General features: G+C 63.3%; 56 protein-coding genes (2 of these 56 cut by a window edge). 24 read left to right on the top strand and 32 right to left on the bottom strand.

Translation table 11 applies throughout. The features are described from left to right. The 7 genes in view from D8W71_RS04270 to D8W71_RS04245 are tightly spaced (at most 3 nt apart) and all read right to left on the bottom strand, a layout consistent with a single transcriptional unit that may run on beyond the window. Positions 1–129 carry the 5' end (the start) of a cytochrome P450 gene (locus D8W71_RS04270; protein WP_236077709.1) on the bottom strand. It extends 1,104 nt beyond the left edge of the window, so only the first 129 of its 1,233 coding nucleotides appear in the window; it begins with the start codon at positions 127–129; its stop codon lies beyond the left edge, outside the window. Continuing rightward, entirely contained in the window at positions 126–1,649 is a 1,524-nt protein-coding gene (locus tag D8W71_RS04265; protein ID WP_121111272.1) for a class I adenylate-forming enzyme family protein, read from the bottom strand. The genes D8W71_RS04270 and D8W71_RS04265 overlap by 4 nt, the downstream gene beginning before the upstream one ends. After that, the gene (locus tag D8W71_RS04260) at positions 1,646–2,401 is read right to left on the bottom strand and encodes a glycosyltransferase family A protein (RefSeq protein WP_121111270.1); all 756 of its coding nucleotides are present in this window, start codon (positions 2,399–2,401) and stop codon (positions 1,646–1,648) included. The genes D8W71_RS04265 and D8W71_RS04260 overlap by 4 nt, the downstream gene beginning before the upstream one ends. Further along, positions 2,394–3,368: an NAD-dependent epimerase/dehydratase family protein gene (locus D8W71_RS04255; protein ID WP_161965398.1), complete on the bottom strand. Its 975-nt coding sequence runs from the start codon at positions 3,366–3,368 to the stop codon at positions 2,394–2,396. The genes D8W71_RS04260 and D8W71_RS04255 overlap by 8 nt, the downstream gene beginning before the upstream one ends. Next, a complete protein-coding gene (locus D8W71_RS27445; protein ID WP_236077708.1) occupies positions 3,365–3,622 on the bottom strand; it encodes a hypothetical protein in 258 nt (85 codons plus the stop codon). The genes D8W71_RS04255 and D8W71_RS27445 overlap by 4 nt, the downstream gene beginning before the upstream one ends. Further along, the gene (locus D8W71_RS04250) at positions 3,619–4,500 is read right to left on the bottom strand and encodes a hypothetical protein (protein WP_121111266.1); all 882 of its coding nucleotides are present in this window, start codon (positions 4,498–4,500) and stop codon (positions 3,619–3,621) included. Before D8W71_RS04250 ends, D8W71_RS27445 begins: the two co-directional genes overlap by 4 nt. A gap of 3 nt (positions 4,501–4,503) precedes the next feature. Beyond that, positions 4,504–5,544, bottom strand: a complete 1,041-nt coding sequence (locus D8W71_RS04245) for a 3-oxoacyl-ACP synthase III family protein (protein ID WP_236077707.1) — start codon at positions 5,542–5,544, stop codon at positions 4,504–4,506. A 268-nt stretch (positions 5,545–5,812) separates the two neighbouring features. Between D8W71_RS04245 and D8W71_RS04240 the strand changes: the two genes are divergently transcribed. Continuing rightward, entirely contained in the window at positions 5,813–6,475 is a 663-nt protein-coding gene (locus D8W71_RS04240) for a DUF998 domain-containing protein (RefSeq protein ID WP_442972038.1), read from the top strand. 38 nt (positions 6,476–6,513) lie between these two features. Here D8W71_RS04240 and D8W71_RS04235 read toward each other — a convergent pair whose 3' ends face one another. From D8W71_RS04235 to D8W71_RS04220, 4 genes are all read right to left on the bottom strand, one after another. Further along, complete coding sequence (locus D8W71_RS04235; RefSeq protein ID WP_236077706.1) at positions 6,514–7,266, bottom strand: EAL domain-containing protein; 753 nt, start codon at positions 7,264–7,266, stop codon at positions 6,514–6,516. Next, positions 7,263–8,522, bottom strand: a complete 1,260-nt coding sequence (locus D8W71_RS04230) for a PucR family transcriptional regulator (protein WP_121111264.1) — start codon at positions 8,520–8,522, stop codon at positions 7,263–7,265. Before D8W71_RS04230 ends, D8W71_RS04235 begins: the two co-directional genes overlap by 4 nt. Before the next feature lie 121 nt (positions 8,523–8,643). After that, positions 8,644–9,816 (bottom strand): GGDEF domain-containing protein, encoded by a 1,173-nt coding sequence (locus tag D8W71_RS04225; RefSeq protein ID WP_121111262.1) that lies wholly within the window; start codon positions 9,814–9,816, stop codon positions 8,644–8,646. A 291-nt stretch (positions 9,817–10,107) separates the two neighbouring features. Further along, entirely contained in the window at positions 10,108–11,418 is a 1,311-nt protein-coding gene (locus D8W71_RS04220) for an NAD(P)/FAD-dependent oxidoreductase (RefSeq protein ID WP_121111260.1), read from the bottom strand. Positions 11,419–11,507: 89 nt separating this feature from the next. Between D8W71_RS04220 and D8W71_RS04215 the strand changes: the two genes are divergently transcribed. Next, on the top strand, positions 11,508–12,428 hold the full coding sequence (locus D8W71_RS04215; protein WP_236077705.1) for a LysR substrate-binding domain-containing protein: 921 nt from the start codon (positions 11,508–11,510) through the stop codon (positions 12,426–12,428). A 23-nt stretch (positions 12,429–12,451) separates the two neighbouring features. Here D8W71_RS04215 and mqo read toward each other — a convergent pair whose 3' ends face one another. After that, positions 12,452–13,861 carry a malate dehydrogenase (quinone) gene (gene mqo, locus D8W71_RS04210; protein WP_121111256.1) on the bottom strand — a complete coding sequence of 470 codons (1,410 nt, stop codon included), beginning with the start codon at positions 13,859–13,861 and terminating at the stop codon, positions 12,452–12,454. Between the two features lie 88 nt (positions 13,862–13,949). On the opposite strand from mqo, the gene D8W71_RS04205 reads away from it, so the two are divergent. Both D8W71_RS04205 and D8W71_RS04200 read left to right on the top strand, forming a co-directional pair. Beyond that, positions 13,950–14,861, top strand: coding sequence for a LysR family transcriptional regulator (locus D8W71_RS04205; RefSeq protein WP_121111254.1), 912 nt, complete (start codon positions 13,950–13,952; stop codon positions 14,859–14,861). 39 nt (positions 14,862–14,900) lie between these two features. Next, positions 14,901–15,743, top strand: coding sequence for an alpha/beta fold hydrolase (locus D8W71_RS04200; protein WP_121111252.1), 843 nt, complete (start codon positions 14,901–14,903; stop codon positions 15,741–15,743). On the opposite strand, the gene D8W71_RS04195 is transcribed toward D8W71_RS04200, so the two are convergent. After that, positions 15,729–16,322: a DUF6188 family protein gene (locus tag D8W71_RS04195; RefSeq protein ID WP_236077704.1), complete on the bottom strand. Its 594-nt coding sequence runs from the start codon at positions 16,320–16,322 to the stop codon at positions 15,729–15,731. The two genes, D8W71_RS04200 and D8W71_RS04195, sit on opposite strands and share 15 nt — an antisense overlap. Before the next feature lie 67 nt (positions 16,323–16,389). Between D8W71_RS04195 and D8W71_RS04190 the strand changes: the two genes are divergently transcribed. Next, on the top strand, positions 16,390–16,977 hold the full coding sequence (locus D8W71_RS04190; RefSeq protein WP_121111248.1) for a PadR family transcriptional regulator: 588 nt from the start codon (positions 16,390–16,392) through the stop codon (positions 16,975–16,977). Next, positions 16,947–17,933 carry a hypothetical protein gene (locus D8W71_RS04185; RefSeq protein ID WP_201265248.1) on the top strand — a complete coding sequence of 329 codons (987 nt, stop codon included), beginning with the start codon at positions 16,947–16,949 and terminating at the stop codon, positions 17,931–17,933. The genes D8W71_RS04190 and D8W71_RS04185 overlap by 31 nt, the downstream gene beginning before the upstream one ends. 99 nt (positions 17,934–18,032) lie before the next feature. Here the strand turns inward: D8W71_RS04185 and D8W71_RS04180 are convergent, their stop codons facing one another. Beyond that, complete coding sequence (locus D8W71_RS04180) at positions 18,033–18,791, bottom strand: LLM class flavin-dependent oxidoreductase (RefSeq protein ID WP_121111245.1); 759 nt, start codon at positions 18,789–18,791, stop codon at positions 18,033–18,035. A 96-nt stretch (positions 18,792–18,887) separates the two neighbouring features. Between D8W71_RS04180 and D8W71_RS04175 the strand changes: the two genes are divergently transcribed. Then, a complete protein-coding gene (locus tag D8W71_RS04175; RefSeq protein ID WP_153275306.1) occupies positions 18,888–19,637 on the top strand; it encodes an alpha/beta hydrolase family protein in 750 nt (249 codons plus the stop codon). 153 nt (positions 19,638–19,790) lie between these two features. Beyond that, entirely contained in the window at positions 19,791–20,132 is a 342-nt protein-coding gene (locus tag D8W71_RS04170; RefSeq protein WP_153275305.1) for a hypothetical protein, read from the top strand. Positions 20,133–20,143: 11 nt separating this feature from the next. Here the strand turns inward: D8W71_RS04170 and D8W71_RS04165 are convergent, their stop codons facing one another. The 4 genes from D8W71_RS04165 to D8W71_RS04150 are packed head-to-tail and all read right to left on the bottom strand — an operon-like array spanning position 20,144 to position 23,039. Further along, complete coding sequence (locus D8W71_RS04165) at positions 20,144–20,830, bottom strand: response regulator transcription factor (RefSeq protein ID WP_121111239.1); 687 nt, start codon at positions 20,828–20,830, stop codon at positions 20,144–20,146. After that, positions 20,827–22,098, bottom strand: coding sequence for a sensor histidine kinase (locus tag D8W71_RS04160; RefSeq protein WP_153275304.1), 1,272 nt, complete (start codon positions 22,096–22,098; stop codon positions 20,827–20,829). The genes D8W71_RS04165 and D8W71_RS04160 overlap by 4 nt, the downstream gene beginning before the upstream one ends. A 59-nt stretch (positions 22,099–22,157) precedes the next feature. Continuing rightward, complete coding sequence (locus D8W71_RS04155; protein ID WP_121111235.1) at positions 22,158–22,727, bottom strand: hypothetical protein; 570 nt, start codon at positions 22,725–22,727, stop codon at positions 22,158–22,160. A gap of 39 nt (positions 22,728–22,766) precedes the next feature. Then, positions 22,767–23,039: a PLD nuclease N-terminal domain-containing protein gene (locus D8W71_RS04150; protein ID WP_121111233.1), complete on the bottom strand. Its 273-nt coding sequence runs from the start codon at positions 23,037–23,039 to the stop codon at positions 22,767–22,769. Between the two features lie 191 nt (positions 23,040–23,230). Here D8W71_RS04150 and D8W71_RS04145 point away from each other — a divergent pair, with 191 nt between their 5' ends. Together D8W71_RS04145 and D8W71_RS04140 are read left to right on the top strand one after the other, a co-directional pair. Then, positions 23,231–23,797 carry a hypothetical protein gene (locus D8W71_RS04145; RefSeq protein WP_121111231.1) on the top strand — a complete coding sequence of 189 codons (567 nt, stop codon included), beginning with the start codon at positions 23,231–23,233 and terminating at the stop codon, positions 23,795–23,797. A gap of 19 nt (positions 23,798–23,816) precedes the next feature. Further along, positions 23,817–24,386: a nucleotidyltransferase family protein gene (locus D8W71_RS04140; RefSeq protein ID WP_121111229.1), complete on the top strand. Its 570-nt coding sequence runs from the start codon at positions 23,817–23,819 to the stop codon at positions 24,384–24,386. Here D8W71_RS04140 and D8W71_RS04135 read toward each other — a convergent pair. The 3 genes from D8W71_RS04135 to D8W71_RS04125 are packed head-to-tail and all read right to left on the bottom strand — an operon-like array spanning position 24,320 to position 27,221. Continuing rightward, a complete protein-coding gene (locus D8W71_RS04135; protein ID WP_121111227.1) occupies positions 24,320–24,913 on the bottom strand; it encodes a hypothetical protein in 594 nt (197 codons plus the stop codon). The two genes, D8W71_RS04140 and D8W71_RS04135, sit on opposite strands and share 67 nt — an antisense overlap. Then, complete coding sequence (locus D8W71_RS04130; RefSeq protein WP_236077703.1) at positions 24,910–26,760, bottom strand: DEAD/DEAH box helicase; 1,851 nt, start codon at positions 26,758–26,760, stop codon at positions 24,910–24,912. The genes D8W71_RS04135 and D8W71_RS04130 overlap by 4 nt, the downstream gene beginning before the upstream one ends. 5 nt (positions 26,761–26,765) lie before the next feature. Then, positions 26,766–27,221, bottom strand: a complete 456-nt coding sequence (locus D8W71_RS04125; protein WP_121111225.1) for a MarR family winged helix-turn-helix transcriptional regulator — start codon at positions 27,219–27,221, stop codon at positions 26,766–26,768. A gap of 164 nt (positions 27,222–27,385) precedes the next feature. Between D8W71_RS04125 and D8W71_RS04120 the strand changes: the two genes are divergently transcribed. Beyond that, positions 27,386–28,570, top strand: coding sequence for an AAA family ATPase (locus tag D8W71_RS04120; RefSeq protein WP_121111223.1), 1,185 nt, complete (start codon positions 27,386–27,388; stop codon positions 28,568–28,570). A 34-nt stretch (positions 28,571–28,604) separates the two neighbouring features. Here D8W71_RS04120 and D8W71_RS04115 read toward each other — a convergent pair whose 3' ends face one another. After that, a complete protein-coding gene (locus D8W71_RS04115; RefSeq protein ID WP_121111221.1) occupies positions 28,605–29,186 on the bottom strand; it encodes a TetR/AcrR family transcriptional regulator in 582 nt (193 codons plus the stop codon). Between the two features lie 77 nt (positions 29,187–29,263). On the opposite strand from D8W71_RS04115, the gene D8W71_RS04110 reads away from it, so the two are divergent. Then, positions 29,264–29,875, top strand: coding sequence for an NAD(P)H-dependent oxidoreductase (locus D8W71_RS04110; protein ID WP_121111219.1), 612 nt, complete (start codon positions 29,264–29,266; stop codon positions 29,873–29,875). A 65-nt stretch (positions 29,876–29,940) separates the two neighbouring features. On the opposite strand, the gene D8W71_RS04105 is transcribed toward D8W71_RS04110, so the two are convergent. Next, a complete protein-coding gene (locus tag D8W71_RS04105) occupies positions 29,941–31,356 on the bottom strand; it encodes an FAD-binding oxidoreductase (protein WP_121118554.1) in 1,416 nt (471 codons plus the stop codon). A gap of 62 nt (positions 31,357–31,418) precedes the next feature. On the opposite strand from D8W71_RS04105, the gene D8W71_RS04100 reads away from it, so the two are divergent. Then, positions 31,419–32,414: a helix-turn-helix transcriptional regulator gene (locus tag D8W71_RS04100; protein ID WP_121118552.1), complete on the top strand. Its 996-nt coding sequence runs from the start codon at positions 31,419–31,421 to the stop codon at positions 32,412–32,414. Between the two features lie 107 nt (positions 32,415–32,521). Here D8W71_RS04100 and dnaB read toward each other — a convergent pair whose 3' ends face one another. The 6 genes from dnaB to rpsF all read right to left on the bottom strand — a co-directional run bounded on the left by dnaB (position 32,522) and on the right by rpsF (position 39,877). Continuing rightward, on the bottom strand, positions 32,522–34,693 hold the full coding sequence (gene dnaB, locus D8W71_RS04095; RefSeq protein WP_442972014.1) for a replicative DNA helicase: 2,172 nt from the start codon (positions 34,691–34,693) through the stop codon (positions 32,522–32,524). Positions 34,694–35,689: 996 nt separating this feature from the next. Beyond that, the gene (locus D8W71_RS04090) at positions 35,690–37,939 is read right to left on the bottom strand and encodes a SulP family inorganic anion transporter (protein ID WP_121111217.1); all 2,250 of its coding nucleotides are present in this window, start codon (positions 37,937–37,939) and stop codon (positions 35,690–35,692) included. Between the two features lie 281 nt (positions 37,940–38,220). Further along, positions 38,221–38,676 (bottom strand): 50S ribosomal protein L9, encoded by a 456-nt coding sequence (gene rplI, locus D8W71_RS04085; RefSeq protein ID WP_121111215.1) that lies wholly within the window; start codon positions 38,674–38,676, stop codon positions 38,221–38,223. A 16-nt stretch (positions 38,677–38,692) separates the two neighbouring features. Next, positions 38,693–38,935 (bottom strand): 30S ribosomal protein S18, encoded by a 243-nt coding sequence (gene rpsR, locus D8W71_RS04080; protein ID WP_019665161.1) that lies wholly within the window; start codon positions 38,933–38,935, stop codon positions 38,693–38,695. A gap of 43 nt (positions 38,936–38,978) precedes the next feature. Further along, positions 38,979–39,530 (bottom strand): single-stranded DNA-binding protein, encoded by a 552-nt coding sequence (locus D8W71_RS04075; protein WP_121111213.1) that lies wholly within the window; start codon positions 39,528–39,530, stop codon positions 38,979–38,981. Positions 39,531–39,589: 59 nt separating this feature from the next. Further along, positions 39,590–39,877 (bottom strand): 30S ribosomal protein S6, encoded by a 288-nt coding sequence (rpsF, locus tag D8W71_RS04070; protein WP_121111211.1) that lies wholly within the window; start codon positions 39,875–39,877, stop codon positions 39,590–39,592. A gap of 227 nt (positions 39,878–40,104) precedes the next feature. On the opposite strand from rpsF, the gene D8W71_RS04060 reads away from it, so the two are divergent. From D8W71_RS04060 to D8W71_RS04050, 3 genes are all read left to right on the top strand, one after another. Continuing rightward, complete coding sequence (locus D8W71_RS04060) at positions 40,105–41,451, top strand: hypothetical protein (protein ID WP_121118548.1); 1,347 nt, start codon at positions 40,105–40,107, stop codon at positions 41,449–41,451. Between the two features lie 117 nt (positions 41,452–41,568). Next, positions 41,569–42,252 (top strand): response regulator transcription factor, encoded by a 684-nt coding sequence (locus tag D8W71_RS04055; protein ID WP_121111209.1) that lies wholly within the window; start codon positions 41,569–41,571, stop codon positions 42,250–42,252. Positions 42,253–42,388: 136 nt separating this feature from the next. After that, on the top strand, positions 42,389–42,754 hold the full coding sequence (locus tag D8W71_RS04050) for a response regulator transcription factor (protein ID WP_121111207.1): 366 nt from the start codon (positions 42,389–42,391) through the stop codon (positions 42,752–42,754). Between the two features lie 8 nt (positions 42,755–42,762). Here D8W71_RS04050 and D8W71_RS04045 read toward each other — a convergent pair whose 3' ends face one another. Beyond that, positions 42,763–46,494, bottom strand: coding sequence for an nSTAND1 domain-containing NTPase (locus D8W71_RS04045; protein WP_121111205.1), 3,732 nt, complete (start codon positions 46,492–46,494; stop codon positions 42,763–42,765). Between the two features lie 212 nt (positions 46,495–46,706). Between D8W71_RS04045 and D8W71_RS04040 the strand changes: the two genes are divergently transcribed. Further along, positions 46,707–47,042, top strand: coding sequence for a helix-turn-helix transcriptional regulator (locus D8W71_RS04040; RefSeq protein WP_236077702.1), 336 nt, complete (start codon positions 46,707–46,709; stop codon positions 47,040–47,042). Positions 47,043–47,052: 10 nt separating this feature from the next. Here the strand turns inward: D8W71_RS04040 and D8W71_RS04035 are convergent, their stop codons facing one another. Both D8W71_RS04035 and D8W71_RS04030 read right to left on the bottom strand, forming a co-directional pair. Further along, complete coding sequence (locus tag D8W71_RS04035) at positions 47,053–48,180, bottom strand: DUF475 domain-containing protein (protein WP_121111203.1); 1,128 nt, start codon at positions 48,178–48,180, stop codon at positions 47,053–47,055. Between the two features lie 122 nt (positions 48,181–48,302). Further along, positions 48,303–48,878 (bottom strand): TerD family protein, encoded by a 576-nt coding sequence (locus D8W71_RS04030; protein ID WP_121111201.1) that lies wholly within the window; start codon positions 48,876–48,878, stop codon positions 48,303–48,305. A 248-nt stretch (positions 48,879–49,126) separates the two neighbouring features. Between D8W71_RS04030 and D8W71_RS04025 the strand changes: the two genes are divergently transcribed. From D8W71_RS04025 to D8W71_RS03990, 7 genes are all read left to right on the top strand, one after another. After that, positions 49,127–50,230: a hypothetical protein gene (locus D8W71_RS04025; protein WP_121111199.1), complete on the top strand. Its 1,104-nt coding sequence runs from the start codon at positions 49,127–49,129 to the stop codon at positions 50,228–50,230. A 28-nt stretch (positions 50,231–50,258) separates the two neighbouring features. Further along, on the top strand, positions 50,259–51,416 hold the full coding sequence (locus tag D8W71_RS04020; protein WP_121111197.1) for an HpcH/HpaI aldolase/citrate lyase family protein: 1,158 nt from the start codon (positions 50,259–50,261) through the stop codon (positions 51,414–51,416). Next, complete coding sequence (locus D8W71_RS04015; RefSeq protein ID WP_121111195.1) at positions 51,413–53,740, top strand: phosphoribosyltransferase; 2,328 nt, start codon at positions 51,413–51,415, stop codon at positions 53,738–53,740. The genes D8W71_RS04020 and D8W71_RS04015 overlap by 4 nt, the downstream gene beginning before the upstream one ends. Before the next feature lie 35 nt (positions 53,741–53,775). Next, entirely contained in the window at positions 53,776–54,549 is a 774-nt protein-coding gene (locus D8W71_RS04010; RefSeq protein ID WP_121118544.1) for an HAD family hydrolase, read from the top strand. Between the two features lie 122 nt (positions 54,550–54,671). Next, the gene (locus tag D8W71_RS27530; RefSeq protein WP_201265247.1) at positions 54,672–56,021 is read left to right on the top strand and encodes a hypothetical protein; all 1,350 of its coding nucleotides are present in this window, start codon (positions 54,672–54,674) and stop codon (positions 56,019–56,021) included. Between the two features lie 96 nt (positions 56,022–56,117). Further along, positions 56,118–56,876, top strand: a complete 759-nt coding sequence (locus tag D8W71_RS03995; protein ID WP_121111189.1) for an ESX secretion-associated protein EspG — start codon at positions 56,118–56,120, stop codon at positions 56,874–56,876. 103 nt (positions 56,877–56,979) lie between these two features. After that, positions 56,980–57,200 carry the start of a hypothetical protein gene (locus tag D8W71_RS03990; RefSeq protein ID WP_236077701.1) on the top strand. 379 nt of this gene lie beyond the right edge of the window, so only the first 221 of its 600 coding nucleotides appear in the window; its start codon is at positions 56,980–56,982; its stop codon lies beyond the right edge, outside the window.

Genomic DNA, 57,200 nt, shown 5'->3' with positions numbered 1-57,200 from the left:
GCGAATCTTGCCGAACAGCCGAACACTGAGCAGCACAACAGGAACGATCGGTTGCGCGAGGAACAGAAGTTTCAGTTCCTGTCTACTCTCGACGGTTCGAAACGGGGCCACGATCGACGTGAGACTCATAGCAAACCTGCTCTCTCCAGCTGACGGGCCAGCATCGTACGGTCGGGCTTCATCGATCGTCCCGATGTGGGGATGGCGTCGACACGCACAATCCGATCGGGCATTGCCGCATGGTCGACGATCGACGCCACCGCCTGGCTCGCCTCGGCAAACGCGGTGGCGTCGACCGTGACGAGAGCGAGCGTGACCCGCTCGTCGCCGACAGTGTCGGCGACGGCCACGAAAGCACAACCGTCGACGCCGGGGAGCGAACTGATGGCCGGCTCGTACAGTCCCGGATAGATGTTCGTCTCACCGCGGATGAACATGTCCTTCTTGCGGCCGGACAGAACAATTCGACCGTTCACCACCGTGCCGAGATCCCCCGATGCGTGCTCGGTCATCGAGTCCGATCCCAGGTACCCGGTACACAGGTTCGGCCCGCGCAAGTGCAGCTCGCCGTCGTCTCCAATGCGGACCTCGACACCGGTGACGGGCGTCCCGACGAGATCACCCGGACCGTCGAAGGCAAGTTTGTCTGCCGCCGACACCGTGGCAACGGGGAGTATCTCGGTCATCCCGTAGATGGCCATGACGTCTACGTTCGGTAGTACGTTCCGAACCGATCGCAGCAACCCCGCGTTCACCGGTGCCCCACCGAGCAGGAGATGCCGCAGATCTCGAGGTGCCGTCGCCGCTCCGGACTCGATAAGCCTCAACACTTTCGGAAGACGAGCAGGAACGACGAACGTATGTGTCGCGTCGCCGATCGTTCGCAGGAACCCACGTTCGTCCACACCCGAGAGCAGGCCGTGCTTGGGAATGCTCCACGTCCCACCTGCTAGCAGGGCGGGCAGGCCGATCATGGCTTGTTCCGTGTGCACAACGGAGTCGCGGCCGAGTTCGGCGCGTTCCACGAGTGCCCGAAACGCTGCAACGAGTGATCTCTCCGAATGCACCACGGCCTTCGGCTCGGCAGTGGTGCCGGAAGTGAAGACGACGAGCGCTTCCGTGTCGGGGTCCCGGTTCGGCGATATTCGCGCGGCGGTCTGGGTATGCAACAGCTTTCGGACATCGACGGCTTTGCGCGGCACACCCGGCAGCCAACATCCCGATCGGATGTGGTGTGCGCGTATCTCGCTCAATCGAGGCAGCGTAAGTCCGCGTTTGCGTGTGAGATATCGGAGGGGACCAGGCGCTGCGGCCGAGTACAGGATCGATTCCGCTGCGATCCAAGCGGGGTCGATCGAGGACACTCGGTTGCGAAAGAGACTCTCGCCCATGCCTGGATCGAGGAACACGATCGATCCACCGGCGGCAATCGTCCCCAGGACCACAGCAATCGACTTCGGTGACGGACGGATGGAGAACAGCATTCGTTGCCCAGGACGTAGTCCGACACGCACGAGATAGTCTGCAACAGAGTCGATTCGGCTCACCAGGTCGCGGTAGGACCAGGTTTCTCCCGGTGAGGAGGCGACAGCGGGAGCGTCACCCGCGGCGTCGGCGTGCGCTCTGATCAACTCCATCAACCCGGTCATCGAATGTCCACGAGCTCGGGGCGATACCTGTGATCGGCATACCACTGCAGGGTTTTCACGATCCCCCACGCCTTCACTCGGCGTTGCGATCCGTACACGCGCATCGTCCGACGACGTCCGTAGTCGGTGGTGATGGTACGGACGGCGTTGACGAGTGCCCGGTCCTCGTGGACATCTTCGATACGAGTACGCGGGAACCCACCCGCCTCGATGTACAGCTCGGCGGTGATCGCCATGTTGCAGCCCGGAGTCATCATGTAGGGACCCAGGTAGGACGGATCCTGATTGCCCGACCGGTACCTGCCCGCGAACGACGCCAGTTCCACTGCTGCCCGGACCACCAGGAGCTGTGCGCGCCCGACTCCTTCATCGGTCCTGGGCCGAAGCTCACCGCTCAGCAGACGTAGTCCCGACGCGAATCCGCACCGGACCTGAGCAGTCCAGTCCGGCGCCGGTAGGCAGTCCGCGTCCGTGCGAGCCAACAATTCCGCTCCTTCGCCGATTGCGTGACGCATACCGGTATCCGCCGCTGCACCGGTGCCTTTGACCGGCTCGGAAAGCACGTGTATTCGCATCTCTGGATGCCGCTCGGCGAAATCGACGATCGTGGCACAGGTATCGTCGGTCGACCCGTTGTCCACCACGAGCAGCGTGAAGTCGGAATCCTGCTGGGCTGCAAGCGCACCGAGGGTATCGGAAATGCCTGCTTCCTCATTGTATGCCGGAATTATCACCCACAGTGCGTCACTCATGTGCCGCCAACCCCTGCAGCGCGGTATCGAAGTCGACGAGTGGCTGCCAATTCAGATCTCGGCGCGCGGCACTGAGGTCGTAGGTAGCCGATCGTGTCAGCAACGCAACCGAGTACTTCGACAACGGCGGGTCGACGCGGTTGCCTACTGCAGGTATCGACCAGATCGCTTCGATGGCCGTGAGTGCCGGCGTCAGGATGACAGCGGGCACGGTCCGAGTCGGGGGAGTGAGGCCCAGAGCGCCGGCCAGCCTTTCGAGCGCGTCGCCTAGCTCGACCGGTCGGTCGTCGGCGACGAAATACGAACGGCCGCCGATCTTTTGCGCGTCGGCGTGCAACGCCGCGCCGCATGCAGATACGAAGTTGTCGATGTGGCAGATGCTCACATGCACCTGACGGCCGCGGTTCAGATCTGGCATCGTCCCCGCACGCATTCGGTCGATGACCTTGGCAACCGGACCGTGCCGGTCGCCCGGCCCCCACACCGCCCTGGGCCGCAGAGCCACCGTCGTGAAGCCATCTGCATTGGAGTCCAACACGATCCGTTCGGCCTCCGCCTTGGTCTCGCAGTAGGCGTTGAGGAACCGGTTCGGGTACGGCATCGACTCGTCGATACCGAATCGGTCGCCGTCTTCAGGGCTCATCAACGCACTGGGACTCGAGACGAATACGAAGCGCTGCACACCCGAGGAAGCGGCCGCCGACAGCAACCGTCGGGTGCCGTCGACGTTGTCTTCCCAATATCGACGGCGACTCCCGAACTGGCCGAGCCTCGCGGCGGCGTGGACAACGGTCTGGACCCCGTCGCATGCGGCGTCCAGACCTCGCCGGTCACCCAGTTCCGCAGCGACCTCGCCGGGATTCACCGCCGTTCGCACTCCCGCTCGCACGTCGTGCCCCTGATCACGAAGATGGCGGACGACGTTCGATCCGATGAATCCACCGGCCCCGGTGACAAGCACTTTCACGTCAGCGTCCGATACCAGGTCGCCCCGAATACCATGGTCATCAGTGCGATTCGACGCTCGGAGTATCCGAGCTGAGTCGCGGCGCGTATCGCGGAAGGGATCTGGGCTGCGTGCGCTCCGACACTGAGTGCCGCGTCGACCACCAGGATGCTGCGTACCGTGCGCGACGCCGGAAGTCGCCCGCGCGTGACAGCCTGCGCGCCCCACAGCAAGTACACCCAGCCGAGCACTGGAATCACGCGCATCCACTTCATACCCGAACCCCGATCTTCTGCCGGTACGTGATTGCGGCAGCCGTCGGGCCGCCGCCTGCTACGAAGACGAGATCTCGATATTCCACTAGGCGTTCATTTTTCATCGCCTGCTGATAGGCCAGTTGCAGCGACGAGGTATGCGGATCCCCCTGATGTTCCGGCACGACGACGCCACCTGCACCGAGCATGTCCCCGACCTCGGCGCCGAACCCATCGAACGGACACCCCGCGATCAAAGCCACGCCCGCTGGATCGAGTTGCGCGGACTCGACCGCACTCCGGGCGACGGATGCGGCCAACGCGACCGATGCGGCACCGTCGATCGACCGTGTGACGGTGATCGACGCCCGGCCTGTGGTTCCGGCTTTCGAGATCGTGACCCCGCCCTCGGTCTCGACCGGTCCGGTCACGGAATCGGTGCGCAGCACCCCGAAACCCGCATCGGTGTCATCCTGGACGAGCACCACCGCTGCGGCTATCCCGGCGATCGGGAACACCTCGTGGGGTTGCGGGGTCATCGACGGGTGGACGTCTCCGGAGCAGATGACCACGTTGGCGACACTGCCTGTCGACAGCAGGGACGTGGCCACCTGTACTGCGTTGAGAAATCCGCATGGTCCGTTCATGAGATCGAACGAAAATGTCGGCACCGCACCGGTGAAGTACTCGAGACCGATCCCGGCCTTGTTCGAGACAAGCGCAGAAACGGCGGGTTCGACGATGTTCGAGTCGCGGTAGACGCCGACGTTGATGAGTGCGTGTACCCGCGCAGGGTCGAGTCCAGCTCCATCCAGTGCCTCCCGCACTGCGACGGCGGCTGCATCGATGCCACTGGCGAGGATCGGCTCGGTAGCGGTCGAAGCGATGACGACTCCCACGGCTTACACCTCTCCGAGGGTCAGAGAGAGGTATCCGGCGACGACTCCCGACGCCGCAGGCACGAGAAGCAGTTTCGACCCGGCAGGTATGTCACCACGCCGCAGATAGTGGTCGAGGACGACGAAATGGGATGTCGATGCGGTATTGCCGTAGTCCGTCAACACGTCGAGACTCGTCGGAATCTCGGCATCGAACTCCTGTGTCGCAAGCGCGTTGATGACGTCGGCCGCGGGTTTGGAGAACTGGTGATGGACGATGAAGTCGAATTCTTCTGCAGCAAAGGACGATCCACGGCTATCGAGAAAGTCTCGCTGCCGGGTGGTCCACAAACGATAGCGATCGGCGTTGTGCATGGCCCGGTTGTCGGTGTAGAGCGCAACTCTCGGCCCCTGCTCACTTGCGGTGCCGATACACAGGTCGGAGTACTTGGAACAGGTCATCAACTCGATGTATTCGATTCTGTCGTCGTCGGTACCGCGATTGTCGAGAATTACCGCGGCTGCGGCGTCGCCGACCGTCAGTGACGCGAACTGCGGGTCGTACCTGTCGGCAATCTCGATGACGGCAGTCTCGGCGATCGGGGTGATGCGTTCACCGGAAACGACCAGACCTCGGCGGACCGCACCGCTGCGGATCATCGCGTCGACAACGAGGACTCCGGTCAACATTCCTGCGCACGCGTTCGAGACGTCGAAGTGAATCGCGCGCTCAGCACCCAGATCGTTCTTGATGCTCAGCGCGAACGACGGTTCGAAGCACAGCGTGTCGCCGTCACGAAACCTCGTGATGGAGCAGCTGACGATGACATCGAGATCGGCTGCGTCGTACTCCGATCGTTCGAGAGCGGTCCGTGCGGCTCGCAAGGCCATGCTCAGCGAGTCTTCCGGTGGTTGCGCGTCTCTGTCGTACACCCGGCGGCGCTCGATCCCGGTGACCTTCTGTATGTCCAAGCCCGGTGGGTGTGCCATTCCTGCGACGAGCTCGTCGTTGGTGACGATGCGCGACGGCAGATACGACCCGATCGATTCCACGCGCGAAGTCACTTCATCATGGCAAACCACGTCTGGACGCCCCCCGGTGTCGCCTCGGTGTCCCCCGGACACGTTGGAACGGAGGATACACAGAATCCGAGAGTCAGACCTGAGATTTCGCCGGACAAAACGGACTCGCTCTCAGGTTGAGCACGTAGTGTCAGGATCACCGGTTCTACAGAAAGATCACGCCATCACCTCACCGACCACGGCACACAACCTGCGCCATGCTGCAGCAGGCACCGCATGGATTCTGAGCTTTGCGTACTTGCTTGCGGAACTGTTCACGGCAGCGGCCTGGCACACTCCCTACAGCTTTGCGCAGAACTCGATCAGTTCCCTTGGCGTTACAACATGCGAAGTGGGTGCGTGTTCGCCGATGCACGACGTCATGAACTCGACGTTCGTCGCACTCGGTGGCTTGACTCTGGTGGGTGCGTTCTTCCTGCACCGACACATCAGGAGCGGGCGTTCCAAGAGGTGGATACTCGCGCTGGCCGTGGTCATCGCCGTCAGTACTGCGGCGACCGGACTGTTCCCCGCCAACGACGGGACGATCGTGCATTGGGCGGCGGTGCTGCCCGGGTTCGTGGCGCGGCACGTCGTGCTCGCCCTGATCGCGTGGCACCTGTGGAGTACGAACCGGGTGGTGGCCCTGTGGTCGGCCCTGTGTGCGACGGTCGGCGTCGTGGGTGCCGTTCTGATGCTGGCGCAGACCCTGCACTTCGGGCTCGGCGAGCGGCTGGCCCTCTACCCGATGCCTGCGTGGATGGCAGTCACCGGCGCCGCGGTTCTGCTCGCGCTGGCCCGACGAACAGTGCTCCGACGGTTCGATTTCGGCTGGGTCCGCTTTCCCGGATTCCGGTTTCGGCCGGCTGATACGAAGCCGGACGCAGGACTCGTCACCCCGCTCGTTCCCAGCTCCGATCCGGCCCGTCTCTGACGCCTGACGCCTGACGCCTGACGCCGGGGTCGACAGCGTCAGCCGATCGTCATCCGCACGTCGGCGCCGGTCGCTGCCGCGCCGAACAACCAACCCTGTCCGAGGGTTGCTCCCCATTCGATCGCCTTGGCGCGATCCCGCTCGGACTCGATGCCCTCGGCGAGAACCACCGCGCCGGTGGTGGCCACATATCGGCGAACCGAGAACAGCACACGCGCAGTGTGAAGCGAGTGGGGACGACGAAGTATCGACGCGTCGAGCTTGACGATGTCCGGCCGAACCACCGGCAGCGCCCTCAGCGTGGCGGCATTCGACCCGACGTCGTCCAACGCAATCGAGAATCCCCGCTGCCGTGCCGAACTCACCAACGAGCGCAAGCTCTCTCGGTCACCGTCCAGCCCCCGCTCGGTGATCTCGAGAACGACGTCGGCTTCGCACTGGAGTGCATCGAGATGTGCGTTGTTCCGGGCCTGGTTGGCAATGCCCGACGGTTCATAGTTCAGATAGAGCGCCAATCCGTCGGTCAGCTTGGCCGATCGTGCCTCCTTGACCGCTGCGGTGCGACACGCGAAGTCGATATCGGACACCACACCCTTCGCCCGAGCGAGCGCGAAGACCTCGGCCGGGTCGACACCGATGACCGTAGGCCACCGCGCCAACGCCTCGATTCCGACGATGTCGCCCGAGACCAGGGACACCACCGGCTGGAAACGCGGGACCATTGCGTCGATTGCATTGAGCGCGGCTCGTGCGGCGATCGAGGTGACCGGGGCAATGCGTGTCGCGCTCACACGGACTTCTCGGGGTCGAGTGAATCGGCGATCAAAGCCGCATGAAGCGATCGGAGCCCCGACGATTTCATCGGGTCGATCCCCGTGATCTGCTCGATCCGCTTGAGTCGATAGTCGACGGTGTTCGGATGAACCACGAGTTGCGTTGCGGCCTTCTTGCGATTGGCCTCGGTGGAGACGAACGCTTCCAACGTGGGGAGCAGGTCGGGGATTCGGCGCAGCGGGTCGAGGATCTTCTTCAGATGGCGTCGACCCACACCCGGCCGCGCAATCTGAAATTCCAATGCCAGATCGGAGATCCGATACACGTCAGGTCGGTAACCGAGACGCAGCACGAGCCGGAGTAGTTCGTAGACGTTGTCGGCCGCGTCGGGGATGCGCGCGGGCGATGCCGTCGCGGCCGCCGCGAATACCGGCACCCCACCTGCCTCGCTGAGGCGTGCGACCAGGCTGCCTGCCGTCGTGGGCGTCGCATCCGGGATCAGGATCGTGCCACCGGACGGACTGAGGATCGCCAGCGGAAGCGCGGGTGCGCAGAAGTCCGACAGCGCAACCAGTATCGATTGGAGTTTGCGGCCCGCAGCGGTTTCGCGCGAGCTCGGTACGCCGGTTTCGTCTGGGTGTGGTGGAAAGTGCACTGCGAGGACTTCGTACCCGTCGGCCAGCTCCGTGCCGTGCCGTTCGGCGACTGCACCCGCGTGCGACTCGCCGGCGAGCAGAGCCGTCACGACTGCGTGGGCCTGATCATGGCCTTGGACGGCGACGGCCTTGTATTCGTCGAGATACGCGGAGGACACGGCTTCGGACACGACGTCGAGCAGGCCGAACATCAGTACTGCCCCGTCCACGAGCGCTGCGTGCTCACCGTCCACTGCGGATCCGGCGACCATGCGGAGTCCGACGGAGAACCCCTCGTGAAATGCATGCTGAATGGGCGCTAGAGGTACACCCGCCCGTGCCCATTTCGCCGCCGTTCTACGTAGGCTCGCCAGATCCTCGGCTGCAGGTTGAATTCCGCTGTCGAGTACGTCGGCCGCCAATGCGACGCATTCGGCAGTGACGTCGGTGACGATTTCGCGCCCGCGGTCAGCGGTCAGCTCTCGATATTCCGTGGTGTCGAGTACGTGATCGACCAGACTCTTCGTCGTTTCCCGCACGTCGCGCAATCGATGCGACGCGGGCTGACCACCCAGACTCAGACCCTCCGTCGGATCTGCGGACACCCTCGGATCCTTCGACGCCATCGTTGTTGCCATACGACCTCCGCCCCTTCCACACAGTCGCTGAAATCCCTGCCCGAGAAAGGTAGCGCACAAATCAAACTATCGGGCGTATTTCTCGGCCTTAAACCAACTGTAAGTTTGTTTTGACGAAGTCTCACAGAGAAGCGACGGAGATTCTGTTACCTCCGGCAGCCTTGGACCGGTACATCATGGCGTCGGACGACCTGAGCATCCGACCGACGATCGAGTGGCCGGCCGACCGCAGCACCGAATCGGATTCGAGGACGGTCACTCCGAAGCTTGCCGTGATGGGCACCTCGTCGCTCTCGTCGTGAACAACGGACAGGGCCTGGACCATCCTGAATTCGACGGCCGTCCGCTCGCCCGTCATCACCACGACGAACTCCTCCCCGCCAGTTCGCGCAGCGACCCCGCAGGAACCGACGACGCCTTCGAGCCTGCGGGCGATGTTGATCAAGACGCGATCACCTGCGTCGTGTCCGTGGATGTCGTTGACCGCTTTGAACTTGTCGACGTCGACCATCGCGACCGCAATCGACTCGCTTCGGACAACCGCGGCGTCCCACAGATCGAGAACGGCGGAATCCAGTCCGCGTCTGTTCAGCAAACCGGTCAACGGGTCTCGCGCCGAGCGGCGAGCATCTCCTCCGATGGCAGTCCATGCAATGTGTGCGAAGACCGGTACACCGGCAACAGCTGTGAGGATCACGGTCAGGACTGCAAGAGTGGTCGCAGGATGCTCGCCGGAGGTGGACCAACCCCGCCAAGCCGAGAACACGACGAACCCGCACGCGAAGAGCAGGTGCGCCACCATCCAGCGAGGACTGAGGAAGAAGATGCAGTAGGCACCGGTGACGACGAACAAGGCACTGCCCATCGTTGCCGCGGTCGCGTCGTAGCAGACAAGCACCGATGCAAGACCTACGTCACCGAAGATTCCGAAAGCAACGAAACCCAGCTTGTTCGGCACCGGACAGGTGAGTAGGACGTACGCGACGCCCAGCTGGACGACCAGCATGAAACACACCCAGGCTCGCGCCTCCAGCCCCTGGGGACCGCGGGGACTGAACATCATGATTGCCGACGTCAGGGCGTAGATCAGCGTCGCGGCGCAGAAGACTCCCCGAATAACCGGATGCAGGTGTCGAACCGAACGATGTTGAACGATCCACGAGTAATCGTGCGGGGCATGAAACCAATCCGAGAACGCCGCCGAGCCCTGGGAAAGCCAGCTGCGCCGATGCCGACCCGAACGCCTGGCACCGAGTGTCTCGCGTGCGTTGACCTTCGCCTCGAGTGTGGTCACGTCCGAACCCCCAAGCTGTTCTTCCGGCTAACCGAATCTGTGAGTTGCCCAATGCCGAAACGACCCGGGGCTGCGAAAATCACGATAGGGCAATAAACCGTCGTACAGACTGTTTTCGAGGATTCCGTCCGACCGGCGGTCGGATTTATTGAGATGTACCGATTGTTGCCGGTGGACCGATGTGAGACTTCCCGATTGCGCGCAGCTCCCGCGTATACGTTGCGTTCCCGCGACCCCGATCGGGGTCGCGGGAACGAAATACGACCGCGGGAAGGCGCTCAGGCCGACGAACTAGGCCGCCTGTCGCTCTTCTTCCTCACGCGTTGCAAGGCGGAGCGCCACCCTGTCCGTGTACTGGAAGTGCGGGCGCTTGTCCCCGATGTACGAGCTCATCCACGACACCACTGCGACGTAGCGGTTCCTGAATCCCACCATGTACATCAGGTGAACCGCCAGCCACATGACCCAGGCGATCGGACCCGACATGTCGACCTTGCCGAATAGCCGAGCAACGGCGCTGAATCGCCCGACGATCGACATACTGCCCTTGTCGACGTACTTGAACGGGGTTCCTGCGTCGACTTTGCCGGTGATGGTCTTGGCAACGTGGCGACCCTGCTGCATCGCGACGGGCGACTGCCCGGGAAGCTTGTTCAGCGACGTCACGTCGCCGATGGCGTAGATGTTCTGCGCGGTACCCACGGTCAGATCATCGTGCACGAGAAGTCTTCCTGCACGGTCTGTTTCGCATCCGGTGCGCTCTGCGATGGTTGACGCCAAGTCGCTGGCCTGGACACCCGCCGACCAGACGACCGTCTTGGCTGCGATCGTTCGCGAGGTCTTGGTATCGACGTCCTGCACGGTGACCGTGTCGTCGACGATGTCGGTCACCATGGCTCCGGTGACGACCTCGACGCCGGACTTCTCCAGCTTGGCGCGGGCGTAGGCGCTCAGCTTGCCTCCGAATGCCGGCAGTACGTCCTTGACGCCGTCGACGAGGGTGACCGTCACGTCGTCCGCAGTGATGTCGGGGAACGAACCGGCGAAGTAGCGGTGGGCGAGATCCATGATCTGGCCAGCAAGCTCGACACCAGTCGCGCCCGCGCCGACCACGACGAAGCTCAGCAAATCCTTCTTTGCTTTCGGATCCTCGGTCAGGTGCGCGGTCTCGTAGCAGTTCAGGATCTGTTCCCGCAGCGCAATGGCATCGTCGACGGTCTTGAGCGCGAAGGTGCGGTCCTTGAACTCGTCGCGGCCGAAGTACGCCTGCGTCGCGCCGGTGGCGACGATGAGCCTGCCGAAACCGATGGTGTGCTGCGTGCCGGCGCCGACGTAGCTGACCTGATTCTTGTCCGGATCGACGTCGACGACCCTGCCGAGGCGCACATCAGCCGAGTCGTACTGCGCGAGAATCTGCCTGATCGGGGGTGCGATCTCTCCGGTCGAGATCATTCCGGTAGCGGCCTGGTACAGCAACGGCTGGAAGAGATGTTCCGTGGTGCTGGAGATGAGCGAGAACCTCACGCCGGCCTTACCCAGAGACTTGGCCGCAGCCAATGCTCCGAATCCCGATCCAACGATGACGACCTCGTACGTGTCCACTGCCTTCTCTTCCTGTTCGATTCCAACTTCCTCACTCCATGAAACTGCAGGCCCGCCTCGTTATCAACGCGAAAGATGGAATAGCATCAATGAGTAGAACTCATGGATGGAGCACCAGGGTGGAACTGCGTCAGCTCAAGTACTTCCTCGCGGTCGCCGAGGAACTGAACTTCTCTCGCGCCGCAGAGCGGTGCTACGTGTCCCAATCGGCCATCAGTCTGCAGATCGCCAAACTCGAACGTGAGATGGGCGAGGCGTTGTTCGAGCGGTCTTCGCGTACGGTTCGATTGACCGTTGTCGGAGCACAATTGGTGTCCATCGCCCGGCATATGGTCGAGCTGGAACACACCGCGTTGGCGCTGACCGCTCGGAGACAGAACCAACTACGACTCACCGCCAACATGACGTTTGCGGCCAACGCCATCGCGGCAATCGTGCAGGTTCGTGAGCACCATCCGGAAGCCGAAATCGATTTCGTACTGAAACGATTCGCCGAGCAAATCGAAGCCGTCACCTCGGGAGACTGTCAGGTAGCCCTGATCCGGGGCAGCGTCGAACGCTCCGGTCTACATGTGACAGAACTCTGGACGGAGGATCTGGTGATCGCCCTTGCCGAGGGGCATCCGCTCGCAGGCGTCGAGCATCCGAACTTGGGGCAGCTCGCCGAGTACCCCCTACTGCTCCCCAAACGAAGCGAGCAGATCCTGCTGCACCGGGTCGTCGAGGGCGCGATGAAGCGCAGCGGGCTCCGTCTGGCGTTCGGACCTCCGATCGCACTCGATCACACCGCAAGTGCCGAACTGCTCAACCACCCGGAATGCTGGTCGATCCTGTACGCGAGCACCGCCGAGAGCACTCCCAAAACCGGTCTCGTCTTCCGGACCGAGGCGCAACACAGGCTGCAACTACCGGTCTCGGCCGTGGTCGACGCCTCGGTGCCCGTCACCGCCATTCAGCGCGACCTTGTGGCTGCATTAGCCGATACCGCGCCTACAGACGTGTGGACATGACGATCTGAGACTCCGACGCCAATCTAGCCAACCGTGGTGTCGGCTCTACCGAACGTCGGAATCAGTGCCCGCAAGCGGGGCTCCCACAGGTGCCTGTCCCCGCCGAAACATTTCTGCAGAACTTCGACCATGGCGGCGGGAGCAACCGAGGCACCGGGCGAGGCTCCGAGTAGACCGGCGATTGTCCCGTCCTCGCCGGTGACGATCTCGGTGCCGAACATGAGCTCGCCGCGGAACCTCGACACCGGTTTGATCAGTTGCGCACGTTGACCTGCCTGAATGCGGTACCAGTCGGACGGATCTGCCGACGGGCAGAACCTGCGCAGTTCGTCGAACTTCTTCTCGTTCGAGGCGACGAGCTGACCGACCAGATAGCGAACGAGAGGCCAGTTCTGCACACCGACCGAGAGCACACTCGGCACGTTGCCGGGCCTGATGGTAGTGAACAGGTCTCGCAGCCCACCGTGCTTCAGGAGACGAGTACTGAACGTTGCGTACGGCCCGAACATCAAGGAGGGTTCACCGTCGACGATTCTCTTGTCCAAGTGCGGCAACGACATCGGCGGTGCACCGAGCGCCGGCTTTCCGTAGACCTTCGCGTCGTGCCGGTCCACCACCTCTGCCCGATCCGTACGAAGAAACTGCGCACCGAACGGGAACACGCCGTAACCACGAACCTCACGAACGCGGGCCTTCTGGAGCATACGCAACGCATATCCGCCTGCGCCGACGAAGACGAACCGAGAGCGAACATGAAACCGCTTACGCGAGCCGTGAATTCGGCCGGACAACGACCACACCCCGTCGCTCCCGCGTCGAATGCGTGTGATGTCGTGGCCGGTTCGGATGAGGCATCCCCTGTTCTCCATGAACTCTGCCTGTGAGCGAGACAGCTTCCCGAAGTCGACGTCGGTCCCGCCCTCGTGTCGCGTCGCAGCGACGCGCTCGTGTGGCGGCCGACCTTTCACGAGCAGGGGAGCCCACCCCGCGATCGCCTCGAGGTCCTCGGTGAACTCCATCGCCGAGAACTTCGGGTCCTTCTGCAGCGTCGTCCACCGTCGCCGCAGGTAGTCGACGTCGGCCTCACCGAGGACCACATTCATGTGCGGAACACTGTTCATGAACGACCGGTCGAGATCACCGCAGGCAGTCAACGCACTCCAATAGTCCACGGAGAACTGAAACTTCTCGGCAATAGCTGCCGTCGTGGACGGATCCTCCGGATCCGGCATGTAGTTGAGTTCGCAGAGCCCGGCATGGCCGGTCCCCGCGTTGTTCCACGCATTCGAACTCTCGCCCGCCAGGCTGCCCTGTCGCTCGAACAACGCAATCGATCTGTCCGGCAACACCTTGCACAGCAATGCCCCGAGCGTCGTCGACATAACTCCACCACCGATGAGCGCCACATCCAGAATTTCGTTGCGCGAGTTCATGTTTGTCCCCTCTCGTTCGTCGCATCACCATCGTCGCGTTAGCCGATCAATCCGTCCAATGAAATTTGGGTAGGTTTATGATCCGTTTATGGATGAATGGAAGAATCCAGGCGAATCTGTCGCACCTTTGCTTGCTGCATTCGACGCCGTCGCGTCCGAAGGCCATGTGACGCGTGCAGCCGATGCCCTCGACGTCCCACAGTCGTCGATCAGCAGACGGGTGAAGGCCTTGGAGCGGATACTCGGCCTAGCGTTGATCCAGCCCGCAGGACGCGGGGTGACGCTCACTGCCGCAGGACGAGACCTGTACGAGCGCACCCATCGCCTGGTAGCCGATCTCGACGACGCCGTCGCCTCGGTCCGTTCCGACGCCGATCCGGACAGCGGACTCGTTCGGTTCGGGTTTCCGCTCACGCTCGGATCGCACTCCATTGCGGCGCTACTGGAGGACTTCCACCGAGAAGCACCGCGGGTGCGCGTCCGGCTCGTACAGGCGCACGGTGAATCGCTTGCCGACATGATCCGAGACGGCAGGCTCGATATCGCGGTACTCATCCCTCCGCCTACCGACGTCGACACCACAGTGATCGGCGCACAACAGATCTACGCTCACGTGGCATCGACACATCCTCTGGCGGCGCGGGGGGAAGTGTCGATACTGGACCTCGTCGACGAGTCGTTCGTTGCGAGCCCACCGTCCTTCCATTTGCGGACCCTCCTCGACGAGTGGTGCGCCGAGGCCGGCTTCGTCCCCCGAGTTCCATTCGAGATCAACGAGATCGACACGATTCGAGCGCTTGTCCGGACAGGCCTGGGAGTTGCGCTCCTGCCGGCTGCGGAAGTTCAGGACGTGGGGGTGAAAGCCGTACCTCTCACCGGAGCACGTGCGCGTCAGGTCGGGCTCGCAACAACCGCGCGGAAACCCACCGCCGCGGTCGAGCGGTTTCGCACCCACGTTCACCGCCTCAACCTCGGCCTGATACCTCATACTTCCCTATAACTTCCCAATAGGTTACTTTGAGTGCAATTAAGGAGGTTCATGAGCACAATTTTCAAGTCCCAATCGGGTGCAGACGCGGTCCGTCGTCGCTACGCGGAGCAGCTCGATCGATGGCCAGCCCCGGCCGATCACCTTCGAATCCCGACATCGGCAGGTGAGACCTTCGTGGTCGCCTCCGGTCCGCCGGGCGCACCGCCGGTGGTGTTGCTGCACGGGTCCGGAGCGAACGCGAGCACCTGGGCCGGTGACATTGCCGTATGGTCCAGCGAATTCAGGGTGTACGCCGTGGACATGCTCGGCGAACCCGGCGGGAGCGCCGGAGTACGCCTAGCTCTGGAGACCGACGCCACCGCGGCATGGATGGATGAAGTCCTCGGCGCACTCGAAATCGAGAGTGCCACGTTTGTCGGCATGTCGCTCGGCGGTTGGGTGGCAGCCGATTACACGATTCGTAGACCGAGCCGTGTCACGTCCCTCGCCCTGTTGTGCCCCGGCGGGATCGGAAGGCAAACCTGGGGCTGGCTTCCTGCGGCCCTGCTGCTCGGAGCGTTCGGCTCGCGTGGTCGGCGACGCACAGCGCGCATGGTCACCGGCCTGGACGACGCGCTCACCAAGGACGCGCTAGATGACGTCACGTTGATCTTCACACACTTCAAACCCCGAACCGGCACGCTTCCGATCTTCTCCGAAACTGCGCTGGAGTCGATTTCGGTTCCCGTGCGCGTGATCCTCGGCGCCGACGACGTCATGATTGACTCGTCGCAGACTGCGAAGCGAATCTCCCGCTGCGTGCCAGACGCTTCGGTGACACTCCTCCCGGGGGTCGGACACGCTGTACTCGGCCAGACCGAGCCGATCATGGATTTTCTACGGCGACGATGAACGCACCACGTAACCGGACGACAGCTCCAGACAGTGCACGCCATCGAGATGGCGAATAGCCCTCACGCTCTCACGTAGCACCAGATACGCCGATGCGAGGTCGACAGTCGTTCGAATCATCGTGTTGTCCGAGAACGTAATACCGCCATCCTCACCCACCGAGATGCGCACAGCCGTGGCGTCGATCGCAGGCAGACCGGGTCGATGAGATTCGGCTCTGCGAGCCTCGGGTGCGGCGAGATACTCGATTTCGCCGCCAGGCAGGCACAGCACCGTCGCGCCGCTCGCTGCTGTGTATTCCCAAGACTCCACGTCGTCGCGCGGAGACGCACGGATCACGGCCCGGCTGCCGAATCCGATCACCAATGCACCCGAGGTAGTCACCTCGGCGGTGCTGCAGATCGCCCCGACGAGAGGATTCAACGCACGCAAACCCTCGAACTGATTGTCCTCGTCGACGAGCAACCCATCGACGTCGAGCTCGCTCAGCCCGACCGTCGAGCCGTCGTCGAACTCGAGACTCAAGTCGAAGTCCAGATGAACATTCCGCACGCGCAGTGACTTCAACTGGATCTCCATCACCGGCGAGTGTAGCCACTCGCCTCGATTCGTTGCGTAGGTCTAATTAGACTGGTACTTTCCCGATATGCCGTCACGCATGCTGGAAAACCCCTTGGTTCTCCCGATCCTGGGCCTGCTCGCCGAACGCTCCATGCATCCGTACTTGATCGAGATGACCCTTCGCGAGAGAAGCCCGTCGAACGGATGGCCCGTCAACAGGGGTTCACTCAACAGCGTCGTTTCCGCCTTGAACACCGCAGGTTGGGTGGAGAAGGCACCCGCGGAGAAGGGCACCCCCGCCTCGACTAGGACCGTGTACGCCCTCACATCGAGCGGTTTCGAAGAACTTGGTCGACGAGTGGTCCTACAGATCCGGGATACGACGCCTGAATTCTCGCGCTTCCTGGGCGCCGCGGGATACCTCGGCGCCGTCGAGAGGGCTGCAGCGCTCGATGCCTTGGACGCCCGGCTCCGATCGCTCGAGGAATCCATAGCCGCACTGACGCAGTCGTACGACGCGGCTCTGGCAGACGGGTTGCCTCGACTGACGATGATCGAAACGGAGGGTGCACTGCAGGCCCGTGCCGCAGAACGCGACTGGGTCGAGTCCGTACTTTTGGACATTCGGTCCGGAGAATTGGAGTGGACTACGAAAGTCGAGATACGGCAATGATCTTCGGAATCTACCCCGGGAGCGTTGCGGGCGCGGCGGACGGCACGATGGCCGTCGGTTCACCCGACAACGGCCAGCACATCAAGTCATGCCTCGACGTTCTGAGAGGGCACGCCTCGATACTGCTGTTGCGGGCATATTGCATTTTCGACGACGAACGAGGTCCCTGCGCCACGGACACCACTGCACCGATCGACGCCGACCAGTTCGCAACTCTGGTCACGCCCTTGGATGTGGTGGCGCAGTTTCAGTCCAGGTCCTCCGACATCACCGGATACGTCGAGTTCGTCCGCAACGTGGTCGATCGCTACGGTCCAGTCGCCAATTCGATACAGATCACGGAAGAGCCGAACGTTCAAGGTAATCCAACACTGGACGGCCACTACGCCGGCGTAATAGAGGCAATGATCGCTGGGGTCGGCGCTGCGCGTTCGAGGGCAGACGAACTCGGGTTAGGGCGTCTACGGATCGGTATCAACACGACGCCACTGTTCGGCGACGACGTGGGCTTCTTGAGATCAGTGACCGAGAGCGGCGGAAGACGGTTCGTGGAGTCACTCGACTACATCGGATTGGACATGTTTCCCGGGGTTTTCTCGCAGGTCGCGTTCGACGATCTTCGTCCCGCTGTCACGGGCCTGTTGAGGCATCACCGCACAAACGTGATGGAACCGGCGGGACTCGGCCACTTACCACTCCGTATAACCGAGAACGGGTGGCCGAGCGGAACAGGCGATTCTCCGCAGATCGATGCGGCGGCACTGGGGTCGATCATCGATACCGTCGTGCACCTCGAAGAGGAACTCCTCATCGAGGCCTACGAACTTTTTTCGCTACGGGATGCCGACAGTTCCAATCCCGACGTGTTCCACCGGTTCGGAATCGTCACCGACGACTACCGTCCGAAGCCTGCGTTCGACGTCTACCGACAGATCATCGCCGCCTGCGATACCTGACCACCCCTTGGGTAAATCGACCGCGACTCCGTCGGCTCCGAAACCTAGTGCCCACGTTGACCATTCACTGGCGCGAGTATGCACACCGCGACGGCTGTATCAGGAACGCAATTCTGCTGCGCGCCGAAACAGATCCCCCAGATCGACTCGGTCGGGCGCGGGTTCGAACACGACCGTCCCGGTGCCAGCAGTCACGAAGCGTGCGATGTTTTCGTCGGCCACATCGGATTGGTCGACAGCCGCTATGTAGACGACGATGTCGTGATCGGGCCCGCCGTCGATATGCGCTATCGCATCTCGAACCTGATCGGGAGTCGTCGAACTCGTCAGGATCGTACCGACGCTCGTCTGCCCGCTCAGTGCAAGGGTTTTGGGACCCGTAGCCCCGACCAGCAGGGGTGGTGGCTGCATCGGCGGCCAGTCCAGCTTCACGCTGTCCAGCACCACGTACCGGCCGCGAACATCGACGGTCTCCCCGGCGAGCAGCTTCGTCAGCGCATCCATCTGCTCGCGCAGCAGCGTCAACGGTGACTGCACGCGGGCTCCGACCTGTCCCATCCAGGACTGCACTCCGTGACCAAGCCCCACACGTAACCGACCCGGATGCAGGCGCGCCAGCGTCGCGATTTCCATAGCCGTCGCCGCGACATTCCGCAGTGGTGTCGGCAGTACACCGATTCCGACGTTCACCGACTCGGTGGACGCGAGAACCGTTGCAGCCATCGATATTCCGCCCGAGAAGAAGCAGTCCTCCCACAACCAGATCTCGTCGACACCCGCTGCATCTGCAGCACGTGCCGATCCGACGATCGTTTCGGGCGGAAGTTCCGGCCGTAGCACTACACCGAATCGCGTCATGTCCACCTTTTGTCGTACCTGCGGAGTCTCTCCCTGTTGGAAGCCAACGTATCGGAAAAGTCGTGGACACCGACCCCGCAACCAGGAATGCTTGCCGTGACCGCTGACCCGAAGAAGAACAGGATCCTGAAGTTGCCTCAGACTGCCGGCCCGTTGTTGATCCTGCCCGTCGATTCCGTCACTCCCGAAACCCACGAGGGCCTCGACCTGTATCTGCCGGACTCGGGAACTCCGGCACCGTGTGTTCTTCTTGTCCACGGTCTCTACCCGGAACAACCTGAGGTTTCTCCGCGGTTCTCCTCGTTCTATCCTGCCTACGCCAGCCATCTAGCCCGCCGTGGGCTGGTCGCTGCCGTCGTCGACCATGATCTGACTCGAGGATTCTTCTATCACGAGGCCCTCGCGACCGTCGGGAACGCAATGGAGCAGCTTCGCGCGCGACCCGAGACCGACGGTGACGCAGTCGGTATGTGGTTCTTCTCCGGCGGTGGCCCGCTGTCGTATCCGTTCCTCGTCGATCCGCAGCCATGGCTCCGCGCCGTGCAACTGACCTACCCGGCACTTCCCGGCCCGGATACACCCGGATGGCCGACGCCGGAGGCCGCAATCGCTGGAATCGCCTCCGTACCGACGCGATTGACGCTCGTCGAGAACGAGATCCCGGACTATGTTGCAGACCAACGGAACTTCGTGGTGCTCGCGGCCGACCACGGGGTACCGCTCGACGTCCACACGGTCGCCGGGGTGGGCCACGGTTTCGACGCGTTGGCCGACGAACCCCGCACGCGCGAGGTCGTAGCCCGGAATCTCGATTGGATGGCCGAGTCGCTGGTCCGTCCACGTTGACCTCTACCTCCATGTCGGTAGCCGGGTTCGCTCCACGAAGGTGGGGCTGGATCTACCACTGATGCACTGGTTCGGCCCATGTCGCGAGCGGGTCCGCTCCGATGGAATAGGGGTATGAACATTCTCGTTCGAGCAGGCGTAGTCGGGACCGTAATGATCAGCGCGCTGGCGTTGTCAGGCTGTACAGCCACCAACGAAATACAGGAGCAGTCCTTCGAATTCGAAGGGTCGAGATTGGACGTCGTGAACTCCAATGCAAACATGCCGGTGACTGCTACCGAGGTCGAAGGTGCCGACGGCATCGTCGTGACCGTGCAGACTCAGACACTGGCCAAAAGCGCCAGCACACCAGCATGGGCACTCAATGGAAGCAGTCTCGATTTGGGAACGCCTTGCGAGGGCAGCATGATCGGATACTGCGAAGGCAGCTATTCGATCGCTGTCCCAGCCGGGACAGCGATTTTTGTAGACGGTGTTCCTACTTCCACGAAGTGAGATCCTGCGGATCAACCGCGGTCATGGAATCGAAGGTAAGCGAGGACGGCGGCAACTCGGCGGTTCAGATCGCTGTTCGGTGGGATGTCCAGTTTCATCATGATGTTGCCGATGTGTTTGACCACAGCTGCTTCGCTGACGAACAACATCCGCGCGATTGCAGCGTTGGAGTGACCTTCCGCGACCACGACGAGAACGTCACGTTCGCGTGGAGTGAGCTTCTCCAGCGGGTCTCGCCGTCGATTGATCATCTGATTGATCACGGCGGGATCTACTGCGGTGCCGCCGGCATGCACCCGGCGCAGAGTGTCCGCGAACTCCTGAACATCGCTGACGCGGTCTTTGAGCAGGTATCCGATTCCCGCCACATCTGCGCCGTCGAGTAGATCTGCAACATAGCTCTGTTCGATGTATTGACTCAGGACCACGATAGGAAGATCGGGTCGTTCGCGACGCAGCTGTGAGGCCGCGGCGAGACCTTCGGACCTGAAGTTGGGCGGCATTCGGACGTCGGTGATGACTAGGTCGGGATCGTGTTGGTGGCAGGCTTGCACGAGCTCCTCCGCAGTTCCCACCGCGGCGACCGTGACGAAGCCGCTGCGGCTCAACAGCATCTGCAGGCCCTCGCGAAGCAACGTGTTGTCTTCCGCCAGCACAACACGCAGTGAGGCGGGGTGTTCGGTTCGAGGCACGGTCATTGTGTTCCTGCCTCGGTGAGGGCAACGTCGATGGTGACGACCGTCGGCCCGCCCGACGGGGAATCGATGGTCAGGGTGCCGTTCAGCGCGGCGAGCCGATCGGCGATTCCGTTCAACCCGCCGTCTTCGCGTCGACGAATACCGGCTCCGCCGCTGCCGTCGTCTCGGACACAAATGTGAACATGACCGGGTGTGGGTCTATGCAGGAGGATATCTGTTCGTGTTGCATCGCTGTGTTTGACGACGTTCGACAGTAACTCGGACACACAGAAGTACAGATTGGACTCGGCGTCTGCTGGAAGCCGCGGATCGAGACGGTCGTCGACGGATACCGCGATGGTGAGATTGTCTGCGATTTCCCTGATTGCGGGTCCAAGGCCGTGATCGACCAGTACCTGAGGATGTATGTTCCGCACGACTCGACGAAGGTCGTCGAGTGTTCGGCGCGCTTGTTTCTGAGCTCGCACTACATCGTCGCGTCCCGGGGTCCCTTCGGGGAATGCGGCGAGAGCGAGACCCAATGTCATGCTGACGGAAAGCAACTGCGGTTGGACGCCATCGTGCAGGTCGCGTTCGATGCGGCGGCGCTCGAGATCGAACGATCGTACAAGCCGTGCTCTCGATCGCGTTGTGACTGCGAGATCATGTCGCAGGTGGTCCTCCGGTTGGGTCAATACTTGCTGCACAAGCCGCAGATGCGCAGAGGCGATATACGGTGACGCCCGCACCGCCGCAAACAGTACGAGCCCACCGACGCTGGCTGCAATCAGACTGTGCGGCAAAGTCGTTACCATGAAGGGACCGATTACAGCTACGTCTCCGGTCATCGCCAGAAATGGGCTGAACAGCGCGACCAGGGATCCGATCGCAAGCAACGAACCGACGGCAGCGATGGTCCCACCGAATGTGAGCATGACAATGCTGTAGGCCAACGGACGCACCAACGTTTTCGGCTCACGCAACCGGATTGTGGGACGTACCTGCAGCACGCCGCCCTTCAGCGCCGAAGCGCTGTCCCAGTCGGTGAGAGCCAAGGCTGCCGAAATGACCGGAAGCCCGGCGCCCATCAGCGCCAGACCTGCAATGACGAGCAATCCCACACGATCGGTGCTCATATCCTGTGCAATTGCCGCGGACAGAATCGGTGCGGCGAGAAAAGCCGACGCAGCCAATGCAAGAAGTGTTCGAGTGGCAATAGCGGCGACGTAGAACACCGCACGCCAGCGGGCCACAGGGGCTACTGCGGGACCTATCGTCGTGCTGTTCACCGATTTCAGTGTAGGTTCTCGGCCGCGGGTCAGGCGGTAGAGAAAGGTCTACTCTCCGATCAGCGTGGACGCCTACCCAGCAACAGGGTTCCGAGAACTGCGATTAAGACGCTCACACCACCGGCGACGCCGAGCCACAGCGTCGCACTGATCGGTGTGGGTTCTTCGACCAAGACAATAGGTGCGCCGTAGACGCTTTCGGCGGCATCGCGGGTGGCACGGTCGCTAGCCGACGTGGTTGCCGAGCACTTGTTCACACTGAGCTCGCGGGAGGAGCTTCCGGATCGACTCGCGAAGACGATGTACTCGTCGCCGACGGAGAACACCGATCCGCACGCTGTGGTCTCCGACGCGGTGGTGACGAGCACAGAGTCGTCGAGACTGCCGTCGTAGATCTCGCGGACGTCGAAAGTGTAGGTGACCGAGGCGCCTTCGATAGAGGCGTCGGCGGGCACACCGACGAACACAGCATTGTCACTACCGTGCTGCGATGCCACCCTCTGCTCGACCTCGGTCGGCCCGGTCTCGCAGGTGCAAGCCTGAGCCGACGGCGGTGCCGCACCGACCCAGAGTCCGGCGGCAAGCGCTGCCGTGACGCCGATCCGAGTCGAGAACTGCGCAATCCGCATTCGAATAGAGTCGCATGCGCACTGCGAGTTGGCGAGCTTTCAGTGGGTCCGGTCGACACTGAAGCTAGATCCCCGGCCCCACACGAACCACACGATCGTGCCCAGGAACGGAAATGCCAGTACGACGAGAATCCACACAGCTTTTCCAGCACTCGTGTAGCTCTTCGATTGCAGGATGCTGACGAGCGCCGCAACGAAGAGGGCCAACGCCGCCACGAGCACGATCAGGACGATCGCGCCGAAACCCACCCCGAACACCGTCTCTGCCGTCGTACCGTTCTCCGCCGCAAGTACCGCAGCTTCGTACATCATGTCCTCCTCGATTCGGTCGACTTCTTACTTACCCGACCTTACGAAAACACGCCCTTCGGTACATCCCTCTACGGATGTATCTTTCGCACAGTCATTCAGACGCATGTAATCCGAACGGCGGATATCCGAAACGATGCTCGCGGTGAAACCATGGGTTCGACCGATGACACTCACCACCGCGCGGAGCAATCATGTTGAGCAATAACCTCGTTCGAAATTCCATCGCCGCGTCGGCAGCACTCGCCGCAATCGCGCTCATCGCACCTGGCGCTGCCTCGGCCCAGCCGTCGGCCGGCAGTGCAGAAGGCGTGATCGACAGCGGAAGCGCAATTCTGGACAACGGAAGCAGCATCCTGAACGGCGGAAGCATCATCGACGGCGCCCGCGGAATTCTCGACAGCGGAAGCTCGATCTACAACACGCTGCCCGGTAGCGGGTCGACGGCACCGCGGCAGTTCTGCAACCAGGACACGATCGCCGGCGGTCCCGGCGTCACACAGACCAACCACGACCTGGGGCGGACTGGCCCCAACTCGTTCGTTCTCCGGTACGAGACCTTCGACATCCCGGATGTCATCGACGTGTTCTACCAAGGCGGGCTCATCTTCAGCACCGGGTATGTCGGGGACGACATGAACGAGGGGACGGGCTCGGCCGTCATCAACGTCCCACCGGGGTCCGAGACCTCTGTACTGGTCAAGGTCACCGGCCCCGGCGGAACCGACTGGAACTACACCGTAGGTTGCCCGATCGCCTGACACTGGGCACGATGGGGCGGTGCAGCAGGACGAATTTCTCGCGATCATCGAAGGCAATCCTGCGGTCGCGGCGATACTCGACCGTGCGGACCAATTGCGTTTACCACAGTGGTATCTCACCGCGGGCGGACTGTTCCAGACCGTGTGGAACCACCGCGCAGGTCTTGACCCGCAGAACGGCATCAGAGATTACGACTTCTTCTACTTCGACGATTCGGACACGTCCTACGACGCCGAAGACCGGGCGATCGGTCACGCTGCCCGCCTCTTCGGCGATCTGGGAGTGGACGTCGAAGTGCGCAACCAGGCTCGTGTCCACCTCTGGTACGAGGATCACTTCGGTGTTCCGCTGCGCCCCTATCGAAGCACCGAGGATGCCATCGATCACTTCGTGTCGACCACGTGCTGTTTCGGGGTACGCAGCGAACCCGGCGGCGCTCGGGTCGTGTACGCGCCTCATGGGTTCGAGGATGTGGCAGCCGGAGTGATTCGTCCGAATCCAATGCTGCCCATGCGGGAGGTCTACGAGTCCAAAGCTGCGCGGTGGACCTCGGTGTGGCCTGCGCTGACAGTGGTGCCGTGGCCGTAGAACGTCGCAGGATCGATCTGTTCGATCGGTATCCGCGACGCATCTCGCGCCGGTCGCGGACTCACCCCGCGTAGGTCGAAAGCCAACCTGGGCTGCTCGTCGACCCGTCGAGCAACTTCGAAGTACACCGCCAGAACGTGCACGCACGGAGTGGTGCGCCCAGTGCAATCACAGCTCGCGGCAACGCTGTCGGCTTTCGGCCCCACGGGGATGCCACGCCGCGTGAGGTCTGCATGGACAGCGTCCGGTAGATCGCTCGCGGACACATCGGCGATCGCGCCTCTCGCTGCCGCGGACTGATCTGCGTTCCACACCTGTAACGTCAGAAACACTTGGTGCTGTTGCTTGTCCGAGACGGTCACAGTGGCCTTGATCGATCCTGGCGCGAGCACGACATCACCGACTCGGTCGGTTCGTGCGAGGGTCCGCGCGCGGGGAAGCGCGGGGTTCGGTCGAGTGATGGACGTGGGTTGGGCCATCCGCAGCCAGTCCTTGCCCCATGCCGTCACTCCGAACACGTCGCTCATCGGCCGACCTCCAACAGTTCGCGCAGTTGACTGTCCGACAGCGCGGCCAAGTCCGCCCCGATATCCAGAGCATCACTGCTCGTGGCTACTTCGGCGACACCGCGTTTTCGTGTGTGCATGTCGTCGATGGATTGTTCGATGGTCCGCTCGGTGAGCAGGGTGTGCACGGTGACCGTGCGTGTCTGCCCGATGCGGTGCGCGCGGTCGCTCGCCTGGCTTTCCACCGCCGGGTTCCACCACCTGTCGTAATGCACGACGTGTGAGGCCCGCGTCAGGTTGAGTCCGAATCCGGCCGCTCGAAGACTGAGAATCAGAATCGGCGGGGCTTGCTCGTTCTGGAAACCGTCCACCATGGCATCTCGCGCCGACATCGACAATCCTCCGTGCAGGAACGGGACAGTGCCACAGCCGATTTCCGAAGACAGATGCGCGGCCAACAACTCGCCGGTCTGGCGGTACTGCGTGAACACGAGCGCGGCCTGATCGTCGTCGACAATTTCCGAGAGCATTTCGGTGAGCCGATCGAGCTTGCCGGACCTGCCTCCCAGACCGGCGCCGGTCTCGTCGACCAACTCGGGATGATTGCAGATCTGCTTGAGACGAGTGAGCAGCGTCAACACACGCCCCCGCCTCCCGATCCCGGATCCGAAGCCGTCGCGCAGCGTGTCGTCGAGTTGCGCTCGGTAGAGGCGCTCCTGCTCGGAGGTGAGCGAGCAGATCACCGAATTCTCGACCTTGGCCGGCAATTCGGGCGCAACATCGACTTTCCGACGCCGCAGTACATGGGGACCCACGAGGTCACGCAGTCGTCCTGCCGCTGCCTCCGACCGATTCTGTTCGATCGCGACGACGAAGCGCCGTCGAAACCGTGCACGCGCACCCAGGACTTCCGGTGCCGCGAACGCCATCAACGACCACAACTCGTCCAGTCGATTCTCCACAGGGGTACCGGTCATGGCGATACGCACCTGGGCCTGTATCCGCCTCGCTGCACGCGATTGCTGAGAATCGGCGTTCTTGATCTGCTGCGCCTCATCGAGAACCGCTACGTCCCAGGCTTTTTCGCTGATCGGACCGACGTCGCTTCGAAGCGTCGGATAGCTGGTGACGACAACGGTTCCGAGGCCCAGAGACTGCATGTCTCGCGACCGGCCACTTCCGTGGTGGACAATCACCGCAAGGCTCGGCGCGAACTTGGTGAGTTCGCGAACCCAGTTGCTCACCAACGACGTTGGGCATACAACGAGGTGCGTGCCTGCTGATCTCCGTGTAAAGACCGCAATGGCCTGCACGGTCTTTCCCAGACCCATCTCGTCGGCGAGGATTCCGCCACCGCCGTTCGGTACCGCGTCCATCCACGCAACGCCCGCTCGCTGGTACGGCCTGAGTTCGGCCATCAACTCGACCGGACCACTCGACAACCGTCGTACCGCGGCATCGACCGTCGCAGGTGCCGACCAGATCGTTTCGCCGTCCAATCCGACCACGGCATGTCCGGCCGTCGGAAGAGAGGAGGTCAGGGTGCCCGTGTCGCGGCCGTGTTCGGCCGCAGCCGAAATCTCGGACCACGCGCGGAGGGAAGCGCTGACCGCCGGTGGCGGGTCCCACGCCGCCAGAGCGGACAGAGCCCGCTGCGGATCGACGAGGGCAGCTGGAATTTCTTTGACTACAACCGATTCCGACAAGGCATCCGGAAGCGCCATCGACATCTCGGACGACTCACCGGCAGGCAGGCCGAGTGCGAGCGCGTCGAGATCCGGGGTGAGCGTGCCCCACCACAGAAACTTCTCCAACTCGATCGAGAAGCTCGCCTGCAGCACGCCGGGAAGCACTGTATTTGCGGGCACTGGGGTCACTCCGATCTGAGCCTATCGAGCTCGGCAGACGTACTTGCAGTGGAACGCGTCAGGAATTTCTCGATCGTCTCCAGTTCGGGCACTGTGAAGTCCGACAAATCCCGACGCGTTGCGCGTGTCAGTTCGAGGTAGTACGCACCTGCGTGTTGAAGGCCCTCCGCTGTGGCGGCGATCACTACTCGGCGACGGTCCTCGTTGTCGCGGACCCGTTCCACAAGGCCGGCACCGTCCAGACGATCGATCATGCGGCTCGCGGATCCCGACGTGAGCCCGACCCGCTCGCCCAACGCCTTCGCGGTCGCCGGTCCCAGTCGAACAAGTGCGTGGAGGGCGTCGAGGTCACGGACCGACACGCCCAACCTCTCGGCGATGACGGCGTTGAGTTGCGCGATCGAGTGCCCCCAGTCCGGCAGTAGTTCGACGATGCCATCCACCGTCAGCTTCTTGCCCATGTACTTGCTGCCCTCTCGTCGATGCCGCGCACGAGGGTAGACGAATTACTTGCTTCCTGCAATTACTGCGCGCCACAGTTATTTCTTGCTGTCAAGTTCTGGCCATCTCACAGAGTTTTTCGTACCGATTTACTTACCTGGCCGATCGCCCTATAACTCTTCGTATGGACAATCCCTACACACCCGAGTCGGGCGCGGTGCCGAGGGACCTGGTCGGACGCGATGTCGTACGCACGAGATTTGCTGCCCTGTTGGACGGTCTGGAGCGAGGACATGCACAGCGCTCGCACATTCTGACCGGTGTACGCGGGACTGGGAAGACCGTCATGCTGCGCGACCATGTACGCACTGCGCGCGCTCGTCGCTGGGCGATCGTCGACATAGATGCGGCCCGTCGCGACGATCACGGGTTCAGGCGTCAGCTCGCGTTCGAAGCACGAAGTTCGCTTCTCGCGGTGTCGCCGCGTTCGAAGTGGACCAGTGAGGCCACTACCGCCTCCGGCGTGCTCGGTTCGTTCGCGTCACTGCTCGGCGGCGATAGTCCACTGACGTCCGAGTGGACGGAGTCGGCTCCGGGGTCCGCGGACTCCGGAGCCCTTTCGCCCGACGTGACAGCTCTGCTGCTAGCCCTCGGTGAGGCGGCCCGATCGCACAGCACGGGAATAGTTTTCGTCATCGACGAACTCCAACGCTTCACGACGGGGCAACTCGGAGCACTGATCGACGGCTTGCACCGCACCTATCTGCGCGAGCTCCCCATCACACTCGTCGGCGCCGGCCTACCCCGATCCGACGCCCTGTTCGCCGAAACGCAGGTGCGCGCCAATCGACTTTTCGAGTTCAGCTCGCTCGACGCCTTCATCGATAGCGATACGGCTACGCTTTTGCGCTGGACTAGCGAGTGCGACGACGACGCAATAGCCGTGGCACAGACGTTGACCGGCGGATACCCAAGGCTGGTACAGGCCCTCGGTCACGTTCTGTGGGAGAAGCACGGCCCCCAGAAGGTGACCGCCGATGCCGTCGAGTACGCATCGGCCGAGTACGAGAAGTTCGTCGACGAGGGATTCTTCCGCGAACACCTCTCGCGTGCAGGCGATATGGACATCGCGTACCTTCGTGCCGTCGTGGACTCGCCGATAGAAGCCGAGACGGCACGCCTGCTCGAACGAACGACTGCGCAATGCGCGGAAACTCGGTCCGCACTGATCGACCGGGGCCTGATTCACCTCTCCGAGAGCGGTTCGGCAGCGTTCACGACTCCACACTTCGAAGGATTCATCCGACGAACATTGCCGACACTCTCCACTCCACCCCACAAGCAGCGGCGACGTAGATACGATCCGTAGTCGTGACATCCCGGCAGAGCTACCACCCGTGGTGCTAGGTCCGCGCCCTGCCCACTATCGCAGTGATCATCTCGGTCAACTCGCTTCTGGCCTGATCCGCCGTCAGCGTCCCGGTTACTGCAGCGTGCGAGAGCGCCTCTGCCGCACCGAATATCGCGGTGATCGAAGGGACCGATACACCTGCCGGCCCGGTGAACGGGGCGAGGATCTCACGGCAACGACCTGAGTATGCCTGGTCCGCATCTCTTTTCACCTGTTCGAGTTCGGGCGAGCCCTCCAACGCGGCCAGCACGCCCGTCAGCTCCCGACCCTGCGCCAGCGCGCACCCGACGTAGGAGTTCGCGATAGCGCTCGCGCGGCCGTCCAGAGTTGCGTCGGCGGCGTCGAGATACTCCTCCAACATGGTGGTCTGACGATCGTCGAACTCCTTGAACAACGCAGCAAGCAATGCCGGTCGCGACGCGAAGTGGCTGTAGACCACCGGCTTTGCGACACCCGCACGTTCAGCGAGATGCCCAAGCGTCAGTGCATCCGCACCCTCCGCCCGGACGAGCGCCCAGGAAACGTCTATCAGCTGGTCGTACCTGTCGGCACGGGACAGTCTCGTTCGGGCCATCGAACACCTCCTTGCGCTATGTACCAATAGTAACCTACTGTTCGTACATACCGTTTCCTCCATCGAAAGGATCTGCCGTGAGCAGTCTCGTCGTAGTCTCCCATTCCGATCCGAACTCCCTCACCCAGCACATCGCGCACGCGACTGTCGACGCCATCGCCGCGACCGGGGGAGGCGTCGAGCTCGCGGATCTGACCGCCGAGAATTTCGATCCCAGGTTCTCGCAAGCCGACCTGGATCAGTACCGCCGCACCGGAATTCTCCCCGCGGACGTCAAGGCCGAACAAGATCGCGTCGACCGAGCGGACCAGTTGATTCTTGTCTTTCCGATGTACTGGTGGTCGATGCCTGCGCTGCTCAAGGGGTGGATCGATCGCGTCTTCATCAACGGGTGGGCATTCGACTTGACGCCGGACAACGCGTTCACCACAAAGCTCGACCGCCTGACCGTCCACCTCGTTGCCGTTGCCGCCGACGACAACTCGAGCTTCGAACGCCACGGGATACACGACGCCTTCCGCATCCAGATCGAACGCGGAATCGTCGAATACGTCGGTGCGACGGTCGGTTCGACCACCTTCGTGCACGAGTCCGAATCGAAGAGCCGTGACGCCCTGGCGTCGGAAGTCCGTGAACTCGCCGACGCACTCGCACAGAAGGTTTCCGGCCTGCAAACTGTTGACGCTTAGAGATTTTCCGGCGAACGTTGTGCCCTGCGTGCGAATCGTGCCGACAAGTTGCGACGACCGTCGGATTAGTTCTGCGTCAGAGTTTTCGGGAGCACAGGTGCCGGGATCGGGTGGTTGGCGTACAGGACGCCGCGCGGGTCGTAGCGTCTCGCGATGTCGCCAAGGCGATCGGCATCTGCTGGCGCGAAAGCAGACCGCACCTGATCCGGCTCGAGAAGTCCGAAGGCGAAGTTCAGCGAGAGGCCGAGCCGGTTGGGCGCGAAGGGTTCGAGCAGCTCGTCCTGGACCTGAGACACTCCGCTCGTATCGCCGCCGTCGAGCAGGGACAAATCGTGGAGCAGGGACAACAAGCCGACCGAGTACTGGGCAGACCGATGGCCCACGGCGTTCGGAACACTCGGGGTGCGCGTCAAAGCGCCCCCGAGGTGTCGCACCCCGACGATGCATCCGCCGGGTGTGGCGCCAGCTCGATGGGCGAGTGCAGTCAGGGCGCGCGGATCGAGGTCGTCGACCAGGACGCTCTTCCCCCGGTAGGCCGCCGGCCGGTCTGGTTCGTCGAAGACCGCCCGGGATTGGATGTAGGGAAGGGTGCGCAGCGTGTTCCGCAGCTGTGGTCCGGGGCGAAGCAGCGGCTCGACGAGGCGTTGTCCCTCTTCCTCCGGTCCGGCGAAGCTGATCTGAAGTTGGGCCACCTGACGCCCCCGCAGATCCGCTGGGACAAAAGGTTGGTCGGGGAAGGGGATCACCGCCACCGCCGAGGTCATCGACTCCGGTACCGACCTGGTCCACGCGGTCCAGACGGTGAGCACCTCGGGGGATTTCGCGAGGTCGAACATCAGGCCACCGCCGTAGAGCTGTGCAACGGGCATGAGGTCGATCTCCATGCCAGTCACGACGGCAACGTTGCCGCCACCTCCACGCAGTGCCCAGTACAGGTCGGGTTCGTCCGCTGGGCTCACCTTCCGGATCTTGCCGTCGGCGGTCACGGCCTCGAATCGCGTTACGTGGTCGGCGGAGTAGCCGTAGCGTCGGGCGAGGAGCCCGATGCCCCCGCCCAGGGTGTAGGCGACTGCGCCGACCGTGGGGAGGCTGCCCGACAACGGCGCTAGCCCGTGTGGTGCCGCCTGCTCGATGACATGCTGCCACGTCGCCCCGGCCGCGACCCATGCCCTACGCGTTGCGACATCGACCGTCACCTCACACATACGACCCGTATCGATCAGCAGGCCCCCGTCGAGAGCGCGCGTGCGCCCGTGCCCGGTGGCCTGGACCGCGACCCGCATCCCGTGATCTGCAGCGAAAGTGATTGCTCGAGAGACATCCTCGACGCTGCTCGCCTCCAACACGACCGCCGGTCGATGCGACGCGAGGAGCTGTGCGCCCGCCCTGTCCGCCGGGTCCTGAGTGCCTATGTATACGGCCCCGTCCACGTGATGGTCGAGGGCTGCGATGTCGTTCTCCAGATTCTCGGTGATCTCCATGACCGCGACGCTAGGCACTGTTCCGGACATTGGACGTCCGCAACGAGTGGCAGTCTGATCTCATGACGGACGAACCTCGACGGAGGGATCTGCCCGAGCGGATGCTGCGGCTGCTCGCCCTTCTGCAAACGCGACGGACGTGGTCGGGCGCCGATCTGGCCCAGCGGTTGCACGTGACCGAGCGAACGGTGCGCCGCGACATCGACCGACTGCGTGCCCTCGATTACGCAGTAACCGGAACCACCGGAACGGCGGGCGGGTACCGGCTCGGATCAGGAAGTAGCACCCCGCCCCTGTCGCTCGAGGACGACGAGGTGGTCGCGGTGGCTGTCGGGTTGGTCATGGCCAGCCGGGGCGCTATCAGCGGGGTGGCAGACGCGTCGCTCACGGCCCTGGTCAAGCTCGAGCAAATGATCCCCGCCCGGCTACGTCCCCGGCTGGCTGCGATCTCCCGCGCCACCAGCGCCGCCGCCCCCAGCGATGATGTGGCACCGATCGACCCCGCCACACTGGCCATGTTGGCCACCTGTTCCCGCGAGCATGAGGTTGTCGGATTCGACTATCGCGACCGTACCGGGCGGCGTAGCGCGCGACGGGTCGATCCACACAGCCTCGTCACCCTCCGCGGAATGTGGTACCTCGTGGCATACGACCGCGATCGCAAGGACTGGCGCATCTTCCGCCTCGATCGGATTACCGCACCCCTGCGCACCCACCGACCCTCCGAACGACGGGACCTGCCGGCCACCGACGCTGTCAGCTACGTCATGCGCTCACTGGCAACGGCCACGTACCGATACACGGCGCTGCTGACCGTTGAACTCTCGGCAGCGGACGTCAGGGCAGGCATTTTCGGCCCGATCCCCGGCGAGATCGACGACCTCGGCCCCGGCCGATGCCGAATCCGCCTTACGGGCGAGTCTCCAGTGCTGGTCACCCAGTACATCGCCCTCGTCGCCGCTCTCGGAGCCGAGTTCATCCTGGACGCACCCCCGGAGATCACGGTTCGCCTGCACCGGCTCGGGACGCGACTAGGTCGGACCCAGTCGGACGATTGATGACGTCAGCCGAGACGCGAATCCGATGCGATCGGTCTTCTCCACCTGATCGACCAGACGGCCCCGGCACGTGGGCAATCCTCTGTGCATCTCGACACGAATGGTTGTCAGCCTCGCGCCATGTCCACAAATCTCGACAGATGCAGCTGATGGGCGACCGTGATGGTGGCGGTAGGACCGTTACGGTGCTTGCCGAGGATGAGGTCGGCCTCGCCACCTCTCGGGTCGTCTCGCTCGATGGCGTCGGGGCGGTGCAGCAGGATGACCATGTCGGCGTCCTGCTCCAATGATCCGGACTCACGAAGGTCCGACACCATCGGCTTCTTGTCGGTTCGCTGCTCGGGTCCACGGTTGAGCTGGCACACCGCGACCACCGGGCATTCGAGTTCCTTGGCCAACAGCTTGAGCTGACGGGAGAAGTCCGAGACTTCCTGCTGCCTGGATTCCACCTTCTTGCCCGAGGACATCAGCTGAAGGTAGTCCACCACAATGAGTTTGAGTCCGTTGCGCTGCTTCAACCGTCGCGCCTTGGCGCGGATCTCCATCATCGTCAGGTTGGGGGAGTCGTCGACGAACAGCGGCGCCTCACTGATCTCGCTCATACGACGGGCAAGCCTGGTCCAGTCGTCATCGGTCATCTTCCCCGAACGCATGTCACCGAGCTTGATCTTCGCCTCCGCCGACAGCAGGCGCATCACGATCTCGGTACGACTCATTTCCAGAGAGAAAATGACGCTGGGCATACCGTGCTTGATCGAGCAGGACCGCATGAAGTCCATCGACAGCGTCGAGTTGTGCGTCGGCACCATCGATTCGCTTGCAAGGTATAGGTGTTCGGCATTGTCGACCTCGACGCAGCGAACCGGCACTGATGCGACTTGCCGAACTGCGACTATTCGGCGGTCTGTCGCCGAATCAGCCCCGACACGGAGTTCTTTGTGTAGCAACCTTTTTTGGTCGATTGTGAAAATACTGTCGTCCGTCAGGATCGACGAACCGGTCCACACCATTCCAAGACCGACGACCAACTCCGGTAGACCGTCGAGAGCAGGAACCGCGATCGAACCGTCCGCACCGATACGGCCGCATGCATCGAGCAGTCCCGCCAGCAGGTCTCGTCGCTGAGCCTCGGACGATCGAAGGTACAGGCGCGGAATTGCATCGAACTGCACTTCGATCCGAGCGGCGATAGCGCAGTCCGCGCCCTCGAGACCACCACCCAGGGCGACACCGGTGACGTAGGCGGGCACGGGCAAATCTGCTTCGGGAAACTGTAGAGCAGCGACGTTGCATACCGAGTGACCTTCGCTCGCCGCAAGGTTCTCCGTGGTAGACACTGCAGATTCATCACACCGCGTGGTGAGCCATTGGTGCTGAGCGTCGGCGACAATGACGGTGCCATCGGAAAACTCGACCTCGTAGCAGGGACGGTCGATCATCACGTCCGTTGCAGCGACGACACGCGTCGGCATGCCGTGTGCGTCGATGAGATGGTCACCGACTGCGACTTCACCCATCGTGGTCCAGCCGTCGGGCGTCGGTAGCGGCGTATCCAGTGCCAGTGCCTTACCCACGCCAGGCCTCGCCGCGACAATGATCATCTGACCTGGGTGAAGTCCGTTGGTGATCTCGTCGAGTTCGGCGAAGCCCGTGGGCACACCGAGCGAGATGCCGCCGCGGCTGGCGATCGAGTCGATCTCGTCCATCGTCGGTTGCAGGAGTTCTTCGAGAGGAAGGAAGTCCTCGGACGTTCGACGCTCGGTGACCTCGTAGACCTCGGCCTGTGCGCGGTCGACGACCTCGGCGACGTCCTGCCCGTCGGATCCTGCGTATCCGAACTGCACGATGCGCGTGCCGGCCTGCACGAGCCTGCGCAGAATGGACTTTTCCGCGACGATCTCTGCGTAGTAGCCGGCGTTCGCTGCCGTCGGGACCGTCTGAGTGAGAGTGATCAGGTACGGAGGTCCGCCGATCCTCTTGAGATCACCACGGCGGTCGAGCTCAGCGGACACCGTCACGGGGTCGGCGGGCTCACCGCGGCTGTAGAGGTCAAGGATCGCGTCGTACACGCTCTGGTGGGCCGGTCGGTAGAAGTCGCCGGGACGGAGGACTTCGAGGACGTCGGCGATGGCGTCCTTGCTCAGGAGCATGCCGCCCAGTACGGACTGTTCGGCAGCCATGTCCTGTGGAGGCTGACGGCCGAAGTCTTCACCGGGGGCCTCGCTAGGGGGTGGTTCGGAGGAGTAGTCCGACTGTCCTCGATCGTCCACAACTGCCACGTGAAGTCGACCGTCCTTTCCCCGTCGGAATCGCGACCGTCGAGCGCTCGGACGCGTACTGAAACAAGTTGTACCCCTCGCATCCGACACCCCAGCGAGGTCGAATATCGCCTGCCGCCCAAGACCCCCGATCGGGCAGTGGAGACACGCTGGAGGGACGTTAGGTGGTCTCGTCTCCAGTCACAAACCGGCCTGTGGATGAATGTGTGGAGCAATTGTGGATAGTGCTGAACAACTGTGTTGACCATCTGGGGATAACCTGGGTATAACTTCTGCTCAGAGCGGTCTTTCGCCAGCTTAGAGGGTGTATATAAAGTTTCTGTCCTGTGTATGGATTAGTGACCGGCGTGTCGTCCGAGTTGACAACTCGGGCGTGTTGAGTAAATGGCAAGTGAACGAATGAGTGAAATAGGTCACAGTGTCTGGGAACACTCACAATTCCGGGCTCGAGGTCTGATCTGCCGTATCTATCCAGATTCAACTTGCGAACATCCCCGGAGCGCTCGGCACTGGAGACTGATCTGGTCACCTGCCCTCGCCGGACTGCCGCGTCACGCCGCGCCACCGAATCTTCGCGCGAACACATACCCGTCAGACCTCGTTTCCACCCGTGGATTCCGCACGCGGGGGCCGAGCGAACGACTCATTCGGTCACCCCAGGCACCCGCACGCACACGTTCCAGCCCACGCACGTGTTGGAGCCCGCGCACCCGCTGAAACCCGTGCGGCAAGCGCCGCGGCCGAGCGAACGACTCATTCGGTCACCCCGGCACCCACACGCACACGTTCCAGCCCACGCACGTGTTGCAACCCGCGCACCCGCTGAAACCCGTGCGGCAAGCACCCACGCGGAGCGAACGGCTCATTCGGTCACCCAGGCCCACCCAAACCCAGGCTCACCCAAACCCAGGCCCACCCAGGCCCATGGCACCCCCACACACGACGAAACCCGCGCAGCGGACAGATCCACTGCGCGGGCGCCGGGAGAGACCTAGGTCAGACCTCCGCTGTGTCGAGGACGGTGATCTCCTTGGTGCTGATCTGAAGGACACGGGCAGACGGGATGTCGAAGAACAGTCCCGTCACCCGGAGCTTGCCTTCGGATGCTGCGCGGCCGACCACACGGTGGCGGGTGAGGGTCTGCAACTGCACGGCGACGTTGACCATGGCCAACTGGTCACCCTCCGAGAAGCCGAGTTCGGCGGCTGCTCGACCCACGGGGTGACCGCTGCGAAGCGCCTCGAGGCTCGTCAAGCCGTGTTCGAGCCATTCCACGACACGTTCGTCACCTGAGTTCTCCGGGCCGGACAGGATCGCTTTCATGGCCCCGCAACCCGAATGCCCGCACACCACGACCGAACTTGTCCCGAGCACGTCGACGCCATAGGCGAGAGACGCCTCGACCGACGTGTCCTGTCCCTGCGCCGGAATCATGTTGCCCAAGTTTCGGACGGTGAACAGGTCGCCCGGACCACTGTTGGTGATGGTGTTCGGCATGACACGCGAATCCACGCAGCAGAGGAAGAAGGTGTCGGGGTCCTGAAACTCCTTCATGCCCTGCAGGTGTGGCTTGATCGCGTCGGCATTCGAGCGGTGGTACTCGGCGATTCCGGACAACACCGGCCGCAACGCGGGTGGGTTCTCGTCCTGTGCGGTATCGCTCTTGAGCTGCCACGCCGACCACGGGGCGAGCGAGCCGCGCACTCCGTCCATACCTCGCTTCGGCGGGCCTTCCGCGGCTGCGGCGAGCGACGCCGAGCCGTTCTCCTCGATACTGACCGTGCCACCACCGAGCTCGTGCTGGCGAACCCACTCGTGAAGGTGTTCGTGCACAGCATGATCGATGAAGTCGACGGCGAGTTCCATGTTGACGTCCGCGCCGCTCGGCACCGAGGACAACACGTGCGTGAGCCTCGGCAGCGACAGGAAGCTCAGTGAGCCCTGCATGTGCACGCGCCACGTCCCGTCCACCGTCTCGTCGGCGTGGACGTTCGCCCAGACGACGCGTCGCAACACAAGGAAGACTGCGAGCGCGAGACCGATCAGAACACCCTCGAGAAGGTTGAGCGCAACCACACCGATGACGGTGACTGCGTACACCGCGATGTCTCCGGTCTTGCTGGCAATCCTGATGTCCGCCAGCTTGATCAGCTGAACACCGATCATCACCAAGAGACCGGCGAGTGCCGCGAACGGCACGAGTTCCACTACCGAGATGAACAGAACCGAGAACACCAGAATCCACACGCCGTGCAGGACCGCCGATGCGCGAGACTGGGCACCCGCCTTGACGTTGGTCGAGCTGCGCACGATGACGCCGGTGACCGGAAGTCCGCCTGCCACACCGGAGACCATGTTGGCCGCACCCTGACCGAGAAGCTCACGATCGAAGTTGGTCCGCGGCCCGGTGTGCATCTTGTCGACGGCGACTGCCGAGAGGAGGCTTTCGACGCTGGCAATCAGCGCGATGGTCAGCACGCCGGTGGCGATACCCGCCCACTGGCCGTCGGGCATAGTTGGAAGGCTCAGCGCCTCGATGAGGTTGCCGGGCAATTCGATTCGCTCGACGTTCAGATCGAGCAGCACCGAGATTGCCGTCGCAGTCACCACTGCTACCAGAGCGCCTGGCACCTTGGACACCACTCCCGGCAGCCGCGGCCACAGCAGCATCAGCGCGATGACGACGCCTCCGACGAGAATCGACGGCCACTGACTGCCGGCGATCGAGGTGGGTATAGCAAGAAGGTTGTCCACGGCCGAGCTCTCGGATTCACCGCCGAGTAGAACGTGAATCTGTTGCAGCGCAATGGTGACGCCGATTCCGGCGAGCATCGCGTGGACTACCACCGGCGAGATCGCCAGCGCATGTCGTGCAATCTTGCTCAGCCCCAATAGAATTTGAACGGCGCCGGCGCCAACGGTGATTAAACACGTTACTGCCCAACCGAATTGATTGACGAGCTCGGCGACCACCACGGTGAGGCCTGCTGCCGGGCCACTCACCTGCAACGGCGATCCGCCGAGCAGTCCGGCAAGAATTCCGCCGATCACGGCGGCGATGAGACCGGCCATCACGGGTGCACCGGACGCAACCGCGATGCCGATCGAAAGTGGCACTGCTACAAGAAATACGACCAGCGATGCCGGCACGTCGTACTTGAGGATTCCCCCGATCCGAGACGGGCGCTCGGATCCCTCTGATGATTCTGTGGATTCCGATGAATCCTTGTCAGCTGTCGTTGTCACGGCAGGTCCTCCGGGCGTCTAGGCGTCTGGTCGGTCGGTAGTCGTGAATGTTCTCGCACGCGTCTTGTCTGCGTGTTCGTGTCGCCCCTCGTTAAAGGGTACGCAAACTAACCTCGACTTGGCGTTCAAGAGACATGCTTCACAAACGAAACCTGTTGCGGGGGATCATTTTTTGTGACAAGACACGAAAAAAGCCTCACGAACCAGAGTTCGTAAGGCTTTTTTCGAGCCGTAACGGGCCAAAGGCCCAGATCGGACTGCAGTCGTCCGGAAGCCGACTATCAGCTTCCGACGACCTCCAGCTTGAACTTCGCAGTCACATCGGGGTGCAGGTTCACGACGACGTCGTGCTTGCCTGTTGCCTTGATGTGAGCCTTCGGCAGCTCGATGCTGCGCTTGTCGACGACCGGTCCGCCTGCAGCCTTGAGGGCAGCAGCAACGTCCGAGGCCGTGACCGAGCCGAACAGCTTGCCCGCGTCGCCTGCGGTCTTGACCGACAGCGACACGGACTCGAGTCCTTCGATGGCCTGCTTGAGCTCGTTGGCGTGCTCGAGGCCGCGGACGGCACGAGCTTCCTGAGCGCGGCGGATGCCTTCGACCTGCTTCTGAGCGCCACGGGTAGCCGCAATGGCCAATCCGCGGGGCAGCAGGAAGTTGCGACCGTATCCGTCTTTGACCTCTACGGTGTCGCCAGGCGCACCGAGGTTGTCTACATCAGCGGTGAGGATCAGCTTCATAGTTGATCGCCCCTTTCTATCGAGCCGTCGCGGCGTAAGGGAGCAGAGCTACCTCACGCGAGTTCTTCACGGCAACGGCCACGTCACGCTGATGCTGGACGCAGTTGCCGGTGACCCGACGCGCGCGGATTTTTCCGCGGTCGCTGACGTACTTACGCAGCAGCGTCGTGTCCTTGTAATCGATCTGCGTGTTCTTTTCCTTGCAGAAGGAACACGCTTTCTTCTTGAGCACCTTGTCGCGCAATGGCGGTTTGGGCATGGGTCTTTCTCCGTTACATCTTCGTTGTTCGATCGCGAAGGATCTAGAACGGAGGCTCGTCGTCCCCGCCACGCGATCCACCGAAGGAGCCGGATGCCTGCGGGGCGCTGCCCCACGGATCGTCTCCACCGGAATTGGATCCCGAGTTCGAGGACGGGCGTCCTCCACCCGATCCGCCTGAGGAACCACCGGAGCCGCCGCTGAATCCGCCGCCTCCACCTCCGCCGCCGCGATTGGCCTTGTTGACCTTGGCGGTGGCATAGCGAAGCGAGGGGCCGATCTCGTCGACCTCGAGTTCGACGACAGTCCGCTTCTCGCCCTCGCGCGTTTCGTACGAACGCTGCCTGAGCCTGCCGGTGACGACGACGCGTGCACCGCGGGTCAAGCTCTCGGCCACGTTCTCAGCAGCTTCACGCCAGATGTTGCAGCGCATGAAGAGTGCGTCTCCGTCTTTCCATTCGTTGGAATTACGGTCGAACGTGCGCGGTGTGGAGGCAACGGTGAAGTTGGCCACGGCCGCGCCGGCCGGAGTGAAGCGAAGTTCTGGATCTGCCGTCAAGTTCCCGACGACGGTGATGACGGTCTCGCCTGCCATGGTTCCTCTTTCAGTAGGTAAGTCTTTGTTGATGCCAGCCTAGAGGCGAGCAACGACAATTACTTGCCCTGTCGCAGGACCTTCGTGCGCAGGACGGACTCGTTGAGTCCGAGCTGGCGGTCGAGCTCGCTGACGGTGGCAGGTTCGGCGTTGATGTTGACAACGGCGTAGATGCCCTCGGCGTGCTTCAAGATCTCGTAAGCAAGACGACGCTTGCCCCAGACATCGACCTTGTCGACACTTCCGCCGTCCTTGCGAACGACGTTGAGGAACGTATCGAGCGACGGAGCGACAGTGCGCTCGTCCAGATTGGGGTCGAGAATAACCATCAATTCGTAATGACGCATAAGACCTCATCACCTCCTGTGGACTAGTGAAAACGGCCACGGACTATCCGTGGCAGGAGGGTCGTTGCGTCAGCAACCCTTGGAGGGTACACGAGGTGGGCTTGACCTGCGAAATCAGCGGACGGTTCGGAGCGGGCCTCGACACGTCATAGGCTTGCCTCATGCGACCGGACGGACAGTCATCTCGCGGGCTGCGCCTGCGCGGACCGAGGACGTCCACCGCAGCCATGGTCGCCGTCGTCGCACTGTGTGCGTTCACTCTCATCCTCGGCTACCTGAACAAGGCACGCTGCGCCGTCGCACCGTTCTACGACAACGGCAGAAGTACGACGTTCGACGCCGTCAAGGACAGCTGGGTCTGCTACTCCGACATCCAGTTCCTGTGGCTCGGCCGCGACATCGACAACCACATCTTCCCGTACCTCGACGGTGCCATCACCTCGAACGGGGTGCTGACGGGTGGAACGGTCGAGTATCCGGTCCTCAGCGGCGTTCTCATGTGGCTCGGGGCAATCCCGGCGCACACCGATGCGGAGTTCCTGCTGTACTCGGCCCTTCTGTTGGCCCCGTTCGGACTGCTGACTGCATGGATGCTCGGCCGTCTCGCAGGCAAAGCAGCCTTGCTCTGGTCGGTCGGCCCGCCGCTGGTGTTGTACGCGTTCCACAACTGGGAACTGCCCGTCGTCGCCACGGCCGTCGGCGCGGTATTCGTCATGAGCACGCGAATTCCGTTGCGTGTCAAGGCGATTTTCGCTGCCGTTCTGCTCGCCATCGGTTTCTGCCTCAAGCTGTATCCGGGCGCGTTCGTACTACCCCTTGCAGCCTTCGTCGCGTACGGCGGTGCGTCGGGGCGAGTAGCGGGCACACGGCTGGACATCCGGGGTGCGCTGTCCGTGCTTGCTGCCGCAACCGCCACCGTCGTTGCCGTCAACGCCCCGTTCGCCATCCTCGGTTACGAAGGGTGGCGAGCGTCGTTCGCATTCCAGACCTTGCGCCAGGCCGACATCACCACCAACTCGATCTGGTACTGGGGTGTGCGGCACATCTTCGTCACCGACGCGGTGACGCCCGAAGCCCACGAGCAAGCCGAGGCGTCATTCCAAAGTGCCGTCGACGTCGCCTCACCTGCTCTCGTCTTCGCCGCGTTCGCTCTCGCGTTATGGCTCGGCGTACGTCGAGCAGGCACCGACGGCGTGTACCCCTGGGTCGCCGTCAGCGGATCGATGCTGTGCGGCTTCCTGCTGTTGCACAAGGTGCATTCGCCTCAGTACACGCTGTGGTTGATTCCGTTCTTCGTGTTGCTGCGAGTGCCGTGGGCACTCGTCGCGGCCTATCTCGTCGCCGATCTGTCGATGGGAATCGGCGTGTTCAAGTACTTCGCGGCGCTGGCTCAGGGAACGGACTCGGCGACCGAGGAGTTCTTCGTCGAAGTAGGCGTCTGGGGTCGGGCGGTTCTTCTGGTCGTCGCATTCTTCGTGTTCGCCCGCGCTCGGACCCGGTTCGAGGACGCCCCTTCGGAAACCGACGCCGAGCCTGGAGACGTCCGCGCATCACCGGCGACCGCCACTTCTTGACCACCCCTTCAGGTCAAACGTAACGATTAGTCCCTTTCCGCCGACTATCGGTCGGGCGCGCAGAGTGCACCCACGGCTCGAGCAAGGGTGAGGATGATACAAACCACGGGGGACTCCATGTCGGCCGAGGGCGATTCCGGCGGACAGATCGATCTGCGCCGAATCGGCCTCGTCGAGGATCACGAATCGGTGGCGGTGGGTCTGCGCGCGATCCTCTCGGGCGAAGCCGACCTCGACCTCGTGGCAGTCGCGGCAACCGTCGACGACCTTCTCGCCGGCGGACCCGCATTCGACCTCGTCGTTCTCGATCTTCGACTCGGCGACGGGTCATCCCCTCGGTCGAACGTCGAGAAGCTCCACGCCGCCGGTACTCAGGTGCTTGTCTACACCGGTGCCGAAAACCCGTTCCTCGTCCGATCGGCGGCACGTGCGGGGGTTCTCGGTGTCGTACGCAAATCCGAGCCTGCCGCCGCCATCGTCTCCGCGATCCGTCGCGCTGCTGCAGGCGGTCAGGTCGTCACAACCGATTGGGCAGCGGCCATCGACGGCGACCCGCAACTTCCCGACGTCGGGCTGAGCCCACGGCAGCGTGAGGTCCTCGCCCTGTATGCGTCGGGTGAGAAAGCGGCGCGAGTCGCCCGGTTGGCCGGTCTCTCGGAGCAAACCGTCAACGACTACCTGGTTCGCATCAGAAACAAGTATGCCGAGGCAGGCCGTCCAGCCCCGACCAAGACCGATCTGTACAAGCGAGCGGTCGAGGACGGGTGGCTGCCGATGCCGGAGCTGCCGCACCAGACCTGAAAGCCTCACAATAAAAGATAGTTGTAGTTTCAATGCCCCTACTTTTCAGGGCAGACAGCCTGCAAGTTACATGTGAAGATCATTTGCGCGAACGGTTGTGCTCCGCCACGACCGCGGAAACTGGGGGAGACTTTCGATGACAGCCAGCTTGGACACCACCACACTCGTGCCTTCGACCGATCGGGCCACCGAAGTTCCGCGTCGTCGGACCATCTCGCTCGTGCCGCCCGCGGTTCAGGTTCCCCCGAATCCGCTTGCGTCGGCGCCCTTCGCCGTGCGACCGATGCTCACCCAGCGCGAAATCCAGGTCCTGACGGGCTGGATCAAATGCGATTCGAAGGTCGAGGTAGCCAAGTCACTTTTCTTGTCGCTTGGAACCGTCAACACACACCTGACCCGAATTCGGACCAAGTACGCCTCCGTCGGCAGACCCGCATCGACCAAGGCGTCGCTGGTCGCCAGGGCCTTGCAAGACGGCCTGATCGACATCGCCGAGCTGTAGCGCTGGGTTCAGCACAGCACTCGGTATTCGATGCCGGGTGCATATCGGTCCCATTCCTCCGGGGTCATACCCATCCCGCCCGAGCTACAGATACGCTCTTTGACCACCTCGGGGTCGGTCTGCCACACCCTGATGTTGCGAGCCGGACCGCCGCCGAAGATGACTGACCCATCCGCACCGAAATCTGCGTCGTTCACCCGATCGCCGTACGCGGTGAGTGTCGCGTAGATGCTCGGCGAGGTCGGGTCCTCGATGTTCAGCACCCACATCGACACTCCATCGACGCCGGCAACCAGTCTCGTGCCTGCCGGATCGAAATTGAGTGAAAAGATCGCTGCACGAAGCCCGTCGATTCTGGACAGCTGAGTGGGGACGTCGGGATCGGCGACGTTCCACAGTCGAACCGAGTTGTCAGCGCTGCCTGCTGCGAGCACGGCGCCATCCGGACTGAAGACCGCGACGTTGACGTCGTTCTCGAAGCCGCCGAGAACCGTACGCAAAGTTGGAGTCTCGGGAGAGGTGATATTCCACAATTCGACCACGTCTCCGACCGTCGGTACCGCCAGCGTCGAGCCATCCGGCGAGATCGCGAGCACCACGGGATTGTCTCCGACCTCGATCACGGACAACGGCTTCGGATCGGTCGGATCACTCACATCCCACAACGCGACATCCGTCGAGTCCTGCGGCGAGACCGCGAGTATGCGACCGGCCTCGTCGAAACTCAAGGATCCGACGAGCGTCCGAACCGCAGGATTGGGGCCGGACAGCAGAACCGGATCGTTCACGTCGGAGACATCCCACAGTTGAAACCCACCACTCACCAGCCCACCGGCAACTATGCGGCCATCCGACGTGATCGCAGCTGCGCCGTCCACTCGTTCGTTGCCTACTCCCGACAACGGCACGCGGCCGGACACTGCTGCAGCAGGATCCGCCAGATCCCATACCCGAAGGCCCGGGCCACGCACACCCACTCCGGCGACCAACTTGGTGCCACTTCCGTCGATCGGATTGATGAAGACCGTGTCACCGTGCCCTCCCAGCACGGGGCCCGGCTGCGGCCACAGTCGCACGACCCCGTCCTTGCCCGCTGTTGCCAGTACTCGGTCGTCCGAACCGAAGGCGACGGACGAGAGCTGCGCCCCACCCGGCAAGGCTTCGAGCAACTCACCGTCGCCCGTGTTCCACAGCCGAAGCGTGGAATCGGCGCCGACGCCCACAATCCGTTCGCCGTCGCGGCTGAATGCCACATCGGTCACGGAATCGTCGAACCCCGTCAACGAGGCCTGCCCGAGTAGGCGACCGGAACCGTCCACCGACCAGCGCGCCACCTCACGACCGGTCGTTCCTGCAACGAGAGTCCTACCGTCAGGACTGAAGGCAAGCTGACGATATTCGTACGTGCTTGCATCCCGCTCGGAGTCGTAGATCGGCCGCTCACGTGCCATGACGTCCCATACCCGAATCGAGCGTCCGGTTCCGCCGGTGACGATGGCGGTCCCGTCCGGCGAGAACGCAACCGAGGACACGCCTCCAGGGTTGGTCAACGTATCCAGCTCACGCGGCGCTCGAATATCGCCGAGATCCCACAGGGTCGCATTTCCGCGGAATGTGCCGGTTGCGAGCCACCGCCCACGCGGATCGAACGACACGAGCGCAGTGACCGGTGTCGGCAATTGGGCCAGCTTCTGGGGAGCGGTCGGATCCGCGAACTCCCAGAGACTTGTCCCTGACGTCCCACCGACGGCAAGGATGGGCGCGAACGGTGCGATCGCAATCACCCGCGACTCGCCACGTCCGCCGAGATCGATCGACGACAACACCGGTCGACCGGTCGCGGTCAGCGATCGTAGCGTCACGACCCCGTCGGCACCGGCAGTGAACAACACCTCGCCGGAGGAGTCGGTGCGCACCATCGCCTCTCCCGGCGGACCCGCGAACCGCACCGGGGCCTGCAGAGCGGAAGCATCCAGCAGAGCAGACCGTGCTACCACCGTCGGATTCAATTCGTAGGCGGCCAATGCGACCTGCACGGACAGAGCCGGATCGACACCTCGAAGGCGCTCCGCTTGGAACGCCAGCTGCCCGGAAAGAGCGGCTTCCGCGTCGACCCGCCGTTCGTCGGCTTCCGATCGAGCCGAGAACGCCAGAGCCGCAGCCGAGACGGCGAGAACGGTGATGACCGTCAGCGACGCAGCCAACCCCTTGAGTGTTCGACGCCGCCTGCGGTCGACGGCTACCTCCTGCCGGTGACGCGCTTCGCTCACCGCGACGAAGTCACGTTCGACAGCGTTGAGGTCGTCTTCGCGATCACCTTCGGCCAACGACTCCCGGACGGAGGCGAGCCGGGAGACGGGGAGAACGCTGCCCACGTCTCGGCCACTTTCGTCCCATTGGACTGCCGCGTCGGTGAGGCGACGGTGTGTGAGGTGCCACTGCCTGTCGTCGTCGATCCATCTCCTGAGCCGATCCCACGCGGTGAGCAGCACCTCGTGGGTCACCGATACGGTCTCTTCTTCGACCGTGAGCAACCGCGCGCCGGTGAAGTCCTCCAGAACGGCCTCGACGTCACCGTCGGTCGACTCGTTACGAAAAAGCTCGGCCCGAGCCACTCGACGCCTGGTCAGCACGTCGCCGTCGATGTTGACCAGCCGAACGAACGTGCGCCTCGCTGCACTCTGCTGCACGTCGGACAGCGAGGAGTACACCTTCTCGGCCGACTGCTGTACGGCTCCCGGCAAGCCACCCGTCGCGACGTAATCGTCGACGGTCATGACCGATCCCGACGCCGACTGCCAGGTCCCCAACAGTGCGTGCGACAACATCGGCAGCGCGCCTTGGTCGTGTGCGAACACCGATCCCGACGGTTCCATCTCGGCGAGCAGAACACGGAGAAGCGCGTCGTCGACGGTCATTCCCGCCTTACGGGCGGGCTCGACGATGACCTCGCGCAGTTGGTCCGGGCTCAGACGACCGAGCACGACCGGGTTGTCGACCAGGCCCTGGGTGAGCACCGGCTCGTCGATCGCGTTCGAGTAGAAGTCGGCGCGCAGGCCGAGAACTGCCACCGCACCTGCATCGATACGCGACTGGACCGCTGACATGAAGCGAGTGCGCTCGTCACCGTCCGCGTGGGTCCACAACTCCTCGAGCTGATCGAATATCAGGACGCTCTCTCCGGCCGAGTTCTCGGCGAAATCCAGCATGTCGGAGATTCCGGAACGGACACCGAGACCCGGGAACGTAGTGGCAAGACCCGCCCGCAGAAGCGACGACTTACCCGAGCCGGAGGCGCCGAGCACGACGACGACACCGCCACCACCGTCGGCGACGGCATGCACTCTCGCCCTGAGAATCTCGACGACGTCACCGCGCCCGAAGAACCACTCCGCATCCGAGGCGTCGAACGACTCCAGACCCTTGTACGGGGCGGGGCCGCGACCCGACTGCTTACGGCCTCGGGCAGATCGGACCCTGCCGACCGCATCCCACCATCGCTGACGCTCGTCCAAGTCCTCGATGCCGAGTTCGACGAGCACGCGGTCGAACATGTCTGCGCTCGACTTGATCGGCAGATGGTGCCCGGAGAACCAACCGCTGATCGTGCCCTGCAATCCGCCGGAGCGCTGCACCAATTCACGAAACGTGACGCCGGAATTCTCGCGAAGCGCGCGGAGCCCCGCGGCGAGTTGAGCCCGGTCCGTAATGGACACGGGATCGAGGGGGACTGCGTTCATTGCCAGACTATAAGCGGACGGTCGGTTTTCCGGGACTCGAGGCGTACAGGCTGCTCGGAGGCAGTACGGATGTATTGACTTGTACGGACTCCCTGGTCCAGGTAGCGGAGGGGTGAGAAAGACCAGAGGATCGAACCAGGCGGTCGGGACGCCACGAGGGCGCCGGGGAGTATCCCTCGACGCTTCACCTTCCCGCGAGGGGGTCTTTCGCTGTGATCATCACCCAGACACGTGCACCGTCGTCACGTTCCTCGATCACGTCCCAGCTTCTCGTGACGGGACGGAGAACATCGGATCCCGAACGGGAGGAACGTGTGTACCGCAAGCCGCCGCTGAGCGCCCGTGAGGTGGAAGTGATGATCGCGTGGTTCGCGTCGGATTCGAAGATGGACGCTGCTGCATCGGTCCATATTTCGGTCGGAACGATCAACACCCACCTCACACGGATTCGGCACAAGTACGCCGCAGTCGGACGGCATGCACCGACGAAGGCCGCCCTGTTCGCGCGTGCGCTACAGGACGGCCATACGAAACTCGACGACTGGTGAGATCGAAGCGTCAGACGTGAACGTGGGTGTCGGTGCCCTTGGCCTCGAGCTTTCGGTTCCGCATCACCGAGCTGATGAACGCGGCGCCGATGAAGAACACGCCGACGAGGCCGGTGATGATCTCGTTGATGTGCACTCCGATGGAGACCATCAGAATGATGGCCAGTGCGCCGATGGCCCAGTGCGCGCCGTGCTCGAGGTACACGTAGTCGGACAGCGTTCCCTTGCGAACCAGGAACACCGTGATCGAACGGACGAACATCGCGCCGATGAAGCCGAGGCCGAGGGCGATGATGATCGGGTCGGCAGTGATGGCGAACGCGCCTATTACACCGTCGAAGGAGAAGGAGGCGTCGAGAACCTCCAGGTAGAGGAACAGGAAGAACCCGGCCTTGCCGGTGGCCTTGGCCAGTTGCGTCGGGCCACCCGAGGATGCGGTGGCACCTTCTACTGCGTCGGCGCCTTCTTCACCTTCTTCTTCGATGTGGAACAACTCGCCCAACCCGTTGACGGCGATGTAGGTGACCATGCCGAGCACTCCCGCCACCATGACGGTCGAGATCTTGTCGTCCTCCGCCAGGAACTCGGCGGTGAGAACCAGAATGATGCTGGCGACGACGACGGACAGCTGGTCGAGCCGGCCGATCTTCGCGAGTGGCTTCTCGAGCCAACTGAGCCAGGTGATCTCGCGGTCCTCGAAGATGAAGCCGAGGAACAGCATCAGCAGGAACATGCCGCCGAATGCCGCGATCTGCGGGTGCGCGTCGGTCAGAAGCGTTTCGTAGCTCTTCGAACCGTCCGGGAACGTTGCGGCACCGTCCGCGGGTGGGTTGAGCGCAAGGTCGATCGCGGCGACGGGGCCTAGACCGGATGCTGCCCAGACGATGACGAGTGGGAAAAGCAGGCGCATACCGAAGACGGCGATGATGATGCCGATCGTCAGGAAGATCTTCTGCCAGAACTCGCTCATCCGCCGCAGCACGGTTGCGTTGATGACGGCATTGTCGAAGGACAGGGACACTTCGAGGATGCCGAGGATGAGCACGAGGAACAGCGCTTGCCATCCCCCGTAGAGGTAGGCCACGATCACGGAGACGATCGTGACGCCGATGGACCAACCGAAGATGCGTAGAACCACGGGCGTGTGGCCTTTCTGTAGCCGGCGCAAGATGGGACGAAACGGACCGGGATGAAACGCGAAAACCCCGCTTCATCATGAACGATGAAGCGGGGTTAGGCCCAATCTTGACCAGCGCTTTACTAGACGTTTACTCCGAAATCACGGGCGATTCCGGCAAGACCGGACGCGTAGCCCTGGCCCACTGCACGGAACTTCCACTCGGCGCCGTTGCGGTACAGCTCGCCGAACACCATCGCGGTCTCGGTCGATGCGTCCTCACTGAGGTCGTAGCGGGCAAGTTCGGTCTGGTCGGCCTGGTTGATCACCCGGATGAAGGCGTTACGAACCTGACCGAACGACTGCGAACGCGCATCGGCGTCGTAGATGGAGACGGGGAAGGTGATCGTGTCGACGTTCGGCGGAACTGCCGCGAGGTCGACCTTGATCTGCTCGTCGTCGCCGTCTCCTTCACCCGTGGTGTTGTCACCGGTGTGCTCGATGGAACCGTCGGGGGACTTGAGGTTGTTGAAGAACACGAAATGTCCGTCGCTCAACGCCTTCTTGTCCGCGCCCAACGCGATCGCGCTCGCATCGAGGTCGAAGTCGGTGCCGGTGGTCGAGCGAATATCCCACCCGAGACCGACCGTCACTGCGGTCAGGTTCGGAGCTGCCTTCGTGAGAGAAACATTGCCGCCCTTGCTGAGGCTGACGCCCATTGAGAAGTCCTTTCGCTGTGGATCCCCTGTCGGGATCACCGTAGTCGTCCCAGTGTCCGTTTGCTCACTGTTCGTCCTGGTTCATAACGCCAACGCGCACCCCACGCCGAGAAGTTCCCGTCAGTACTATCGGGCGGGTGACAAGTCGCCGACCTGGACTCTTCCGACGCTCCGGCGGACCGGATCCCAGCGCGCGCGCAGCTAAGGACCGTGCTGCCCAGGACTCGGCCGTCGCTGCGTTCTTGGACATGGACAAGCGCCAGTCGATCGCATCCTCGGGAGTCGACGCCGTTCGCAGCCTGCACCCCGACCGAAGCCTGGCCGACGAGTGGGCTCCTACCGAGAAAGCATGCTTCGACGCCGGCGCGGCCTATCTGGCCGCCGTCGAGCAGTTCGACGGGATCGCGACCGCCCGCGCGCAGGCGGCATTTCAGAACGCGGCCCATGGACTCGGCGAAGCCGCGCAGGCAGTCGACCGCTTCTACTCGCGTCACCGCAGTGAACTGGAACAGGCCCGGTCGGCCCTCGCCGCCACGCCGCGGCTGGCACAGGATGCGAAGTCTCTCGCTGAGAAAGCTCAACTGGCGGTCGCGGAGGCCGATCCTGCATTCGTCGACTACCCGTCGGTTCGCGCCGCATGGCGCGGGGTCGACGACGCGGTGTCGACGCTCGATTCCGCGACGGCCGCAGGCGATGCGCTCGGCGCCAGAACGGCGGCGGCGAGGGTACGAGAAGCTGCCACCGAGCTGGACGAGGCAATCGCCGCTGCACCCGCACGGGCACAGGAGGCACGGTCGGCGCTGGCTTCGGTCCGCACCAGAGTCGAGGCGGTGAACACCCGATTCGACCGTCTCGCACCCGCGTTCTCGGCGCTGCTCAGAGAGTTCAACGCGGCGAGCTCGGCCGACTTGTCGGGCAACGAACGGCTCGCGGCCCGGCACATCGAACAAGCCCAGGAAGATCTGTCGGCCGCACGCGCATCCAACAGCTCGGGCAGTCCCGAAGAAGCACTGGACTACATCGCGCAGGCCCGTGCGCATCTTGCCGACGCCGAACGCCTCGTCGACGCGGTGACCGATCGTGTCGATCTGCTGCGCGAAGTGAAAGCCGACCCAACACGCAAGGAACATTCGGTGCGCTTCACGTTACGAGACGCCCAACAGCTCGCGATCAATCGCGGGCTGGTTGCCGAATGGGGGTCGGTGTTGGATGCTCAGCTGGCTCGAATCGACCGCGCGCACGCAGCATTGACAGGAACACACCCGGACTACTGGTCCTACATCCAAGACCTGGACAGCATTTCCAGATTCATCACCGGGGTGATCGATCGCATGCGCGGTTCGGCTCGCTGATCATCCACTACGGACACTAAGGACCCCCGTGCAGCACTTCAGACATCTCGAACCGGCGGTGGTGGAGCGACTGTTCCTGCGCGCCCCGCAGCCCATCGACACCTCCGGCGACATCGCGGTGATCGCGACGGGCCTCGGAGCGACGCTGTACATGCCCGCGACGCGCGACGACCTCTCCGAGACGCTCGTCAAGCGGAGTTCGGAGGGTGTCTGCTCGCTGGTCATCGACCTCGAGGATGCTGTCGCCGATCACTACCTCGAGCAGGCGGTTGCCAATGCCGTGGACACTCTCGGCTCGCTCGATGTCGCCGATGTGTTCGGTTCGCTCGTATTCGTTCGCACCCGCACCGCTGAGCAGGTACGACGAATCTGCGCTGCGTTGAGTCCCTCGACCAATCTGTTGGCTGGGTTCGTCATCCCCAAGTTCACTGCCGAACGTGGCGGCGAGTTTCTCGACGAAATTGCCGCGGGATCCGAGGCTCTCGGTCGACGACTGCTGGCCATGCCGGTGCTGGAATCGCCCGAGGTCGTGTTCCGCGAGACGCGGGACTCCGAACTCGTCGCGATTCGCGATCTGCTTCATCGGCACAGAGAACGAGTTCTTGCCGTACGCATCGGTGCGACCGACATGTGCGGGATGTTCGGAATCAGGCGCGACCGCGATCTGACGATCTACGACGTCCGGGTCGTGGCCGACGTGATCAGCGCCATCGTCAACCACCTCGGACGCAGCAACGACGACGGCTTCGTCATCACCGGACCCGTCTGGGAGTACTTCGCCGACCACGAACGCATGTTCAGGCCCATGCTCAGGCAGACACCGTTCGCCGAACAGGAGGCTGTTCGTTTCCGCCACCAATTGGTCAGCCACGACCTGGATGCGTTGCTTCGCGAGGTTGCGCTCGATCGCGCCAACGGAATTCAAGGCAAGACCGTCATACACCCGTCCCACGTCACCGCGGTGCACGCGTTGTCCGCCGTCACCCACGAGGAGTATCACGATGCCGTGGACATTCTCGAGTCCGACGCCGGTGGGGTTCGCGCATCCGGCTACGGGAACAAGATGAACGAGCTCGGCCCACACCGGAACTGGGCACGCCAAACGGTGTTGCGCGCCCACGCTTTCGGAGTCACGAACGAAGGGATCACGTTCGTGGACCTCTTGACGGAACTGGCAGGTAGATGAAAAACCCCACCGCCGACATTCGCATCACCCCGAACGGACGCTCGTCGGATAGGTCGGTGGATCAATTGGTCCGACCCGGCTTGCGTCGGAATCCGCGGCGTGCGCACCTCCTGGTGTCCGAGGTTCTGGGCAAACACATTCCGATCGACCCCGCCGTGGTCACCGAAGCCGCAGACACTCTCGCCGACCTGGTGCGCGCGGCGGTAGGTGACTCCGACGTGGATGTCCTCGGTTTCGCCGAGACCGCAACAGGATTGGGCCACGGCGTCGCCGCACATCTCGACGCTCACTGCTATCTGCACTCCACACGTCGAGACGTACCGGGTACCGAGGTGTTCGCGGAGTTCCAAGAGGGACACTCGCACGCGACCGATCATCGACTGCTTCCCACCTCGCCAAGCGTGCTGTCGACCCAGTTGCCACTCGTTCTGGTGGACGACGAGATCTCCACCGGAAGAACAGCGTTGGAGGCGGTGCGTTCCATCCACGCGGTCAGTCCGCGCACACACTACGTGGTGGCCTCTCTCGTCGACATGCGCGCACCCGAACATCACGCCGAATCCAGTTCCGTCGCAGCAGAACTCGGTGTCGTCATCGACAGCGTCAGTCTCGCTCAGGGTAACGTGGCACTCGGCGCGGATCTGATCGAATCCGTCCTCGCCCTTCCCGAACCCGAATACAACCCCGTCGGCCCACGCCCAGGACGTGTGACGCGCGTCGACGCGCACTGGCCTGCCACCGTTCCCGACGGTGGGCGTCACGGCTTTCTCGCCTCCGACGCCACATCGTTCGACGCAGCGGCCTCCGCCGTCGCCGACGTCGTCGCAGAGTCGCTCGACACCAGTCGGCCGGTGATCGTCCTCGGTCATGAGGAGCTGATGCACCTACCGCTCCGCCTCGCATCCGCACTGCAGGATCGCGGCCATCCGGCGCTCTACCAAACAACCACTCGCTCACCGGCGTACGTCCTCGACGACCCCGGCTACCCGCTTCGGCGTGGCTTTCGGTTCCTCGCGCCCGAGGCGGGGGAGGCGGAAGCACGCTACGTCTACAACGCGTCGGGACCCGAGGGCGCACAGATCGTGCTCGTCGTCGACGAACCCGCCGACACCGCGGCGCTGTTCGATCCTGCGGGCGCAGCGCACACCATCGCAGCGTCGGGGTCCGACGTGATGGTGGTCGTCGTGCGCGGCGCGGATCCGGTAGCGCTGACGATGTCCAGGCGTGCACTACCGCTGACCGGCCCCGCATTCGGCTCGTACGCTCCGCACGAGGTCACGTGGCTGCTCAAGGATCTGTCCGCAGTGGCGCTCGAAGCCGATATCACCGAGCGCGAGAAGCTCATCCAGGAAGGTAGCGCGCACTACGCCGAGTCCCTGCCCGTCGAGTATCAGCCCGACGCCGCCTACCGCGAACTGTTCGACAACGTCCTGCACGACAGCGCCTCTCGGCTCGCACTCGCCGTGGGAACCGTCACCGAGCTCGTGCTCGCCGAACGTGGCCACGACATCGTGCTTGCATCCTTGGCGCGGGCAGGAACGCCGGTGGGAATACTGATGCGACGCTGGGCATTCGAGATGCACGGGCTCGAGCTTCCGCACTACGCAGTCTCGATCGTACGAGACCGTGGTATCGACGCGGTTGCCCTGCGATACCTCGCCGATCACCACGATTCACGCTCGGTGGTGTTCGTCGACGGGTGGACCGGCAAGGGTGCAATCGCGCGCGAGTTGTCTGCGGCACTGACCGCGTTCGACGGGGCCGAGTTCAACGACGATCTCGCGGTTCTCGCCGATCCCGGCCATTGCGCGCGGACCTACGGAACCCGCGACGACTTTCTGATCGCGTCTGCGTGTCTCAATTCGACTGTGTCAGGACTGGTTTCGCGGACGGTCCTGAACAGCGAGCTCATCCGGGACGGCGACTTCCACGGTGCCAAGTACTACGCCGAACTCGCCGAGGCCGACGTCTCGAACTATCTGCTCGATACCGTCTCGGCCCAGTTCGCCGGTGTGCGCGACCAGGCGGTGACCGCCGCGAAGACCGTCGAGCGGTCCGACCGAACCCCGAGTTGGAGCGGGTGGGCATCGGTGGAGAAGGTTCGCGAGGAGTTCGGGATCTCGCACGTCAACTTCGTCAAGCCCGGTGTCGGCGAGACGACGCGGGTGCTCCTGCGCCGAGTGCCGTGGCGAGTGCTGGTTCGTGACGCGAACGCTCCCGAACATCGACACATCCGCATGCTCGCCGAGGCAAGAGGGGTACCGGTGACCGAGGTACCTGACCTGGCGTACTCCTGCATGGGACTGATCAAGGACGTCACGTGAGAAGGACGTTCGCATCGGTGGATCTGGACCGGACGATGATCTATTCGGAGTCTGCGCTCGGCTTTCCGATCGACGATTCGGTCACGTGTGTGGAGATGTACGACGGTGGGCCGCTGTCCTACATGACGACGCGGGCCGCCGGTCTGTTGGTCGATCTGACCGCAGACGCCGTAGTGGTCCCGACCACGACCCGCACCATCGAGCAGTTCGAGCGGATCGCACTTCCCGGCGCGCCGTGGCGGTATGCGATCACCAGCAACGGGGGGAACATTCTCGTCGACGGCGAACCTGACAAGTCGTGGCGCAGCAGCTTCGACGGCGTCGAGCTCGAGCTCGTACGCACCGAACTTCATGCACGGTCGACCGGGGACTGGGTTCTGAAGCAGCGCACCGCCGACGATCTGTTCTGCTACCTCGTCGTCGAACCCACCCAGGTTCCGGAGGGCTTTCTCGACGAGTGGTCCCTGTGGTGCGCGGCCCGGGGATGGAACGTGTCCCAGCAGGGTCGCAAGATCTACACGATGCCCGACGTGGTGAGCAAGAGTCGCGCCGTGGCCGAGGTCGTGAGGCGATGTGTCGACGACGGCGTGCTTGATGCGCATCACCTCACCGTCGCCGCTGGCGACGGGGCACTCGACGCCGACATGCTGATCGCTGCCGACCGCGCGATCAGGCCTGCGCACGGTGAATTGCATGCGCTGAACTTCTCACGTCCGAACCTCGATGTCACCGAGTTCTCGGGCGGCAGGGCCGGAGAGGAGATCCTCGAGTGGCTGGGTGAGAAAACCAGGAACGGGGTGGAACCGTAGCGCCGTCGGGTGCGTCCAACTGATAGAGGGGTTTCGGGCGCACTAGGGGGTAGAGCTATGAAGACGCACTCGATTACGGGCGTCATGAGGTACGTCGTCAGATCCGGCGTGAGGATTCCGAGGTGAGCCCGGAGTCCGTCACCCCCGAAGCAGCCATCACCATGCTCCTCTCGCTCGAGAGCATTCAGGGGATGGTCGAAGGGGGCACGCCCAAGGGCCTCGAGATCGGCGGCACGAAACTTCGTGAATTGCAGGAGCAGCTCGGGTACACCGAGCTGCTGGAGAGCAGATCCGTCACCGACGATCCGTTCGAGGTGATGTCCCACGAAGACATCTGGGACAAGGCACACCCGCTCAGCGGCGACGACATCTCTCGGACGTCGAGCAGCTGGCAGGCACTCGGCGTGAATGCAGCAATGGACGCAGGCGCGTTCGCCTTGGCGATTTCGAGGCAGATCGGAACCAACTGGCAAGGGCCCGCAGCAGAAGCCGCCGGTCAAGGGGTAGGTCGGTACGCGAGCTCGGCGGTCGAGCTCAGATTGTCCGCGGACAGTCTGGCGGACAAGGTGCGAGCCACGTTCGACGGCGTCACCGCGACCAAGAGTCAGCTGCCGCCGCCGGTGCCCTACGCAGGGGGCGAAAAGTTCCTCGACGCAGCCAGCTGGCTGGCCAGGACGATCCTCCCCGGTGACATCAAGAGCGTCCAGCACATGCACGAGGAAGCCGAGCAGGCCGCACGCACCGTGATGAAGACCCATTACGCCCCGGCCATTCGTCAGGCGGCAGGGCAGATCCCCGTGATCCCACAGGCGGTGAACCCGTTGAACGGTTCCGAGACGTTTACCGTCCCGGGCGGAGGATGGAGCACCGGACCCGGCTCGGCGGGTGGCGGCACTTACCAGGCGCCGTCGGGTGGAGCCGGAAGCCCGGGCAGCGGTTCGCCCGATGGAAGCGGCGCCGCTCAGGGCACCGCGACCCAATCTGCGAGTTCAGCGCCTCCTCCGTCGACAGGATCGCCTGCGGCTGCGGGCGGCGCGAACACCGCAAACGGCGGCGGCGGGTCGGGCGGGTCGGGCGGCGGAACCGCCAACTCGACCGGCACCCCAGCGGCCGGTTCAACCGGCGGCGGGCTTCTCCCCGGCTCCGCTGGGTCGGGTGCACGCAGCGCGGGCCCAGGCGGAAACGGATCCCGGTTCGGCGGCGGCAGTGGAGGTTCCGGAGGTAGGGGCAGTTCCGGAGGTGGCAGTCTCGGGGGCAGTGGCAGTGGCAGTGGCAGTGGCGCCGGCGGTTTCGGCTCGGGTGCGGGAGGGTGGCTCGGGCCTGAGCGGCCCCTTGGCAGGCGCTGGTTCGGGCGCAGGCGCCTCCGGCGGAGCTCTCGGCGGCGGATCGACGACGGGCCGCGCAGGGGCGGCAGGCATGGGCGGAATGGGCGGGATGGCGCCCGCAGCTGGCCGCGGCGGTGGCGGCGATGACGACGTGCACAAGACACCCGGATATCTGATCGACGCCGTCAACGGCGACGAACTGATCGGCTCACTGCCACTCGTTGCGCCTCCGGTGCTAGGCGAGTGAACAGTCGTCAATGGACGTTCGAGGGACTTCCCTTTCGAATACTGCTGGAACAGGCTGGGCGAGACAGACTTCCGTTCCCGCTCCAGTTTCGGCCGAGCGCCGACTCGGCCGCCGACTACGACCGTCAACGAGACGACGCGGCACACGTAATCGACGCCGTGATGGACGAGGATCTCCGAGCGGCAGTACACACGATCGTCGAACCTCGGGTGCGCGTCGAAGTCGTCGGGCACGTCCGATCCGGTCGGATGGAGCACCGGAAAGTTCGAGCGCACGCCGCGATCGGATACGACTTCGCGGTGGTTCTCACTCAGCAACCGGGAATCGACGACCGGTCCGGGGGAACGATCAGGATGGAATGCGTCGATCCGTTCCGCGGTGTGACCAACGCTCTCGAAGTGCTGCCGCGTGTTGCCGGCGGAGCGAGCCCGAGGATCGAGGTCGACCGACCTCGACTGTCGGTCGACGAACAGGATTCTCCGCTGCACCAGAGTGTTCCGAGGACGAGCGGCGAGGAGCGATACAAGCGCCTGTTCTCGCGCGCCCCCTCGTCGGCCGGTGAGATCTTGGTGTGCGCGGGACCTGCACCGGACAGCAGGCTGACCGAGGGCACGACTGGGATCCAGTGGGTGGATTTCGAGGACGACGGCCGATACATGATCCGTCACACCTCGATCATCAGCGTGATCGGAGCATCCGCTTCCGATCTTGCAACGGAGGTTCGTGGGCTCGTCGAGAAGGCTGCAGCTGGCTGACAGGGGGTTGAAAGCCGGGGGGTGAACGACAGGGGTTGACACCATATCGATTTTCGATACAGTATCGATATTCGTTGTTATCGATTATCGATACGGAGGCGTCATGGCTCAGGGGCTTGGTTCACGCAGAAGCAATCGAATAGTTATGGCGGCCTGGGCGCTCGCCGCCGTCGGGTGGACAGTGTGGCGAGTGGTCGACTACGCCCGTTCGCCCTTCGTCCGGGTATCGGTGGAACCGGTGAGCGGAACACCGCCGATCGAATTGTTCGGTGGTGTCGTTCGAGAAGGAGATGCCGTCGAACTCAGTGTCGCGAAGACAGACGT

Origin of the sequence: Rhodococcus sp. P1Y (genome assembly GCF_003641205.1) — a bacterium.
Classification (GTDB): domain Bacteria; phylum Actinomycetota; class Actinomycetes; order Mycobacteriales; family Mycobacteriaceae; genus Rhodococcoides.
This window is presented reverse-complemented; position numbering and strand designations above follow the sequence as displayed.

Excerpts from the sequence above, each read along its gene's own strand:
- D8W71_RS04120 (WP_121111223.1), top strand. The coding sequence starts at position 27,386 with ATGGACAATCCCTACACACCCGAGTCGGGCGCGGTGCCGAGGGACCTG.
- D8W71_RS04205 (WP_121111254.1), top strand. The coding sequence starts at position 13,950 with ATGGATGAATGGAAGAATCCAGGCGAATCTGTCGCACCTTTGCTTGCT.
- D8W71_RS04150 (WP_121111233.1), bottom strand. The coding sequence starts at position 23,039 with ATGATGTACGAAGCTGCGGTACTTGCGGCGGAGAACGGTACGACGGCA.
- D8W71_RS04010 (WP_121118544.1), top strand. The coding sequence starts at position 53,776 with ATGATCTATTCGGAGTCTGCGCTCGGCTTTCCGATCGACGATTCGGTC.
- rpsR (WP_019665161.1), bottom strand. The coding sequence starts at position 38,935 with ATGCCCAAACCGCCATTGCGCGACAAGGTGCTCAAGAAGAAAGCGTGT.
- D8W71_RS04030 (WP_121111201.1), bottom strand. The coding sequence starts at position 48,878 with ATGGGCGTCAGCCTCAGCAAGGGCGGCAATGTTTCTCTCACGAAGGCA.
- D8W71_RS04050 (WP_121111207.1), top strand. The coding sequence starts at position 42,389 with ATGACAGCCAGCTTGGACACCACCACACTCGTGCCTTCGACCGATCGG.
- D8W71_RS27445 (WP_236077708.1), bottom strand. The coding sequence starts at position 3,622 with ATGAAGTGGATGCGCGTGATTCCAGTGCTCGGCTGGGTGTACTTGCTG.
- D8W71_RS04075 (WP_121111213.1), bottom strand. The coding sequence starts at position 39,530 with ATGGCAGGCGAGACCGTCATCACCGTCGTCGGGAACTTGACGGCAGAT.
- D8W71_RS04230 (WP_121111264.1), bottom strand. The coding sequence starts at position 8,522 with ATGGCAACAACGATGGCGTCGAAGGATCCGAGGGTGTCCGCAGATCCG.
- D8W71_RS04195 (WP_236077704.1), bottom strand. The coding sequence starts at position 16,322 with ATGGAGATCCAGTTGAAGTCACTGCGCGTGCGGAATGTTCATCTGGAC.
- D8W71_RS04135 (WP_121111227.1), bottom strand. The coding sequence starts at position 24,913 with ATGAGCGACGTGTTCGGAGTGACGGCATGGGGCAAGGACTGGCTGCGG.
- D8W71_RS04155 (WP_121111235.1), bottom strand. The coding sequence starts at position 22,727 with ATGCGGATTGCGCAGTTCTCGACTCGGATCGGCGTCACGGCAGCGCTT.
- D8W71_RS04265 (WP_121111272.1), bottom strand. The coding sequence starts at position 1,649 with ATGACCGGGTTGATGGAGTTGATCAGAGCGCACGCCGACGCCGCGGGT.
- mqo (WP_121111256.1), bottom strand. The coding sequence starts at position 13,861 with ATGAACTCGCGCAACGAAATTCTGGATGTGGCGCTCATCGGTGGTGGA.
- rpsF (WP_121111211.1), bottom strand. The coding sequence starts at position 39,877 with ATGCGTCATTACGAATTGATGGTTATTCTCGACCCCAATCTGGACGAG.
- D8W71_RS04145 (WP_121111231.1), top strand. The coding sequence starts at position 23,231 with ATGTTGAGCAATAACCTCGTTCGAAATTCCATCGCCGCGTCGGCAGCA.
- D8W71_RS04215 (WP_236077705.1), top strand. The coding sequence starts at position 11,508 with ATGAGTAGAACTCATGGATGGAGCACCAGGGTGGAACTGCGTCAGCTC.
- D8W71_RS04125 (WP_121111225.1), bottom strand. The coding sequence starts at position 27,221 with ATGGGCAAGAAGCTGACGGTGGATGGCATCGTCGAACTACTGCCGGAC.
- D8W71_RS04105 (WP_121118554.1), bottom strand. The coding sequence starts at position 31,356 with ATGGAGATCACCGAGAATCTGGAGAACGACATCGCAGCCCTCGACCAT.
- D8W71_RS04100 (WP_121118552.1), top strand. The coding sequence starts at position 31,419 with ATGACGGACGAACCTCGACGGAGGGATCTGCCCGAGCGGATGCTGCGG.
- D8W71_RS04165 (WP_121111239.1), bottom strand. The coding sequence starts at position 20,830 with ATGACCGTGCCTCGAACCGAACACCCCGCCTCACTGCGTGTTGTGCTG.
- D8W71_RS04060 (WP_121118548.1), top strand. The coding sequence starts at position 40,105 with ATGGTCGCCGTCGTCGCACTGTGTGCGTTCACTCTCATCCTCGGCTAC.
- D8W71_RS04115 (WP_121111221.1), bottom strand. The coding sequence starts at position 29,186 with ATGGCCCGAACGAGACTGTCCCGTGCCGACAGGTACGACCAGCTGATA.
- D8W71_RS04260 (WP_121111270.1), bottom strand. The coding sequence starts at position 2,401 with ATGAGTGACGCACTGTGGGTGATAATTCCGGCATACAATGAGGAAGCA.
- D8W71_RS04015 (WP_121111195.1), top strand. The coding sequence starts at position 51,413 with ATGAAAAACCCCACCGCCGACATTCGCATCACCCCGAACGGACGCTCG.
- D8W71_RS04180 (WP_121111245.1), bottom strand. The coding sequence starts at position 18,791 with ATGACGCGATTCGGTGTAGTGCTACGGCCGGAACTTCCGCCCGAAACG.
- D8W71_RS04025 (WP_121111199.1), top strand. The coding sequence starts at position 49,127 with ATGGACAAGCGCCAGTCGATCGCATCCTCGGGAGTCGACGCCGTTCGC.
- D8W71_RS04170 (WP_153275305.1), top strand. The coding sequence starts at position 19,791 with ATGATCAGCGCGCTGGCGTTGTCAGGCTGTACAGCCACCAACGAAATA.
- rplI (WP_121111215.1), bottom strand. The coding sequence starts at position 38,676 with ATGAAGCTGATCCTCACCGCTGATGTAGACAACCTCGGTGCGCCTGGC.
- D8W71_RS04055 (WP_121111209.1), top strand. The coding sequence starts at position 41,569 with ATGTCGGCCGAGGGCGATTCCGGCGGACAGATCGATCTGCGCCGAATC.
- D8W71_RS04045 (WP_121111205.1), bottom strand. The coding sequence starts at position 46,494 with ATGAACGCAGTCCCCCTCGATCCCGTGTCCATTACGGACCGGGCTCAA.
- D8W71_RS04200 (WP_121111252.1), top strand. The coding sequence starts at position 14,901 with ATGAGCACAATTTTCAAGTCCCAATCGGGTGCAGACGCGGTCCGTCGT.
- D8W71_RS04190 (WP_121111248.1), top strand. The coding sequence starts at position 16,390 with ATGCCGTCACGCATGCTGGAAAACCCCTTGGTTCTCCCGATCCTGGGC.